General features: G+C 64.8%; 56 protein-coding genes (1 of these 56 only partly in view). 25 read left to right on the top strand and 31 right to left on the bottom strand.

The window, feature by feature from the left end; translation table 11 throughout:
• A protein-coding gene (locus CH283_RS04280; RefSeq protein ID WP_068055803.1) for a LacI family DNA-binding transcriptional regulator crosses the window boundary here: on the top strand, positions 1-201 show its end. The gene continues 810 nt to the left of window position 1, outside the view; the window shows 201 of its 1,011 coding nt (coding positions 811-1,011); its start codon lies off the left edge, out of view; the stop codon is at positions 199-201.
• 14 nt (positions 202-215) lie between these two features.
• On the opposite strand, the gene CH283_RS04275 is transcribed toward CH283_RS04280, so the two are convergent.
• Positions 216-1,853, bottom strand: a complete 1,638-nt coding sequence (locus CH283_RS04275) for a PucR family transcriptional regulator (protein ID WP_255183078.1) — start codon at positions 1,851-1,853, stop codon at positions 216-218.
• A 99-nt stretch (positions 1,854-1,952) separates the two neighbouring features.
• Between CH283_RS04275 and pruA the strand changes: the two genes are divergently transcribed.
• The 3 genes from pruA to CH283_RS04260 all read left to right on the top strand — a co-directional run bounded on the left by pruA (position 1,953) and on the right by CH283_RS04260 (position 4,928).
• Positions 1,953-3,602, top strand: coding sequence for an L-glutamate gamma-semialdehyde dehydrogenase (gene pruA, locus CH283_RS04270; RefSeq protein WP_094639261.1), 1,650 nt, complete (start codon positions 1,953-1,955; stop codon positions 3,600-3,602).
• The gene (locus tag CH283_RS04265; protein ID WP_094639260.1) at positions 3,599-4,543 is read left to right on the top strand and encodes a proline dehydrogenase family protein; all 945 of its coding nucleotides are present in this window, start codon (positions 3,599-3,601) and stop codon (positions 4,541-4,543) included. Before pruA ends, CH283_RS04265 begins: the two co-directional genes overlap by 4 nt.
• 196 nt (positions 4,544-4,739) lie before the next feature.
• On the top strand, positions 4,740-4,928 hold the full coding sequence (locus tag CH283_RS04260) for a hypothetical protein (protein WP_094639319.1): 189 nt from the start codon (positions 4,740-4,742) through the stop codon (positions 4,926-4,928).
• A 176-nt stretch (positions 4,929-5,104) separates the two neighbouring features.
• On the opposite strand, the gene CH283_RS04255 is transcribed toward CH283_RS04260, so the two are convergent.
• On the bottom strand, positions 5,105-5,443 hold the full coding sequence (locus CH283_RS04255; RefSeq protein WP_231893846.1) for an STAS domain-containing protein: 339 nt from the start codon (positions 5,441-5,443) through the stop codon (positions 5,105-5,107).
• 279 nt (positions 5,444-5,722) lie between these two features.
• On the bottom strand, positions 5,723-6,202 hold the full coding sequence (locus tag CH283_RS04250; RefSeq protein ID WP_068055782.1) for a MarR family winged helix-turn-helix transcriptional regulator: 480 nt from the start codon (positions 6,200-6,202) through the stop codon (positions 5,723-5,725).
• A gap of 207 nt (positions 6,203-6,409) precedes the next feature.
• Here CH283_RS04250 and CH283_RS04245 point away from each other — a divergent pair, with 207 nt between their 5' ends.
• The gene (locus tag CH283_RS04245) at positions 6,410-8,443 is read left to right on the top strand and encodes an MMPL family transporter (RefSeq protein WP_176460329.1); all 2,034 of its coding nucleotides are present in this window, start codon (positions 6,410-6,412) and stop codon (positions 8,441-8,443) included.
• Entirely contained in the window at positions 8,440-9,069 is a 630-nt protein-coding gene (locus tag CH283_RS04240) for a lipocalin family protein (protein WP_094639259.1), read from the top strand. The genes CH283_RS04245 and CH283_RS04240 overlap by 4 nt, the downstream gene beginning before the upstream one ends.
• Before the next feature lie 89 nt (positions 9,070-9,158).
• Here CH283_RS04240 and CH283_RS04235 read toward each other — a convergent pair whose 3' ends face one another.
• Positions 9,159-9,752 (bottom strand): FKBP-type peptidyl-prolyl cis-trans isomerase, encoded by a 594-nt coding sequence (locus CH283_RS04235; RefSeq protein WP_094639317.1) that lies wholly within the window; start codon positions 9,750-9,752, stop codon positions 9,159-9,161.
• Positions 9,753-9,811: 59 nt separating this feature from the next.
• Positions 9,812-10,666 carry an SDR family oxidoreductase gene (locus CH283_RS04230; RefSeq protein ID WP_094639258.1) on the bottom strand — a complete coding sequence of 285 codons (855 nt, stop codon included), beginning with the start codon at positions 10,664-10,666 and terminating at the stop codon, positions 9,812-9,814.
• Between the two features lie 113 nt (positions 10,667-10,779).
• Between CH283_RS04230 and CH283_RS04225 the strand changes: the two genes are divergently transcribed.
• Positions 10,780-11,154, top strand: a complete 375-nt coding sequence (locus CH283_RS04225) for a winged helix-turn-helix transcriptional regulator (RefSeq protein WP_068055773.1) — start codon at positions 10,780-10,782, stop codon at positions 11,152-11,154.
• Positions 11,155-11,164: 10 nt separating this feature from the next.
• On the opposite strand, the gene CH283_RS04220 is transcribed toward CH283_RS04225, so the two are convergent.
• Complete coding sequence (locus CH283_RS04220; protein ID WP_094639257.1) at positions 11,165-11,515, bottom strand: VOC family protein; 351 nt, start codon at positions 11,513-11,515, stop codon at positions 11,165-11,167.
• A 208-nt stretch (positions 11,516-11,723) separates the two neighbouring features.
• On the opposite strand from CH283_RS04220, the gene CH283_RS04215 reads away from it, so the two are divergent.
• Positions 11,724-12,203, top strand: a complete 480-nt coding sequence (locus CH283_RS04215; protein ID WP_068055767.1) for a DUF6764 family protein — start codon at positions 11,724-11,726, stop codon at positions 12,201-12,203.
• A gap of 324 nt (positions 12,204-12,527) precedes the next feature.
• Here the strand turns inward: CH283_RS04215 and CH283_RS04210 are convergent, their stop codons facing one another.
• The 3 genes from CH283_RS04210 to CH283_RS04200 form a co-directional block, all read right to left on the bottom strand.
• Positions 12,528-13,547, bottom strand: a complete 1,020-nt coding sequence (locus tag CH283_RS04210; RefSeq protein ID WP_068055764.1) for a hemolysin family protein — start codon at positions 13,545-13,547, stop codon at positions 12,528-12,530.
• Entirely contained in the window at positions 13,544-14,947 is a 1,404-nt protein-coding gene (locus tag CH283_RS04205) for a hemolysin family protein (protein WP_094639256.1), read from the bottom strand. Before CH283_RS04205 ends, CH283_RS04210 begins: the two co-directional genes overlap by 4 nt.
• Before the next feature lie 137 nt (positions 14,948-15,084).
• Positions 15,085-15,477 carry a universal stress protein gene (locus CH283_RS04200; RefSeq protein WP_231893845.1) on the bottom strand — a complete coding sequence of 131 codons (393 nt, stop codon included), beginning with the start codon at positions 15,475-15,477 and terminating at the stop codon, positions 15,085-15,087.
• Positions 15,478-15,599: 122 nt separating this feature from the next.
• Here CH283_RS04200 and CH283_RS04195 point away from each other — a divergent pair, with 122 nt between their 5' ends.
• From CH283_RS04195 to CH283_RS04185, 3 genes are read left to right on the top strand one after another with little or no spacing between them, the layout of a single operon-like run.
• Complete coding sequence (locus tag CH283_RS04195) at positions 15,600-16,589, top strand: Bug family tripartite tricarboxylate transporter substrate binding protein (protein WP_068055755.1); 990 nt, start codon at positions 15,600-15,602, stop codon at positions 16,587-16,589.
• Positions 16,586-17,122 (top strand): tripartite tricarboxylate transporter TctB family protein, encoded by a 537-nt coding sequence (locus CH283_RS04190; RefSeq protein WP_094639255.1) that lies wholly within the window; start codon positions 16,586-16,588, stop codon positions 17,120-17,122. Before CH283_RS04195 ends, CH283_RS04190 begins: the two co-directional genes overlap by 4 nt.
• Positions 17,123-17,138: 16 nt before the next feature.
• A complete protein-coding gene (locus tag CH283_RS04185; protein ID WP_068055749.1) occupies positions 17,139-18,644 on the top strand; it encodes a tripartite tricarboxylate transporter permease in 1,506 nt (501 codons plus the stop codon).
• 104 nt (positions 18,645-18,748) lie between these two features.
• On the opposite strand, the gene CH283_RS04180 is transcribed toward CH283_RS04185, so the two are convergent.
• Both CH283_RS04180 and CH283_RS04175 read right to left on the bottom strand, forming a co-directional pair.
• Positions 18,749-19,822: an alkene reductase gene (locus CH283_RS04180; protein ID WP_094639254.1), complete on the bottom strand. Its 1,074-nt coding sequence runs from the start codon at positions 19,820-19,822 to the stop codon at positions 18,749-18,751.
• A 198-nt stretch (positions 19,823-20,020) separates the two neighbouring features.
• Positions 20,021-22,201 (bottom strand): glutamine synthetase III family protein, encoded by a 2,181-nt coding sequence (locus CH283_RS04175; protein WP_094639253.1) that lies wholly within the window; start codon positions 22,199-22,201, stop codon positions 20,021-20,023.
• Between the two features lie 207 nt (positions 22,202-22,408).
• Here CH283_RS04175 and CH283_RS04170 point away from each other — a divergent pair, with 207 nt between their 5' ends.
• Positions 22,409-22,876 (top strand): SRPBCC domain-containing protein, encoded by a 468-nt coding sequence (locus tag CH283_RS04170; protein ID WP_094639252.1) that lies wholly within the window; start codon positions 22,409-22,411, stop codon positions 22,874-22,876.
• Between the two features lie 24 nt (positions 22,877-22,900).
• Positions 22,901-23,341 carry an SRPBCC family protein gene (locus CH283_RS04165; RefSeq protein WP_094639251.1) on the top strand — a complete coding sequence of 147 codons (441 nt, stop codon included), beginning with the start codon at positions 22,901-22,903 and terminating at the stop codon, positions 23,339-23,341.
• Between the two features lie 4 nt (positions 23,342-23,345).
• Here the strand turns inward: CH283_RS04165 and CH283_RS04160 are convergent, their stop codons facing one another.
• A complete protein-coding gene (locus CH283_RS04160; RefSeq protein WP_094639316.1) occupies positions 23,346-24,167 on the bottom strand; it encodes a class I SAM-dependent methyltransferase in 822 nt (273 codons plus the stop codon).
• Positions 24,168-24,370: 203 nt separating this feature from the next.
• Here CH283_RS04160 and CH283_RS04155 point away from each other — a divergent pair, with 203 nt between their 5' ends.
• Positions 24,371-25,723 (top strand): MFS transporter, encoded by a 1,353-nt coding sequence (locus tag CH283_RS04155; protein WP_094639250.1) that lies wholly within the window; start codon positions 24,371-24,373, stop codon positions 25,721-25,723.
• 73 nt (positions 25,724-25,796) lie between these two features.
• Here CH283_RS04155 and CH283_RS04150 read toward each other — a convergent pair whose 3' ends face one another.
• The 4 genes from CH283_RS04150 to CH283_RS04135 all read right to left on the bottom strand — a co-directional run bounded on the left by CH283_RS04150 (position 25,797) and on the right by CH283_RS04135 (position 30,901).
• Positions 25,797-27,239, bottom strand: a complete 1,443-nt coding sequence (locus tag CH283_RS04150; protein WP_068055731.1) for a fatty acid desaturase family protein — start codon at positions 27,237-27,239, stop codon at positions 25,797-25,799.
• Positions 27,240-27,263: 24 nt separating this feature from the next.
• Entirely contained in the window at positions 27,264-28,361 is a 1,098-nt protein-coding gene (locus CH283_RS04145) for a ferredoxin reductase (protein WP_176460324.1), read from the bottom strand.
• Positions 28,362-28,460: 99 nt separating this feature from the next.
• Entirely contained in the window at positions 28,461-29,957 is a 1,497-nt protein-coding gene (locus CH283_RS04140) for an FAD-dependent oxidoreductase (RefSeq protein WP_094639248.1), read from the bottom strand.
• A 38-nt stretch (positions 29,958-29,995) separates the two neighbouring features.
• Entirely contained in the window at positions 29,996-30,901 is a 906-nt protein-coding gene (locus CH283_RS04135; protein WP_082898813.1) for an AurF N-oxygenase family protein, read from the bottom strand.
• A 153-nt stretch (positions 30,902-31,054) separates the two neighbouring features.
• Between CH283_RS04135 and CH283_RS04130 the strand changes: the two genes are divergently transcribed.
• The 8 genes from CH283_RS04130 (at position 31,055) to CH283_RS04095 (ending at position 39,259) form a co-directional block, all read left to right on the top strand.
• A complete protein-coding gene (locus tag CH283_RS04130) occupies positions 31,055-32,560 on the top strand; it encodes an adenylate/guanylate cyclase domain-containing protein (RefSeq protein WP_094639247.1) in 1,506 nt (501 codons plus the stop codon).
• Positions 32,561-32,694: 134 nt separating this feature from the next.
• The gene (locus CH283_RS04125; protein ID WP_068055713.1) at positions 32,695-33,360 is read left to right on the top strand and encodes an HAD-IA family hydrolase; all 666 of its coding nucleotides are present in this window, start codon (positions 32,695-32,697) and stop codon (positions 33,358-33,360) included.
• A 60-nt stretch (positions 33,361-33,420) separates the two neighbouring features.
• On the top strand, positions 33,421-34,632 hold the full coding sequence (locus CH283_RS04120) for a sedoheptulose 7-phosphate cyclase (protein ID WP_094639246.1): 1,212 nt from the start codon (positions 33,421-33,423) through the stop codon (positions 34,630-34,632).
• On the top strand, positions 34,629-35,429 hold the full coding sequence (locus CH283_RS04115) for an O-methyltransferase (RefSeq protein ID WP_094639245.1): 801 nt from the start codon (positions 34,629-34,631) through the stop codon (positions 35,427-35,429). Before CH283_RS04120 ends, CH283_RS04115 begins: the two co-directional genes overlap by 4 nt.
• Complete coding sequence (locus CH283_RS04110) at positions 35,426-36,712, top strand: ATP-grasp enzyme (protein WP_094639244.1); 1,287 nt, start codon at positions 35,426-35,428, stop codon at positions 36,710-36,712. Before CH283_RS04115 ends, CH283_RS04110 begins: the two co-directional genes overlap by 4 nt.
• Positions 36,712-37,734 carry a D-alanine--D-alanine ligase family protein gene (locus CH283_RS04105; RefSeq protein ID WP_094639243.1) on the top strand — a complete coding sequence of 341 codons (1,023 nt, stop codon included), beginning with the start codon at positions 36,712-36,714 and terminating at the stop codon, positions 37,732-37,734. Before CH283_RS04110 ends, CH283_RS04105 begins: the two co-directional genes overlap by 1 nt.
• Positions 37,731-38,483 (top strand): TauD/TfdA dioxygenase family protein, encoded by a 753-nt coding sequence (locus CH283_RS04100; protein WP_094639242.1) that lies wholly within the window; start codon positions 37,731-37,733, stop codon positions 38,481-38,483. The genes CH283_RS04105 and CH283_RS04100 overlap by 4 nt, the downstream gene beginning before the upstream one ends.
• A gap of 50 nt (positions 38,484-38,533) precedes the next feature.
• On the top strand, positions 38,534-39,259 hold the full coding sequence (locus CH283_RS04095) for a YoaK family protein (protein ID WP_068055698.1): 726 nt from the start codon (positions 38,534-38,536) through the stop codon (positions 39,257-39,259).
• A gap of 15 nt (positions 39,260-39,274) precedes the next feature.
• Here CH283_RS04095 and CH283_RS28555 read toward each other — a convergent pair whose 3' ends face one another.
• Entirely contained in the window at positions 39,275-39,889 is a 615-nt protein-coding gene (locus CH283_RS28555) for a TetR/AcrR family transcriptional regulator (protein WP_068055695.1), read from the bottom strand.
• Positions 39,890-39,969: 80 nt separating this feature from the next.
• On the opposite strand from CH283_RS28555, the gene CH283_RS04085 reads away from it, so the two are divergent.
• Entirely contained in the window at positions 39,970-40,902 is a 933-nt protein-coding gene (locus tag CH283_RS04085) for a DAPG hydrolase family protein (protein ID WP_255183077.1), read from the top strand.
• Here CH283_RS04085 and CH283_RS04080 read toward each other — a convergent pair.
• From CH283_RS04080 to CH283_RS04070, 3 genes are all read right to left on the bottom strand, one after another.
• Positions 40,899-41,474 carry a hypothetical protein gene (locus tag CH283_RS04080; protein WP_094639241.1) on the bottom strand — a complete coding sequence of 192 codons (576 nt, stop codon included), beginning with the start codon at positions 41,472-41,474 and terminating at the stop codon, positions 40,899-40,901. The genes CH283_RS04085 and CH283_RS04080 overlap by 4 nt on opposite strands.
• 28 nt (positions 41,475-41,502) lie before the next feature.
• Positions 41,503-42,438 carry a pirin family protein gene (locus CH283_RS04075; protein WP_094639240.1) on the bottom strand — a complete coding sequence of 312 codons (936 nt, stop codon included), beginning with the start codon at positions 42,436-42,438 and terminating at the stop codon, positions 41,503-41,505.
• Positions 42,439-42,520: 82 nt separating this feature from the next.
• Entirely contained in the window at positions 42,521-42,862 is a 342-nt protein-coding gene (locus tag CH283_RS04070; RefSeq protein ID WP_094639314.1) for a GNAT family N-acetyltransferase, read from the bottom strand.
• A 216-nt stretch (positions 42,863-43,078) separates the two neighbouring features.
• Here CH283_RS04070 and CH283_RS04065 point away from each other — a divergent pair, with 216 nt between their 5' ends.
• Together CH283_RS04065 and CH283_RS04060 are read left to right on the top strand one after the other, a co-directional pair.
• Positions 43,079-44,320, top strand: coding sequence for an ATP-grasp domain-containing protein (locus CH283_RS04065; RefSeq protein ID WP_094639239.1), 1,242 nt, complete (start codon positions 43,079-43,081; stop codon positions 44,318-44,320).
• Positions 44,321-44,361: 41 nt separating this feature from the next.
• On the top strand, positions 44,362-46,368 hold the full coding sequence (locus tag CH283_RS04060) for a hypothetical protein (protein WP_094639313.1): 2,007 nt from the start codon (positions 44,362-44,364) through the stop codon (positions 46,366-46,368).
• Positions 46,369-46,425: 57 nt separating this feature from the next.
• Here CH283_RS04060 and CH283_RS04055 read toward each other — a convergent pair whose 3' ends face one another.
• From CH283_RS04055 to CH283_RS04005, 11 genes are all read right to left on the bottom strand, one after another.
• Positions 46,426-46,641, bottom strand: a complete 216-nt coding sequence (locus tag CH283_RS04055) for a DUF2945 domain-containing protein (protein ID WP_068055681.1) — start codon at positions 46,639-46,641, stop codon at positions 46,426-46,428.
• Between the two features lie 58 nt (positions 46,642-46,699).
• Positions 46,700-47,704 carry an alpha/beta hydrolase gene (locus tag CH283_RS04050; RefSeq protein WP_255183076.1) on the bottom strand — a complete coding sequence of 335 codons (1,005 nt, stop codon included), beginning with the start codon at positions 47,702-47,704 and terminating at the stop codon, positions 46,700-46,702.
• Between the two features lie 102 nt (positions 47,705-47,806).
• Positions 47,807-48,943, bottom strand: a complete 1,137-nt coding sequence (locus CH283_RS04045) for an RNA polymerase sigma factor (protein WP_094639238.1) — start codon at positions 48,941-48,943, stop codon at positions 47,807-47,809.
• Between the two features lie 8 nt (positions 48,944-48,951).
• Positions 48,952-49,359 (bottom strand): YciI family protein, encoded by a 408-nt coding sequence (locus CH283_RS04040; protein WP_094639237.1) that lies wholly within the window; start codon positions 49,357-49,359, stop codon positions 48,952-48,954.
• Between the two features lie 95 nt (positions 49,360-49,454).
• Positions 49,455-50,477, bottom strand: a complete 1,023-nt coding sequence (gene fbaA, locus CH283_RS04035; RefSeq protein WP_094639236.1) for a class II fructose-bisphosphate aldolase — start codon at positions 50,475-50,477, stop codon at positions 49,455-49,457.
• 32 nt (positions 50,478-50,509) lie between these two features.
• Positions 50,510-51,499: a LacI family DNA-binding transcriptional regulator gene (locus CH283_RS04030; protein WP_255183075.1), complete on the bottom strand. Its 990-nt coding sequence runs from the start codon at positions 51,497-51,499 to the stop codon at positions 50,510-50,512.
• A gap of 54 nt (positions 51,500-51,553) precedes the next feature.
• Entirely contained in the window at positions 51,554-52,204 is a 651-nt protein-coding gene (locus CH283_RS04025; protein WP_068055671.1) for a nucleoside/nucleotide kinase family protein, read from the bottom strand.
• Positions 52,201-53,133 carry a PfkB family carbohydrate kinase gene (locus tag CH283_RS04020; protein WP_094639234.1) on the bottom strand — a complete coding sequence of 311 codons (933 nt, stop codon included), beginning with the start codon at positions 53,131-53,133 and terminating at the stop codon, positions 52,201-52,203. The genes CH283_RS04025 and CH283_RS04020 overlap by 4 nt, the downstream gene beginning before the upstream one ends.
• Positions 53,114-53,896, bottom strand: coding sequence for an ATP-binding cassette domain-containing protein (locus CH283_RS04015; protein WP_068055667.1), 783 nt, complete (start codon positions 53,894-53,896; stop codon positions 53,114-53,116). The genes CH283_RS04020 and CH283_RS04015 overlap by 20 nt, the downstream gene beginning before the upstream one ends.
• Entirely contained in the window at positions 53,893-54,798 is a 906-nt protein-coding gene (locus CH283_RS04010) for an ABC transporter permease (protein ID WP_373557639.1), read from the bottom strand. Before CH283_RS04010 ends, CH283_RS04015 begins: the two co-directional genes overlap by 4 nt.
• A gap of 118 nt (positions 54,799-54,916) precedes the next feature.
• Positions 54,917-55,915, bottom strand: a complete 999-nt coding sequence (locus tag CH283_RS04005; protein ID WP_094639232.1) for a substrate-binding domain-containing protein — start codon at positions 55,913-55,915, stop codon at positions 54,917-54,919.
• Between the last annotated feature and the right edge of the window lie 254 nt (positions 55,916-56,169).

The raw sequence follows: 56,169 nt of genomic DNA, 5'->3' as shown, positions 1-56,169 counted from the left end.
GTCGTCGGCTTCGACGACGTTCCCGACGCCGAATTCTTCTCACCGCCCCTGACCACCATCCGCCAAGAATTCACCGACGTCGGCGTACGAAGCGTCGAAATTCTGCTCGACCAGATCGACACCGGAAACCGAAGCACCAGGCGTTCGAGCATCGAACCGACCCTGGTGATCCGATCCAGCACCGGCACCCCACGTGCATGAAAACTCGTAGCCTGCTACGAGTTTTCGCTCACTTGGGTCGTTCCGCGGGCTCCACTCCTGCTCACGTGCGGCGGAGCCGCTCCAATACGCAGTTGGATCTCGACGAGTAGACGTGCGTCGGAATCGGTGAGATCGAGGTCCAGGATCTGCTCGACGCGGCGAATGCGGTAGCGCAGGGTGTTCGGGTGAATGTGCAATCGCTCGGCGGCAGCCCGAACGTCGCCGAAGCACGCCAGGTACGTCTCGAGACTCTCGCGCATTCTGGAGTCATTGGTGGCGTCGTATCGGTCGAGGGCGGCGATGCGCGGGTCTCGCAGCTGTTCGTGATTGGTGATCAGTTCCAGGATTTCGCCCAGCAACACCGAGGTTCTCGACTCCTCCAGCGTCGTGACCCGCACCTCGCCGGTGGTGCCGTCGAGAACTCGGTCGACCTCGAACCTGGCCACGGCCACGCCTTCGAGACCGGCGATCGGGGCTGCGACCGCAGCGCGCAACGCCATCGAGGTACGCGTCTCGATCCGTCCGACGGCGTCGGCGGTCCACGCCGCAATCCCCGTGCCCGACGCCACCCCGGGAAACAGCGCGTAGATTCTCTCACCGATGGTGGTGACCAACGAGTCTCGTCGAAAAGCGCTGGCGTGCAGTCGAACAGACGGTGCCAGGGCGCTGATCTCGAAGTCTCCGCAGGCCGCGAATCCGACGACCGCCGCGGAACCCGAGGTGGGTATCGACAGCGCAGACGCCAGCGACGGGATATCGACACCGCCGCCCCTGGCCCCGAGCAGGCGCTGAATCTGCAGGGCCTCGTTGGTCGGGGCGTTAGCGATGCGGGTGATCAGTCGGGCCGCGACAGCGGAGGCACCGCGCAGTACCGCGTCGGCGTCCGAGGCGAGCGGGAGGGAACCCTGCTGCACCCAGATCGTCCCGAGAGTCGTTGGGCTGCCGGTCATGCGACGAATCCCGACTGCGAGGCGTCGACGAATCTCCAGTTCGGTATCGGCCGGCACGTCGATCACGTCGTCGGTGCGGCGGAGTCGATCGAACACGCCACGCTCGTGCAGCCTGCGCAGATAGTCGGCCGGTCCTTCGCGTCCGAGAATCGACAGAGTTCGCAGTTCGTCGGCCGCGTCGTCGGATGCCGAGTAGGCCAACACGTGTGAGCGCTCGTCCTCGATGCTCACCATGCCCTTCGTCAGCGACGCCACCGTCTGCGCGAGTTCGTAGAGGTCGGTGTCGGCTCCGAACAGTCCGTCGTCGGTGCTCTGGGCTCGGGCCTGATCGAGAACTCCGCGCATCATCGACAGCAACAGCTCCCACCGTGTCTGCTGGTGCACTGCGACCAATGCGATGCCGGTCTCCCTGGCACCGTGGGACAGCGCGGTCGAGGCGGCGACTTTGGTCAGCACCGCGAGCGGTCGGTCTGCGACCGGACGCAACGCGAGATCGTCGAACCACCGGATCACATCGGCCTCGGTCACGCCCACCAGCAGCGTCAGATCGGAGGATGCTCCCGGAGGTAGCCGCAGGTCGTCGGCATCGAGCAGAGCGACGGACTCGACGGCCATGTCCGTTCCGGCGGGCGCGAGGACGAGTTCGACGACGGCGCTGTGCAGCGAGGTCAACATCGAACGCAGCGACACCGTGTTGGCCATGAGGACAAGTAGATCACGAATTCTTTGGCCGATGAGCTGATTGAACGCGGTGCGGATCGGACTTCAATGAGCAGCACACACCGAAGCCGAGGAGCAGCCATGGACGCCGTCACATCCGTCCCCACCCCCACCAACGAGCCGGTCAACACCTACGCCCCGGGTAGCCCGGAACGCACCCGCTTGCGCAGCCGCCTGACCGAACTGCGTTCCTCCCCCGTCGAGATCCATCAGGTCATCGGCGGAGTTCACCGACAGGCCGACGGCCCACGCGAGAACGTCGTCGAACCGCACAAGCACTCGTCGATCATCGGCAGTTTTGCCGGTGCCGGCCACCAGGATGTGCGCGACGCCATCGACGCCGCCACGGCAGCCGCGCCGATGTGGCGCGATCTTCCCTTCGACGAGCGCGCCGCGGTGTTCCTGCGGGCCGCCGATCTGCTGTCCGGCCCGTGGCGCGAAAGAATCGCTGCTGCAACGATGCTCGGTCAGTCCAAGTCGGCCTACCAGGCGGAGATCGACGCACCCTGCGAGCTCATCGACTTCTGGCGGTTCAACGTCACGTTCGCCCGGCAGATTCTCGCCGAGCAGCCGATATCGGCACCGGGAGTGTGGAATCGCGTCGAATACCGTCCGCTCGAGGGCTTCGTCTACGCCATCACTCCGTTCAACTTCACCGCCATCGCAGGCAACCTGCCCACCGCGCCCGCGTTGATGGGCAACACCGTGCTGTGGAAGCCCTCGCCCACCCAGGCCGTGGCCGCATATCTCACGCTGCAGCTCTTAGAAGCCGCCGGTCTGCCGCCGGGGGTGATCAACCTCGTTCTCGGCGACGGTCCGATGGTGTCCGAAGTCGCCCTTGCCGATCCGCGGCTGGCCGGCATCCACTTCACCGGATCCACCGCGACGTTCCAAACGCTGTGGCGTCAGGTGGGCAACAACATCTCGAACTACCACTCGTATCCACGGCTCGTCGGCGAGACCGGCGGCAAGGACTTCATCGTCGCGCACAGCTCGGCCGATCCGGATGTGTTGACCACGGCCATGATTCGCGGTGCGTTCGACTTCCAGGGGCAGAAGTGCTCGGCAGCATCCCGGGCCTTCGTACCGAAATCGCTGTGGGCGTCGATGGGCGATTCGTTCGTCGAGCAGGTCTCGGCGCTGAAGTACGGTGACGTGACCGACCTCTCCAACTACGGCGGTGCCGTCATCGACCGAAAGGCGTTCGACCGCAACGCAGCTGCCCTCGACCGAGCGAAGTCCGTCCCCGGCCTGACCATTGCTGCAGGCGGAACCTGTGACGACTCAGAGGGCTACTTCGTCTCGCCCACGGTGCTTCTCGGCGACGATCCCACCGACGAGGCCTTCACCACCGAGTACTTCGGCCCCATCCTCGCCGTGCACGTCTACGACGACAGCAAGCCCGACGCCTACGCCGAGACCCTGCGCGCCGTGGACAGTGGCTCGAAGTACGCATTGACCGGAGCGGTCATCGCCACCGATCGCACCGCCGTCGAACACGCCCATGCGGCACTGCGATTCGCCGCAGGCAACTTCTACGTCAACGACAAACCGACCGGCGCAGTGGTGGGACAGCAACCGTTCGGCGGAGCCCGTGCATCGGGCACCAACGACAAGGCCGGCTCACCGCAGAACCTGCTGCGGTGGACCTCGGCCCGCACCGTGAAGGAAACGTTCGTTCCGCCCACCACCCACGGCTACCCACACCAGGAAGGCGAGGGAACGCGATGACCACTCTGCTGAGCAATCCGCTGCGGCCGGCGCTGCTGGCGGCGGCGCGTTCACCGAAACTGCAGGCGACGGTGACGCGGCTGCGCGCCACCCGATCACTCGTCGACCGATTCATCGCGGGTGAATCCGAGCCCGCGGCCGTCGGCGCGGTCGATACCCTGCTGGCGTCGGGCCGGTTCGTCTCGGTGGACTACCTCGGTGAGGACACCACCGACCGAGTCCAGGCGAAAGCAACCGTGGACGCGTATCTGTCACTGATACAACGCTTTTCGACGCGAAGAGCCGATGCGACAGCGCTGGAGATCTCACTCAAGCTGTCCGCGCTCGGCCAGGGAATCGACCGAACCCTGGCGCTGGAGAACGCACGGACGATCTGCACTGCTGCCACGGCGGCCGGCGTGTGGGTGACGGTCGATGCCGAGGACCACACGACCACCGATTCGACCCTGTCGATCGTCCGCGAACTGCGCGTGGACTTTCCGGATCTGGGTACGGTGCTGCAGGCGTATCTGCGACGCACCGAGGCCGACTGCCGGGACCTGTCCGGACCGAGATCTCGGATCCGCCTGTGCAAGGGTGCGTACAACGAACCGTCGTCGGTGGCGTTTCAGAGTGCACGCGAGGTGTCCGATTCGTACCTGAGGTGCCTGCAGGTTTTGATGAACGGTCGCGGCTACCCGATGGTGGCCTCACACGATCCGGAGATGATCGACGCGGCGGAGCAGTTCGCGGCGTCCGCGGGCAGGTCGTCCGAGGAGTTCGAGTTCCAGATGCTGTACGGCATCCGCGATCCCGAGCAGCGCCGACTCGTCGATGCCGGGCGGCACGTTCGCGTGTATGTGCCCTACGGGTCGCAGTGGTACGGCTACTTCATGCGCAGACTGGCCGAGCGTCCGGCGAACCTGATGTTCTTCGCGCGATCGGTGCTCTCGCGTACATAGCGGGTGCACTCGACAACTCGCTCACCGCACAAGCGCGCGCGTTTGCCGGCTGCGCGCAGAATCGCGAGGTTTCCGAGGCGATTTCGCGCGCATTCGACGAATGCGCGCGCATTTGTCCACCACCGAAGTCGGCCGCCCTCTCGCCTCGGCGTTCCAGCGTGGATTAGGTCGTGCGACATCGGGGCATCCCGACGTCATGGCAAATTACAGAGTTATCGATCCGCACGGAACCGTCGTCGAGACCAAGGACATCTCCAGTTCGGAGGACGCGCACGCCTGGTTCAAGGACAGCAAGTCGGACAACGAGGAATTGGGATGGCGACTCGAGGTCGAGCACGACGGCGAGTGGGCCTTCTTCAGCGCCTCGGAGGGAACCGAGGACTAGTTCTCCTGGCCTGCAACAACTTCGGACGACCCTGTACACCGGCTACGCCGTACTGCAGGGTCGTTCGTTCGTTCGCGGACAAAAACTCGGGGGACCGACGACTCGAGAACGACGAACAGTGGGCAGCCCCGTACTGGAGCTGCCCACCTCTTGTCGCGGCGATGATCGCCGGAGTATTACCGGTCGTTCGAGGGACGAGCCGTCGGAATCGTGGACTCGAGGTCGGCGACCTGGATCAGACGTGAGACCGAGCGTCCTGCGACGATCGACCATGATGCGCCGATGCCGGCCGTGTAGTCACGGACTGCATCGAAAACTGTGAGACCTGCGATGCCGAAGAATTCGACATTGGACAGATCGAGGGTGACATGCCTTTTGCTGGACACGCGGCTGCAGACGAAATCGGAGAACATCGGCGCGCTGCGCATGTCGATGTCGCCGTGGACGGCGACGACGAGTGAGCCGTCGGGGCCGTCGTGCGCGGTGAAGATTGCTCCGGTTGCTGCGACGGACACGGACTTCTCCGCGACAGTCACCGGGGTGGTTCGAACTTTGTTGCCTGAAGATTCAACACTCATGGCAGATCCCATCGATCGGTCGAACTGAGGGGGAAACCGATTGACGCAGCGGGAGCAGAATTTTAGCCTGACCCGGACGCCGACTTCGCTGCGTTTCCCCGTGACCGGCTGTTAGCTCAACCGTGGCCAACCCTACGGCACTGGCACGCTCGGAGTCCAGCATCGGCCCGAACAGGCCACCCACCAGCGGTTCGAACATCGCGCCGGGCGCGGCCCCTACGCGCGACGACTGTTTCCCAGGTCCGCGTGATGTTCTCGCATAGCGCCGATCAGCGCTTCGAACACCCGATGCGCGGCGGCGAGATCGCCATCGGGGAGATCCGCCAATGCGGCGCTCGTCCGCTTACCGAGGGGGCCGAAGAACCCGCGAGCGACCTCCATCCCGTGCTCGTCGTACCGCAGAATGACCTTGCGTCGATCGGACGCGTCGGATTCGCGGCGGATGTGCCCGGAGGTGATCATGCGCTCGACGAGGTAGGTCATCGCCGCCGAGGACAGACCGAGCATCGTGCCCAGTTCCCCCGCCGTCAGCGGCGCACCCTCGACATCGGCGACCATGACGTGCAACAGAGCCCGAAAGTCATTGGGCCGCAGGCTGTGTAGAGCGCCGAACACTTGGCCGATCTGTTCGGAGACCGACGACAGCGCTCGTAGATCCGCGGAAATCGCGGATTCGAGGTGGTTTCGGTCGGCCATGTCGGTGGCAACTCCTTCGCTGCGGTCACCGTCAGACTACTGCCCGCAAGAGATTCAGTTGCTTAATATCTAAGTAAATGAGATTGTTTCTTCGTGGACAGCACTCGAACCGAGAACAAGACCGTCTGGGACCGCGTCGCGGTCGCGGCCACCGGGCGTAGATCCGGGGCGCTGGCGGCAGCGATCTTCATCCTCGCCGTGGCCGTGATGGGGTTGGTCGGCAGCAACGATTCCGCCGACCAGTCGCCGAATTCGTTGCCGACGTCGGCCGAGTCCTACCAGGTCGACGAACTTCTCGCCGAATTCCCGGATTCCGACTCCGCACCGGTGATCCTGGTTCTGAGCCGGGCCGACGGCGGCGACCTGACAGCCGCCGACATCGAGGGCGCAGCTGCCGCACAGAGCAGGCTGCTCGCCGTCGATCGCTCGGTGCCGGACGAGCCCGGCCCGCCCCCGATCGTCGCACCCGACGGCAAAGCTGCGATCGCGCTGGTCCAGGTCGACTCCGAGTTGTCGGGCTTCACGCTCAACGAACTGATCACCGAGCTGCGATCCGCGGCCGGCGACGGCCTCTCTCCCGATCTGATCGCCCAGGTCACCGGCGGACCCGCTTTCGGTGCCGACATAGCGAACTCGTTCTCCGGAGCCAACTTCACGCTTCTGGCCGTCACCGCGCTCGTGGTGGCCGTCCTCCTCATCGTCACCTACCGATCACCCATCCTGTGGTTGGTGCCGTTGGCCGTCATCGGTTTCGCCGACCGATTCGCCACCACCGTCGGCACCGCGCTGGCCCAGGCCACCGGGCTCTCCTTCGACGGTTCGACCTCGGGAATCACCAGTGTGCTGGTGTTCGGCGCAGGCACGAACTACGCACTGCTGCTCATCTCTCGATACCGCGAGGAACTGCGTCGCGAGTCCGATCATCGCCTCGCCCTGCACCGCGCCGTTCGCCAGGCCGGGCCCGCCATCCTCGCCAGCAACGCAACCGTCGTACTGGCCCTGCTGACCTTGCTCCTCGCGATGCTGCCGAGCACCCGCAGCCTCGGGGCACTGGCCGCGGCCGGTCTCGTCGTCGCAGCAGTGTTCGTCCTGTTCGTACTGCCGCCTCTACTGAAACTGTGCGGCCCGAAGCTGTTCTGGCCCTTCGTTCCCAAGGAGTCGGACCGTGACACCACCACGGAGGGCGTCTGGCATTCGATCGCCGCGGGAGTTGCCCGACGCCCCGTGGCCACCGCCTCGATCACGATCGTCGCACTGCTGGCCTGCTGCGCCGCACTGTTCGGGACTCAGATCGGACTCTCGCAAACCGAGCAGTTCCGTGTCACCGCCGAGTCCGTCGAAGGCTTCGACACCCTCTCCCAGCACTTCCCGGCCGGATCGGCCGATCCGATGACGGTCCTCGCTCCCACCGCCGACATCGATGCAGTCATCAGCACCGCCGAGGGCATCGACGGAGTCGTCTCGGTCGATCGCGTCGCAGATTCCGACACCGGACTCACCCGCCTGTCGGTCGTCACCGATGCGGCCCCCGCATCCGACGAGTCGTTCGCCGTCGTCGAGGACCTCCGCGCCGCACTCACCGGCGTGGACGGAGCAGCGCCCGAGGGTCGTTCCGCAGGCTCCACTCCTGTGGTAGGCGGCAGCGACGCCAAGGCACTCGACACCACCGACGCAGCGGCCCGCGATCGCCTCGTGGTGATTCCCGCGATTCTCGCGGTCGTGCTCGCCGTGCTCCTGGTTCTGTTGCGCGCCCTGGTCGCGCCCCTGATCCTGGTCGCGACAACGGTATTGAGCGCAGTGGCCGCGATCGGGATCGGCAGCTGGGTGAGCCTGCACGTCTTCGGATTCCCCGCCCTCGACGACAACACTCCGCTGTTCGCGTTCCTGTTCCTGGTCGCGCTCGGCGTGGACTACACCATCTTCCTCGTCACTCGTACCCGGGAGGAGACGCCCCGGCACGGCACCAGATCTGCCATCGTGCGGGCGGTTTCGGCCACCGGAGGTGTCATCACGAGCGCGGGAATCGTTCTGGCAGCCGTGTTCTGCGTGCTCGGCGTGCTACCGCTGATCACCCTGACCCAACTCGGAATCATCGTCGGACTGGGTATTCTGCTCGATACCTTCGTGGTACGCACCGTCGTGATTCCCGCCCTGTTCACCCTCATCGGCCCGGGGATCTGGTGGCCGAACAGGATCGACTCGAACAAGAACACATCCGCAACCCAAGGAGCGAACACATGAAGATCCGCAACGCATTCGGCCGCACCGCACTCGTCGGTGCCATGGCCGCAGGCGCACTGCTGACCGCGGCCCCGGCGCAGGCGCAGCCGGTCGGCCCACTGGGATCGGTCGGACTCGAGCCGCTGGCTCCGATCCCGTCACTCGATGTCGAGCGCTACCTGGGCACCTGGAACCAGGTCGCCGCGGTGCCGCAGCCGTTCAACCTGATCTGCGCCCGCGACACCCAGGCGAACTACCAGATGATCGACGACGCCAACATCCGCGTCGAGAACACCTGCACCACCTGGACGGGCCAGGAAAACCGCATCGTCGGCAACGCACGAGTCAACGACACCGTCACCAATGCCCAACTGCACGTGAGCTTCCCGGGCGTTCCCACGCAGGAGAGCCAGGAGGGACCGACCAACTACATCGTCGCCTACATCGCCGACGACTACTCGTGGGCGTTCGTCGGAAGCCCCACCCGCACGTCCGGATTCGTGCTCAAGCGCACGCCCGACGTCAGCGTCGAGCAGTTCCGCGAGATCCGCGGCGTCGTCGAATCGCTGGGTTACGACTCGAACTTCATCACCACGACGCCCACCCCGGGCGGCGCGACGACGATTCAGCAGCTCTCGACGGTGTAATGCCTGCGGCAGTGGCGTGGCTCCGTTCCCGGGTCGTTTCGCGGGCTCCACTCCCGCGTGCCCCAGGGCACTCGACCACGCCACTGCGGCTACGCCGCGCTGAGGATCGAGATCGCGAAGATCAAGCTGTCGCCCGGCTCGATTCCGGCCGCCGGATTGCCGCTCGCGTATCCGTCGGCCGAGGTGACCGCAACGGCGACGGTCGAGCCGACGGTCTGTCCGGCGATGGCCTTCTGGAAGCCTGCGACAACTCCGTCGAGCGGGAATTCGACCGGCGCGCCCCGCTCGAAGCTGCTGTCGAACGTTTCCCCGGTGCGTCCGTTGACGCCCATGTAGCAGACGGACACCTCGGCGTCGGCTGCAACGACCGGTCCGTCCCCCGCCATCAGCGTTTCGACCTGTGTCTCGCCGACGGCGAACGGTGTGTCGACGGTGACCGCGGGCGCGGCCGTGTCGGTGGATCCGACGACGGCCATGCTGCCGGAGTCCCCGTCCAGCGTCCATTCCGGAATGGCTGCCGCGTCGGGTGCCGCCGTGGGGCAGGTGCTCGAGGTGGCCGGGGCACCGGCGTCCGACGACGCGGAGGACGTGGAGGACGTGGAGGGCGCCGGGGACGAGGTGTCCTCGTCCGAGCTGCATGCGCCCGTCAGCAGGACGAGCGAGACGGAGGCGGCCAGGAACATGGTGCGGGTGTAGGAGTTTTTCACCGCGCCCACGCTACAAGTACCGCCCCCGATGTCCGTCACACTGCGGCGCGGAGTACTTCTGCGACCGGGGTGGACGCTCGACCGATCAGGGCCTGCAGGTCTCCGGAATCGGTGTCGAGCTCGCCGCGGGCAATCCCGGCATCCGCGCTGGCCAGCATGGTTGCCACGAAGTCGGGCAGTCCTGTGCCCTGGAGAATCGCGGCGTACTCGGACTCGGAGACGTCCTTGTAGGCGATCGGCTTGCCGGAGAGTTCGCCGATGACGGCCGCGAGCTCGGCGTAGGTGAGGCGTTCGTCGCCGCCGAGCTCGTAGATCTTTCCGCCTTGATCGTCGAGTGTCAGCACGGCAGCGGCCGCGGCGGCGAAGTCGGCGCGAGACGCGGCGGCGAGCTTGCCGTTGCCTGCCGCGCCGAGGAGCACTCCGCTCTCGACGGTCTGGGCGAGTGAACCGAGGTAGTTCTCCCAGTACCAGCCGTTCCGCAGGAATACCTCGGGGATGCCGGACGCGGCGAGGCGCTCCTCGGTCGCCTTGTGCTCGGGCGCGAGGCTCACTCCCGAAGTATCGGCGGCGAGCAGGCTGGTATAGGCGATCAGGCCCACTCCGGCGGCCTCCGCTGCCTCGATCACGTTGGTGTGCTGCGCAATTCGCTGACCCACCTCCGAGCCCGAGACGAGCAGAAGCTTGTCGACGCCGGCGAGAGCCGCCGTCATCGCGGCGGAATCGGAGTAATTGGCGACCCGAACCACGACGCCGCGTTCGGCCAGCGGAGAGGCCTTGTCCGCGTTTCGGACGACCGCCACGATGTCGGCGGGTGCGACACCACGCTCGATGAGTGCGTCGACGACGAGTCCGCCGAGATTGCCCGTTGCTCCTGTTACCGCTGTGGTCATGATCGAACTCCTGAAGTCGAGGTGTCGAGTACACCCTCACTATGCACTTACTTTTCGTGCAGTGCAAGCTTTCCAGTCATTACTGACTCTTTGATATGCGCTAGCATGGCGATATGTCCGAGCCCGCAGAATCTCTCGAAGCGTCCGTCTTCGCGCGTGACTGTGCGTCGAGGCAGACATTGCAGAACGCCACCAGCAGGTGGGGCGTGCTCGCCCTCGCCGCCCTCACCGAGGGCGACTATCGATTCAACGCGTTGCGCCGACGCGTCGACGGCGTCAGCGAACGCATGCTCTCGCAGACCCTCCAGACCCTCGAGCGGGACGGCCTCGTGGTTCGCACCGTCCTCGAGACCATTCCACCGAAGGTGGAGTACAGCCTCACCCCGCTGGGACGCGACGTCGGTACCCGACTGAGCGATCTCATCGAACTGATCGAGGGCAACATGCCTGCCGTCCTCGAGTCACGCGCCGAACACGACGCCCGCTGATCGGCCGAGTTCAGGCGGGCGGCGTCACCAGGCACCACTCGTTGCCCTCGGGATCGAGCAGCACCTGGAAGGTTCCCGCCGCGTCGGAGTGTCGGTCGCCGAGCACCCTCGCACCCAGGGCGACGGCCGACCCGACGGCACGGTCGATATCCGGTACGGCGACGTCGAGGTGTAGCCGGTTCTTACCCGCTTTGCCCTCCGGGACTCGCTGAAACGCCAACCGAGTGAACCCGGGGACATCGACGAAGTGCCATGCGGCGTCACGCACCATCGGCTCTCCGCCGAGTACCGCGGCCCAGAATTGCGCCAGCGATGCCGGGTCCGTGCAGTCGAAAACGACCTCGTCGATGCGTCCGATCACGGTCCGATCCTAGAGGCCACGCACACCCACCAGCGCGTTATTTCAGCGTGATACTACCGAGACGTTTCCGTGATGATGCCGAACCCGTGCCGCGTTCGGACCCGTCGAGACTCGACTCCAGGGCGTGCGGGCCCTGCGCACCATCGGCCCGACGACCGACACGCTCGGCACACCGGTGCCGACGCACTGATCTGGGGAGGCATTCACCATGTTCCACACCAAGAGGATTGTCGGCGGGGCGGCAGCATTCGGATTCGCGTGTGCATTCGCGGCACTGGTACCCGGGACTGCATCCGCAGCACCGGTCGCCTGCACCACCGCACCCGGAGGGGCCGATGTCGCTGCGCTCGTCGGAGGATCGCAGTGCGACAGCTCCGCAGACGTCGCGAGTGCGGCGGCCGGTCTCGGCCTCGAAGGCTGGGGTTCGGCCGAGGCGATGAACAACGCAGCCGCCCTTGCACTCGGACTGAACGGTGGAACTGCAGTGAGCAACGGCAGTTTCGGTGGCGCGCCTGCAGCGATCGCCTTCGGCCCCGGTGCCGTCGCACAGAACACGGCAGCCGGTCTCGGGCTCTCCATCGCGGTGGCAGCACCGGGCTCCACCATCACCCTCACCCCGAACGGCGCGGTGTGCAACGGTGCCGGAATCGCGGGCAGCTTCACCACCCTGCAGGGCTGCATCGGCTGACGTGCGCCACGGGGGGTGCGAGTGGGCGATATGGATGTCACCGAAGGCTGTGTGATCTACAGTCTCAGTGACCGGCAGTCTCGGTCACCCACAATCTCGGAACGCGAGCCGGAAACGGCACGCTGAACAAGGAGTTCGACGGCAATGATGTCCTACCTGCTCTACGACGTTCTGCTCCCCCAACTCGGCCACGACGTCGCGTCGTACTGGGCACACCTGCTGGTTGTCGCCCCGATCTGAGTTCTTTCGACCTGCCACGACGAAGACATCCCCGCTCGGCCGTCTCGGCCGGGCGGGGATGTCTCGTTCGAAACCGGAATCGAATCAGACCGGCTGGGGCAACAGTCGGGTCAACACATCCGACAGGGTCACGACGCCGACGCTGCGAGCCGGATCGTCCGCCGCCGCCGAACCGTCGACCACCAGTGCCAGGTGATGCCGGGTCTCGCGCATCGACTGCAGGGCAACGTACACCGGCGTCGTCGCCTCGAGCGTGTATGCCGGACGCGTGATCTCGGCGAGGGTCTGCGGAGCGGTCAACGTGTCGCGCACGTGCACCACGCCCTTGACCACGTCCGCGTCGCTGACCAGGATCCGCAGATGTCCCGAGCGACGTGAGGCCTCGCGCACGTCGTCGATCGTCGCTGTGGACGGTACCGACGTGGGCTTGCCGAACTGACGCACCAGGTCACCGACGGTCAATTCCTGCAGTTCCAGCGCACTCGAGATCTGCGCCTGATAGCTGGCATCGAGGGCACCGACGTTCACCGAATGCTCCACCAGCTGCCGAAGGTCGTCCGCGTTCTGGCCCGTACCCACGGTGTCGGCCGGTTCGACGCCGACCCGCCGCAGGCACCAGTTCGCCATGTTGTTCAGTGCCGTCAGCACCGGACGGGTGAGAAACATGAACGCGCGCATAGGGATTGCGAGCATCGTCGCGGACTTCTCCGGATGGGCGATGGCCCAGGACTTCGGAGCCATCTCACCGACCACCAGGTGCAGGAAGGTGACGATGATCAGCGCGAGCACGAAACCGAGGACGTCGGCGAACCAGTACGGCAGGCCGCCGCTCTCGAACAGGGGCGTGAGCCAGTAGTGCACGGCCGGCTTCGTCGTCGCACCGAGACCGAGGGTGCAGACGGTGATGCCGAGCTGGGAGCCGGCGAGCAGAACCGTCAGCTCGGACGAGCTGCGCAGCGCCGCACGAGCGGAGCGTGAATTGGGTGCCGCGTCTTCGAGCCGATGCCGCTTGGCGGCCAACAGCGCGAACTCGACGGCCACGAAGAAGGCACTGGCAGCGATGAGGCCGATCGTGACGGCCAGGAAAATCCAGATGTTGCTCATCGGTGCACACTTTCCTTCGACTCGGCCGACTCGTCGTCGTGTTCGGGGTCACGCTCGCCGAGCGTCAGAGTCAGCAGGGACGGGACGTGGCTGTCGATCTCCTCGATCTCGAGGATGACGAAACGAACGGGACTCTCCTCGTCGTTCGCCAGATCGGCGTTGTCCGGTGGTAGGTCCACTTCGATCCGTTCCCCGACATCGGGGAGAGATCCGTTGTGCGCGATGGCGAAACCGGCAATGGTCTCGTAGTCACCCTCGGGCAGATCGATGCCGATGGCACGTTCGACCTCGTCGACGTGCACCTCGCCGGCCATGGTCCAGCTGCCGTCGTCGGCACTGACCGGGCTCGGATCGGACAGGTCGTCGTCGTGCTCGTCGGTGATCTCGCCGACCAGCTCCTCGGCCAGGTCCTCGATCGTGATGACGCCGGTCAGACCGCCGTATTCGTCGATCACACAAGCCAATTGGTTCTTGGTCGAGCGCAACTCGCGCATCGCGTCGGGCAGGGTCTGGATCTCCGGGAGGATCAGCGCGTCACGCGTGAGCTCGGAGATCGGTGTGGAACCCGGCACCGTCGCGGACAGGACGTCCGCGAGATGGACGACGCCGACGATACCGTCGTCCTCGTCGAGCACCGGATACCTCGAGTGCTCCTGCCCCATCAGGGCAGCGACCTCGCTGAGGGTGTCGGTGTCTCGGACCGTCGCCGATCGCGAGCGCGGGATCATCGCGTGTTCGACTGTGCGAGTGGGGAAGTCGAGGATTCGATCGAGCAGCGTCGACAATTCGTCGGGCAGATCGCCGGTTTCGCGGGAATCCGAGACGATGTGCTCGAGGTCGCGCAGGCTCGCCGAGTGCTCCACGTCGTGCACCGGCTCGATCTTGAGAGCCTTGAGCAACAGGTTCGACGACTGGTCGAAGATGGTGATCAACCACCCGAAGAGCTTGAGGTAGATGGTCGTCGACAGCGAGAGCCATCGAGCCACCGGCTCGGGGCGGGCGATGGCGAAGTTCTTCGGGAACAGTTCACCGAAGAGCATCTGCACGAACGTCGCGAACGTGATCGCCAGAACGGCACCGAGGCCGACACCGACGGCCGTCGGAACTCCGACGCCGCCCAGTATCGCGCCGAAGGACTGACCGATCAGCGGTTCGGCGACATAGCCGACCAGCAGGCCGGTGACCGTGATGCCCAGTTGAGCACCGGACAGCATGAAGGACGTGCGCTTGGTGACGGTCAGGGTACGAGCGGCGACGGCGTCACCGGCCTCGGCACGTGCCTTGAGCCGGGACCGGTCGACGGTCATGTACGCGAATTCCTGGGCTACGAAGTAGCCGGTCGCGACGGTGATGAGGAAAACGACGAGCAGGCCGAGCAGAAGAGTGAGCAGAACGCTCATTCGCCGGACACCGCCTCGCACGTAGTAGCTGTGGTGCGGGGGGCCGTGTCCGGCCCGGGTTTATCGCTGTCCATGATTCCTCAGGGTCGTAATGGGTGAAGTTTGTCCGATACTACCGGGTCGAAGTCGGTGTCGGGTCACGGCGCCTTCACGACCAGGACGGGAACCGGGCAGTCCAAGAGCACTCGCTGCACGGTGCTGCCCATCAGGAACTTGCCCACCGCGGAGCGACGCTTGGAGCCGATGACGACCATGCCCGCACCGACGTCTGCGACGAGATCGACCAGCGCGCCGGCCGGGTCGCCCCCGTCGGGCTCGACGCGCACGGTGGTGGCAGTTCCGGGAAGGGTTTTCTCCACCTCGGCCTGCGCTGCCGCGCGGTCCTCTGCCGATACGGAATCGCGGTCCACCACGGACAACACGATCAGCTCGGCCTGACGCAGCTCGGCCTCGGCGGCACCGCGGCGCAACGCTTCCTGCCCCTCCGGTGTGTTGCTCATCGCTACTGCCACTGCGCTCGCTACCGACACGTTCTCTCCCGTTGCTCGTTGCTCGTCTTCACCGAGGATCACCCTCGGGGATTTGTGAACTGGACTAATCAGACAAACTGTATCTAACCTGACGCTGTGACACCCCACACGAAAGGTCTCTGATGGCGATATCGCCCACACTGCTACGAACGGCCGGAGCCTTGGTGGTGGTGGGAGCAGTCACCGTTGCCGGAATCGACGCCGCTCGCAGTGCCAGCGGCTCCGACGCCCGAGCCAAATTGACACTGATCGCACCGGCCGCCGCGGGCGGAGGCTGGGATCTGGTCGCCCGCGAATCGCAACAGGCGCTACGTAGCGACGGCATCGTCAACAACGCTCAGGTCGTCAATGTCCCCGGTGCCGGCGGCACAATCGGCCTGAGCCAACTCGACAACCTCAGCGGTCAGCCCACCACCGTCATGATCACCGGAACCGTCATGCTCGGCGGCATCGCGATCAACAACTCCGAGACCACCCTGGCCGACACCGTCCCGATCGCCAAGCTCGCCGAGGACTTCGAGGTCTTCGTGGTGCCCAAGGATTCACCCATCCAGAATCTCGAGGACATGATCGAGGCATGGCGGGCCAATCCCGGTGGACTACCGATCGGCGGCGGCTCCCTCGGCGGAATCGACCACATCGTCGCGGGTCAGTTGGCGCAGGAAGCCGACATCGACCCGGCCGCAATCAATTACATCGCCTACTCCGGAGGCGGCGAGGTCCTGACGTCGCTGCTGTCGAACACCGTCGGCGTCGCGGTCAGTGGGTTCAACGACTTCCGCGACCAGATCGAGGCAGGCAACGTACGCGCACTCGCCGTCGCCTCGCCCGAGCCGCTCGAGGGATTCGACGTGGACACGTTCATCGAACAGGGCTACAACGTCGACCTCGTGAACTGGCGTGGAATCGTTGCGCCCCCGGGGATCTCGGACGAGGACCGGCAAACTCTCGTCGACATCGTCACCGAGATGGTCGAAACCGAGCAGTGGGCCACGGCCGTCGAACGCAACCGCTGGAAGGAATCCGTCCTGACCGGAGACGAATTCGGCGAATTCCTCGAGGTCGAGCAGACACGGATCACCGGAATTCTCGAGGAATTGGGGCTGGTATGACAACGACGACCACAGACACCGACACGGGTACGTCCCGGTCGTTCTGGACCGGCCGCAGCGGCCTGATCGTCCCGGCACTTCTCGTTGCACTGGGAGTGTTCCTGGTCTACGGAACCGTCACGATGGATGTTCCGTCCACCGCCACCTCGCCTGGCCCACAGGTCTTTCCGGCCATCGTCGCCGGCGGCTGCTTCGTCGTCGCCCTGTTGGTCACCATTCAGTTGATGGTCAAGCCCGACGTGATCGACCGCGGGGTCGACGCCGACGGAAAGCCGCACACCGGCACCGTCAGCAACTGGCGAACCCTGTCGATCACCGTCGGATCGGTGGCATTGTTCATCGCCCTGCTCGACCCGCTCGGCTGGGTCCTGGCCGGCGCGCTGCTGTTCTGGGGCGTGTCGGTCGGATTGGGCGGTCGCCGTTACGTGTTCGACGCGGCAGTAGCACTGCTGGTCTCGAGCACGATTCAGATCGCATTCTCCGCTGGCCTCGGGCTGACCCTGCCCGGCGGCGTCCTCGCCCAAATCTTCTGACGGAGCTGAACTTCTGATGGATTCATTGAGCAATCTCATCGACGGATTCGGCACCGCGCTGACTCCGATGAACCTCGTCTGGGTGTTCGTCGGCGCGCTGCTCGGAACCGCCGTGGGCGTCCTGCCCGGTCTCGGCTCCGCCATGGCCGTGGCCCTGCTGCTGCCCGTCACCTTCACCCTCGACCCGACCGCCGCGCTGATCATGTTCGCCGGAGTGTATTTCGGCGGCCTTTTCGGCGATTCCATCTCGGGCATTCTGATGAACACCCCCGGCAACAGCACTGCTATCGCAGGCACGTTCGAGGGCCATCGAATGGCCAAGAACGGCCGCGCCCCACAGGCTTTGGCCACCTCGGCGATCGGCGCGTTCATCGGCGGTATCGTCGCGACGACCCTGGTGGTGTTCTTCGCCCCGACGCTCGCCGCCTTGGCGACCAACTTCGGTCCCGCCGAATATCTCGCCCTCGCGGTGTTCGCGTTCATCGCCACCTCGGCGGTGGTCTCGGATTCCGCGCTCAAGGGCCTGACCGCACTGCTGATCGGTCTCACCCTCGCCGTCATCGGTATCGACGGCCCCTCGGGCGCTTCACGATTCACGTTCGAGGTTCCTGCCCTGTTCGACGGCATCCACATCGTCGTCATCACCGTCGCGATGCTCGCCCTCGGTGAGGTCATCCACATCGCGTCGAAGATCGGTCGACCCGAGGACCGTTCGCTGATCAAGTCGCAGGGACGACCGTGGCTGAGCAAGGCAGAGTTCCGCGATGCGTTGCCGGCATGGATGCGCGGTACGGCATTCGGCGTACCGTTCGGTGTGATCCCCGCAGGTGGTGCCGAAGTGCCGAGCTTCCTGGCCTACGGCACCGAGCGCAGGCTCGATCGCAAGCGCGAGAAGCCGATGTTCGGCAAGGGTGCCATTCGCGGCGTCGCGGGTCCCGAGGCGGCCGGAAACTCCACGGCCGGAACGGCGATGGGCGCGCTGCTGGCTCTAGGGCTGCCCACTTCGGCGACGGCGGCGATCATGCTGGCGGCCTTCCAGCAGTACGGCATGCAACCCGGGCCCCTGCTCTTCGAGCGCAGCGGCGACATCGTCTGGGCCCTACTGGCCAGCCTGTTCGTCGCCATGATCGTGCTGTTGATCCTCAACCTGCCGTTCGCACCGCTGTGGGCGCAGCTGCTGAAGATCCCGAAGAACTACCTCTACGCCGGCATTTCGGTCTTCGCGGCCCTCGGTGTCTACGCGTCGAGTGCGTCGATCGTGGACCTGATCTTCATGCTCGGGCTCGGCATCGTCGGATTCATGATGCGGCGCTACGAGATTCCGCTCGCACCGGTGCTCATCGCGGTGATCCTCGGCCCGCTCGCCGAGGAATCACTGCGACGCGCACTGGCCGTCAGCGAAGGAGATCCGTCGATTCTGATCAGCAGCGGCATCACCATCGTGCTCTACGCACTGATGGTCATCGCTGTGGTGTTCTCGATCGTCAGCAAGATCCGCGCCCGTAAGACCGCGGACTTCTGAGTGCGCTCCGCGCAGTGGTGTGTTCGAGTCCCCTAAGGGGCACTCGAACACACCACTGCACATCGGGTCGTTCCGCAGGCTCCACTCCTGCCGCTAGACACTCGTCAGTGCTGCAAGGCCGGGTAATCCGTGTAGCCCTCGGCACCATCGGTGTAGAAGGTGCTCGGATCGGGCTCGTTCAACGGCAGATCCTCGCGCCAGCGGTAGGCGAGGTCGGGGTTGGCGATCGCCGGACGGCCGACGACAACTGCGTCGCCGATGCCGTTGTCGAGAAGTGAGAGCGCCTCGTCGCGGGTGGTGATCTCACCGAAGCCACTGTTGACGAGCACCGGGCCGCCGAAGGCCTGTCGCACATCCTGGACGAGCTCACCCGACGGGTCCTTGTGCAGCACACTGAGGTACGCCAGTCCCAGGGGGGCGATTCGATCGACCAATGCGCGGTAGGTGGCGCGCACGTCGTCGGCGTCCGTCTCGAGCGCGTCCTGGATGTTGTGCTCGGGTGAAATGCGAATTCCGACCTTGCCCGCTCCGAGAGCGGCGACCACTGCCTCGACGACCTCGGCCACGAATCGCGCCCGATTCTCCGGCGAGCCGCCGTACGAGTCGTCGCGCTGGTTCGAGGCGGGCGAAAGGAATTCGTGCAACAGATATCCGTTGGCACCGTGGATCTCGACGCCGTCCATTCCGGCGGCGATCGCGTTCTTCGACGCCTGCACGAAGTCGGCGATCACCGAGGGCAGCTCGTCCTCACGCAGCGCACGCGGGGTGGGGTACGCCTTCTTGCCCTCGTAGGTGTGGGTCTCGCCCTCGATGGCAATGGCACTGGGCCCGACGACCTCGCGGCCACCCGTCGTCGCCTCGTGGGTCACGCGACCGGCGTGCATCACCTGCGCGAAGATCCGTCCGCCGTCGGCGTGCACTGCATCGGCGACGTTGCGCCAGCCCTCGATCTGCTCGTCGGTCACCAGACCGGGCTGACCGGGGAAGCCCTGGCCTGCATGGCTGGGGTACGTACCTTCACTGACGATCAGACCCAGGGATGCGCGCTGCTTGTAGTGCTCGACCACCAGCGGGCCCGGTACACCGTCCTGGCCGGAGCGCGTCCGCGTGAGCGGGGCCATCACCAGCCGGTTGTCGAGCTTCAGGTCGCCGAGCGCCAACGGGGAAAACAACTTCATGGATCTCTCTCCTCACGAGTGCGTGCACAGTACTTGCCACTGCTCACTCCGAACTCGAAAGATCCACCGAGCTATTCCGTCTCGAGACATTGCTCACGCCGAACGCAGCAGTGGTGCGGACAAGTGCCCTCCAAGGCACTTATCCACACCACTGTTCCATCTGGTCGTTCCGCAGGCTCCACTCCTACGCGCAGGCACTCACAGGATGTAGAGCATCTCCTGATACGTCGGCAGCGGCCACAGATCGTCGGCCACCATGGCTTCCAGAGTGTCCGCCGCAGATCGAACGGCGGCCATCGCGGGCAGCAGTTCGTCCTTGGCGTGCGTCGCCTCGGCGAGGGCCTCGCCGCCGGGGTCGGCTTCGAGCGCGGCCTTCAACGTCGCCAACGCTGCCCGCAGCTCGGCGAGCGGTGCCGAGACCGCCTGCAGCGCAGTCATGTCGACGTCGTCGACGCCCGCACCCTTGAGTGCACTGACGTTCTGCGCCAGCTCGGTCTGATAGCGCACGGCTGCGGGGAGAATGGACGTCTGGCCCATCTCCAGTGTCAGACGCGCCTCGACGAACACCGTCAATGCGTACTGTTCGAGCCCGATCTCGTAGCGCGAGTGCATCTCTCGGTGGTTGAACACCTTGTACTTCTCGAACAGTTCCATCGCCGAGTCCGAGATGAGTTCGGGCAACGCGTCGAGCGTCGTACGCAGGTTCGGCAGGCCGCGTGACTCGGCCTCGATCTGCCAGTTGTCGGAGTAGCCGTCGCCGTTGAACACCACCGCGCCGTGCTCGGTGATGATCTCGGTCAACAGGTTCTGCACGGCGGTGTCGAAATCGGTGCCCTCGGCGACGGCCGCTTCGAGGTTGGTCGCCATGTAGTCGAGAGCCTCGGCCATGATCGTGTTGATCGTGACCATCGGACCGTTGACGGTCTGCATCGAACCGGGTGCGCGGAACTCGAACCTGTTGCCGGTGAACGCGAACGGACTGGTTCGGTTTCGGTCGCCGGGATCGGTCGGCAGCACGGGCAGAGTGTCGGCACCGATCATCATGGTGCCCTTGCCCTTCGACGACGTGGCCGCGCCCTTGGCGATCTGGTCGAACACGTCGGCGAGCTGATCGCCGAGGAAGATCGAGATGATCGCGGGCGGAGCCTCGTTCGCGCCGAGGCGATGATCGTTGGTCGCCGACGCCACCGAGGCGCGCAGCAGACCGCCGTACTTGTGCACCGCACGGATGACGGCAGCACAGAAGACGAGGAACTGTGCGTTGTCGTGGGGATTGTCGCCGGGAACCAGCAGCGATCCCAGATCGGAGTTACCGAGCGAGAAGTTGACGTGCTTGCCGGAGCCGTTGACGCCTTCGAAGGGCTTCTCGTGGAACAGGCATTCCATGCCGTGCTTCTTGGCGATGGTCTTGAACGTGGTCATCAACAGTTGCTGGTGATCGGCTGCGATGTTGCCGCGCTCGAACATGGGCGCGATCTCGAACTGCCCGGGTGCGACCTCGTTGTGCCGGGTCTTGGCCGGAATGCCGAGCTTGAACAGCTCGCGCTCGGTGTCCATCATGAAGCCGAGCACACGCTCGGGAATGGCCCCGAAGTAGTGATCGTCGAACTCCTGGCCCTTGGGCGGCTTCGAGCCGAACAGGGTGCGGCCGGCATTGAGCAGGTCGGGCCGGGCCAGGAAGAAGTGTCGGTCGACCAGGAAGTACTCCTGCTCCGGACCACAGAACGAGACGATGTTCTCGATGTTCTCGTGCCCGAACAGCTTCAGGATCCGCTCGGCATGCCCACCCATGGCCTGCTGCGAACGCAGCAACGGCGTCTTGTGGTCGAGGGCCTCACCAGTCATCGAGACGAACACCGTCGGGATGCACAGGGTGTTGCCGTTCGGATTCTCCAGTACGTACGCCGGGCTGGTGACGTCCCAACCGGTGTACCCACGAGCCTCGAACGTGTTGCGCAGGCCGCCGTTGGGGAAGCTCGACGCGTCGGGCTCGCCCTGGATCAGCGTCTTGCCCGCGAATTCCGCGAGCGCGCTGCCGTCACCGACCGGGTCGAAGAAGCTGTCGTGCTTCTCGGCCGTCAAGCCGGTGAGGGGATAGAAGACGTGCGCATAATGCGTCGCGCCCTTCTCCAGTGCCCAGTCCTTCATCGCCGACGCCACCGCGTCGGCGACCAGGGGGTCGAGCTTCTTGCCTTTGTCGATGGTCGCCATCACCGACTTGAACACGGATTTGGGCAGTCGCTTCTGCATGACGACCTTGCTGAAGACGTTCTCTCCGAAGATCTCGCCCGGCTTCTCGTCTCCGACGAAGCTGACCGCAGGCGGCACATACGCCTCGACGTCTTTGATCGCCTGCAGGCGTACGGTATTTCCACTCATGGCTACCCCTTGACAAGGTGCTGCTCCACAGCTGGATTTTGTGGAGTCCGACCCGGCGACTGTACGAATGCGACGTGGCGGTCGTGTTTCGTCGCTGTGTCCACTGCGATGCAAAACAAACCGGGAGGCAAAAACGGCGACCGGAGTTTCCTTCCACGCAGACGGGGGTAACTCCGTAGCCAGCGTAAACAACCGAAAGCGAGCCCCATGAGCGACCAGCTGACCGTCCGCAGAGTGATCGACGCTCCCCCGGCGTCGGTGTTCACCGCACTGGCCAACCCCGAGGTTCAGGCCGCGGTCGACGGTTCGGAGATGTTGCGTGGTGCGATCGACCCCACGCCGCTCGGCACCGTGGGCGACACCTTCGCGATGGACATGTATCAGCCGGAAATCGGCGAGTACGTCATGGAGAACACCGTGTTCGTGTTCGAGCAGGACCGACGTATCGGTTGGATTCCCAATCGCCAGGGCATGGAACCTCGTGGCACGCGGTGGTCCTGGGAACTCGAGGAGGTCGCCGACGACCGGACAGCCCTGACACAGGTGTACGACTGGTCTCGAGTCACCGACCCGGAATTCCGGAAGATGGCCGGCTTCCCACGGGTGACCGAGGAACAGATCGTCGGCACCATGCGCCGGCTCGCCGAGCACCTCGGCGTCCCGCTCGAAGACTGATCCCCGACGACAGGAAGAACTCTCATGGTCGACGTCACCCGCACCTTCACCGCCGCTGTTCCGATGGATAAGGCGGCCGCCTTTTTACGCGACTTCTCCAATGCGCCGTCGTGGGATCCTGGAACCCAGAGTTGCACAAAGATTTCCGACGGTCCGGTCGCCGTCGGAACGCAGTGGCACAACGTGTCCAAGCTGTTCGGTATCACCACGGAGTTGACCTACACCTTGGTCACCGACGAGCCTGATCACATCGTGCTCGAGGGCGAGAACAAGACGGCTACCAGCGTCGACGACATCACGTTGACTGCCGAAGGATCGCACTCCACCCGAATCGACTACCACGCGAAGGTCGAATTCAACGGTGCAGCCAAGGTAGCCGGCCCGTTCCTGAAGGCGGGATTCGAGGCGAAAGTCGCGCCGGACACCGTGGAGAAGATGACCGAGGCGCTCGAGCGACTGGGCTGACGCCCTACTTGCGTGCGAAAACGGTGAAGTTGTCCGCTGAGCTCGTCAGAACGTCGGGTGCCACGATCGAACCGTCGTCGGCGAAGATCTCGGAGATGGTGAACCCGGCATCGGTCACCAGTCGGCGCACGTCTGCCACGGTGGTGAAGTGCATGAACGGAGCGAAATCGTGCGCAGCGAGCGGCGCTACGGCCCACGTTCCGCGATCGACGACTCGAGAGCGCGCAGACCACCAATTGGCAACGCTACGAACGACTCCGGCGGGATCGAGCAGTCGCCTACCGACGGCCGTCACGCCACGCTCGAGTGAGAACGTGAACCGCTGGGTCGGTCTGCTCAACTGAAACGGCTTCTCCCCGAACGACGGTCCGTTGCGGTTGAGAGTGGAGAACACCAGAATTCCGGACTCGCCGAGAACTCGGTGAAATTCTGCGAGTACCCGGACTCGTTCGTCGTGGTTCACGGTGTCGATTCCGTTGTTGCTGAACACGATCAGGCCGAATTCGCCGTCCGAGAAGTCCACCAGGTTGCGCGCGTCGGCCACGTGCGCCTGCAGGTCGGGAAAGTTTCGCCGAAAGGCGTCGACCATGGTGGGTGCGTAGTCGATCGCAACGTAGCGGTCGCTGATCAGCCGAAGCAGCGCCGTGGTTCGGCCGCTGCCGACTCCCACGTCCAGTATCGGCGTTCCGCGCGCAACCGAGGCCGCAGCCACCAGCGCCGCCGCCTCCCCGCGGTCGAGAAAGCCGTCGGTGGGTCCCGCGTGCTCCACGTACGCCGCAGCCACCCGCTCACTGTCGAACACGTCTCGATTGTGGTCTGTGGACACCAGATCACCTTCGCTTCCCACCCTGCGGACACAAGCGTCGCTCCCCTGCGGTCAGACGGTACCGGCGAACCCTGAGGTGCGCCTGAGGTCTCGTGCGTCCACCACACCCCCATCCGGGGGTATTCATCAAGTGACTCGGATCACTACCGTTCGTCGCACTCGGTATCGCGCATTCACCCGATACCCGACAAAACGGAGGAACCATGACCACTGTCTCACCCGACGACCCGGGTGTGTCCGCATCGACGCCACCTACGGTGCAGACCAAGACCAGTGTCCGCCGGGTCGCTGTCGCCAGTGGCATCGGCACGACGATCGAGTTCTACGACTTCTTCATCTACGGCACCGCGGCCGCCCTGGTCTTCCCGACGATCTTCTTCCCGGCCCTCGGCTCCACCGCAGGCACCGTGGCCTCGTTCGCGACGTTCGCGGTCGCGTTCATCGCCAGGCCCGTCGGCGCAGTGCTGTTCGGGCACTTCGGTGACCGCATCGGTCGCAAGAAAACCCTGATCTCGACGCTGTTGCTGATGGGGGTGTCCACGTTCGCCATCGGCCTGCTCCCCGGCGCGGAGACGATCGGCGTGGCTGCTCCGATCATCCTGGTGCTGCTCAGGTTCGGCCAGGGGTTCGCAGTGGGTGGTGAATGGGCAGGCGCGACACTGCTGACGGCCGAGTACGCGCCTCCTGGCAAACGCGGCTTCTACGCGATGTTCCCTCAGCTGGGACCGTCCGCCGCGTTCATCTTCTCCAGCGCGACATTCCTCGCGACCGGACTGCTGCTCGGCGACACCAACGAGACGTTCCTCAACTACGGTTGGCGAATCCCGTTCCTGCTCAGCGCCGTTCTGGTACTCATCGGCCTGTACATGCGCCTCGCCATCGAGGAGACCCCCGTCTTTCGCGCCAACAAGCTCGCCGAGGAGCAGGCACCGGCGAACGCAGCACCGACGAAACTGCCGATCTTCGACGCCTGGCGCATCCAGAAGCGCGAGATCATCACTGCTGCAGGCGCATTGGCATCTCTGTTCGCCTTCTTCTACATGGGTACCGCGTACCTGACCAGCTACGGCACCAAGACACTCGGGTTCGACCGGCCGTTCGTGTTGATCACCGGAATCGGTGCCGCGGTGATCTTCGGAGTTGCCATCGCGGTCTCGGCGACCTACTCCGATCGCGTCGGCCGACGGCGAGTGATCATGGGAGCGTGCATCATTGCGATTCCCTGGTCGATCGCACTGTTCCCCGTTCTCGACACCGGGTCACCCGCAGCATTCGTGATCGGCATGTGCGTCACGCTCGCCATCTTCGGAGTTGCCTACGGACCGACCGGAGCCCTGCTCCCCGAGCTGTTCCAGACCCGTTTCCGTTACACCGGAGCAGGTTTGGGCTACAACCTCGCCGGAGTTCTCGGTGGCGCGATTCCGCCGATGCTGGCCGCACCGCTCACCGCCGCGTTCGGCAGCATCTCGATCGGAGTCATGCTGGCCCTGCTGTCGGTACTCAGTCTGGTGTGCACCAAGCGGTTGATCGAGACCAAGGATGTCGACATGACCTGACACCCGCAACGCAGAACCGCGGCCACCCGGCAATCGGGTGGCCGCGGTTTCGTCAGCTCTTCACGGGACGAACTCAGTCGTCGCCACGGGGCGGCGGCTGAACATCGACGCCGCCGGAGTTGTGCTCCGGTCCGGCCGCCGGATGCCCTGCCGGCACGCGGCCGCGCGTCTTCGCGGCCTCGCTGTCCTTGGTGGCACCTTCGGCGAACTTACGACGCCAGCTCTCCTCGGGACGGTAGGGGCCCGGCTTCGGCCGAGTCTTGCCGCCCGGGAACGCCAGCCGTGCGATGGTGCGCTGGACCATGCCCCACTGCTGAAAGAACGGTCCGGTGTTGTAGGGCAGTTCGTAGCGCTCGCAGATGTCCTTGATCTTCGGCGCAACGTCCGCGTACCGGGTGCTGGGCATGTCCGGGTACAGGTGGTGCTCCACCTGGTAGCTCAGGTTGCCGCTCATCAAGTGGAACAACGGGCCACCGTCGATGTTGGCGGCTCCGACGAGCTGACGGACGTACCACCCACCGCGGGTCTCGTTCTCCACCTCTTCCTGGCTGAAGGTGTAGGCCTGGTCCGGGAAGTGTCCGCAGAAGATGATCGCGTTCGACCAGACGTTTCGAATGATGTTCGCGGTGAAGTTCGCGGCCACCGTCGACAGGAACGTGCTCTCGATGCCACTGAACCGGCTGTCCAGCAGAGCCGCGGTCCGACGGTTCTTACCGAATCGGGCAGACCCACGCAGCTTGGACGCGAGCCTGGAGCGCTTGCTCTCGGGCAGACGTCCACCCGATGCGACCTGCGCCAGCGCGAACGCACCGGCGGAGATCAGCGGCCAACCCACGTAGTCCTTGACGAACTGCTTGCGTGCCTTGACGCCGATGCCCTTGAGATCCTCGACGAGATCCTTGACCGGCTTCTCACCGCGACGAATGGCCTCGATGTCGAGATCGTGCAGCGCGACACCCCACTCGAAGAACGCCATCAGCAGCACGTTGTAGAACGGCTGCGCCAGGTAGGCCGGGTGCCACTTCTGCCGCGGGTCGATACGCATGATCTCGTAGCCGAGATCCTTGTCCTTGCCGCGGATGTTGGTGTACGTGTGGTGCACGTAGTTGTGCGAGTGCTTCCACGAGCTCGCGGTCGACGCGGTGTCCCAATCCCACACGGAGGAATGGATTTCCGGGTCGTTCATCCAGTCCCACTGGCCGTGCATGACGTTGTGGCCGATCTCCATGTTCTCGAGAATCTTTGCGATTCCGAGGCACGCTGTACCTGCCAGCCATGCCGGCTTGCTGGTCGATCCGAGCAGCAACACTCGACCCGCGACCAGCAGCTGTCGCTGGGCTGCGATCACCGAGGTGATGTACTTCCGGTCCTTGTCACCGAGGCTGGCGTACACCTCGTCGTGGATGGCGTCGAACTCCTTGGCGAGTTCGGCGATCGTGTCGTCACTCAGATGCGCCAGCGGGTTCACCGGCTCGTCGGAGCCCGTGACACGCCTGGTGGTTTCGTCGATAGACATTCATTCCCCTGTTCGATTTGAAGATCAGAGTTCGATTTCGATGTCGCCCTCAGCAGTGTTGACACAGATCCGAACCGCTTGCCCCGTAGGTTCGGAGATATCCCCGTTACGTAGATCACGTAAACGCCCCTTCTTCAGGGTACCTACGCAGGTGTGGCAGATGCCGATCCGGCAGCCGTACGTCAAATCCAGGCCGGCTTCCTCACCGGCGGCGAGAATCGTTGTGCCGCCGTCGCATTCGACGTCCTTCTTGCTGTTGAGAAACTTGACGGTGCCGCCCTCGCCTACATCGTCGCCACCACCGATGACCGGCTGAAAACTCTCGTGATGGAACCGGTCGTAGTCACCCTGGTCTTTCCAGTACGAGCGCAGATCGTCCAGATGTTCACCCGGACCGGAGCAGAATGCTTCGCGCTCACGCCAATCCGGGACCAGCTCGTCCAATTCGGACGCCTTCATCCGACCCTCGTCGCTGGTGATCCGCAGCTTCACCGTCAGCCCGTCGTGCTTGGCTTCGAGTTCGTCGAGGGTATCGGCGAACATCAACTGGTCGCGATTGTGCACCGAATGCACCACCACGACGTCGCGTACCTGATCGTGGTGATCGAGGGCGCGCAACATGCTGATGATCGGCGTGATGCCACTGCCTGCACTGATGAACACCATCTTGTCCGGAATCGGATTCGGCAGAGTGAACTCGCCCTCGACCTCACTGAGCCGGACGATGTCGCCGGTCCTGATGGTTCCCACCAAGTACGGCGAGACCGTCCCCGACGGCACCAGCTTGGGACTGACGCTGACCAATCCGTCCACCGGGTCCGGATCGGAGGTGAGCGAATACGCCCGCCAGTGGTACCGACCGTCGATCAGTACTCCGAGTCGGACGTACTGCCCGGGTGTGTGGCCCTGCCACTCGAAACCCGGCCGGATGTACACCGAGACGGCCTCCGATCCCTCCGGTGTCACCCGCTCGACCTTCCCCCGAAGCTCGCGGGTGGTCCACAGCGGATTGATCATCGACAGGTAGTCGTCGGGCCGGAGCGGATTGAACAACGATCGGACTGCGCGCAGCATCGTCCGTCTTACAAAAGAAACCTGGGGCTTGGCCCCCCGTTCAGCCATACTCAACGGTAACCCTGTGCGCCGTGCTACACATCCGAATCGCTCAGACTCGAATGAGACTGCTACACAAGGTGAACAGAACCGGGCTGTTCCGACCGGTCAGCGCGCTCTGGAAACGCGGTCGCCCAGGGCGGCACTCACTTTTCCGTACCAACCGACCGGACGGGCAAGCCCACGCGTGGGCACATCGGCCAGCAACGCCTCGGCCGTTTCCTCCGCATCGATCTTGTTGTCGCCGATGCCACCCGTGGCACCTCGCTTGGCCCACCCGACGACGTAGCACCCCGGAACCGGAGTGCCGTCGGCAGCGGTGATACGACCGCCGACATTACGGATGGTGCCGCTGATGTCGTCGAACGGGATTCCCGGTGACGGGGTTCCGCGATAGCCGATCGCGAGCAGAACCAACTCGGTCGGCAGCTCGACGGCGTGCTCACCGACGCCGACTTCGATGGACTGCACCGAGTCGCTGCCGTGGAGAGCAGCCGGAGCTCGGCCGAACGCGAAGACGATGCGGCGGGCGTGTGCCTGCGAGCCCAGTTCGACTTGCGTCGCCCCAGCCAGAGCCGACGCAGGAGCGGACAACGGCAGGCGATCGATGGCGTCGACGATTCCGTCCGGTCCTGCCACGACGACGTCGACGCCGGCGCGATCGACGAGCGCCTTGCATTCGGACCGGGTGAACGCCGCGAATTCAGGACCACGACGGGCGAGGACGACGACCTCGCGGACGCGATGGCGACGCAGCTCGGCCAGAGCATGAGCAGCGATCTCGGTTCCGTCGAGCCGGTCCGGATCGGCCGTGAGGATACGAGCAGCGTCGAGTGCGACGTTGCCGTTTCCGATGATGGTGACGCGATCGACGCCGGTGAGATCGATCGCGTCGGCAGCAACGTCGGGGTGGCCGGTGTACCAGCCGACCAGGGTGCGTGCGCTGACCGATCCGTCGAGGTCGATACCGGGAATCTCGAGGGCTCGGTCCTTGTCGGCACCGACGGCATAGACCACCGAGTCGAACTTCCGAGCCAGTTCGACGTGGTCGACATCCTTTCCGACCTCGACACCGAGCTTCATCGTCACCCGTGGATGGACGAAGATCCCACGGAAGTGCTCACTGATGCGTCGGGTACCGAGGTGATCGGGAGCGACGCCGTAGCGGGCGAGACCGCCCGCGGTGGGCAGCCGGTCGTAGAAGGTGACGTTGGTGCCGGGCACGCGCAACAGCGCCTGGGCGGTGTAGCAGGCTGCCGGTCCGGTCCCGACGATGGCGATGTCGATCGGCGGCAGTTCGTTGACCGTCGCCACCGGGAATCGAGGCGCGCCCCACTCCGCCACGGCGGGCTTGTCCTTGTAGTAGTCGGCGTTGATGTCGGCGTAGATCTGCTGGTCCGGTGTCAGACGCGAGACGCGCGTGATCGCGTCCACCGGGCACGCGTCCGCGCAGGCACCGCAGTCGATGCACGAGCGCGGATCGATGTAGAGCAGCTCGGTCTTACCGAAATCCGGCTCGTCGGGCGTCGGATGAATGCAGTTGACCGGGCACACCGACAGGCAGGATGCGTCGTTGCAACAGTTCTGCGTGATCGCGAACGGCATGGTTTATCTGATGTCCTTCACGGCCTCGAAAAGAGTGGTCAGAGCATGTGCAAACGACGGTAGATCATCTCGGCCGGCTTGGTGATCAAACCGCAATCGAGAAGAAATGCCATCAGGTGCTCGCTCGAGGTGCGCATCATCGTGTGGTGATGGGCGTTGTTCTTCGCTTCCTTCACCGCGCGGTCGACGTCGAGTCCAGCTGCTGCGTAGACCTCCTTGTTGACCATGTTGGACACGATCAGGCGGGCGGCGATCGCGACGACGAGCGCGCTGGCCTTGCGGCGAGCCGGGCTCTTGCCTGCGATGTCTTCACGCATCTGTGCACGCGCGAAGGTCATGTGCCGCGACTCTTCCACGACGTGGATCTTGCTGGTGGTGCGCACGAGTGGCAGCACGTTCTCGCCGCGCATCCAGTCGCGCTGCATGACGTCGAGCACCTCTTCGGCGACGAGGATGCCACCGTAGGCGACCTCGGCGGACGCGAGAGCCTTGAAGCCACGGCCGAGTTCGATGCTCGATCGACGCGGCAGGTAGGCCTTGATGCCCATCTTCTGGCAGGCGCGGGCGAACATGATCGAGTGACGGCACTCGTCGGCGATCTCGGTGAGAGCGAACTGGAAGTCCGAGTTCGACGAGTCCTTGCAGTACTGATCGCGCAGGACCATCTGCTGCAGGATCATCTCGAACCAGATGCCGGTGCTCATGATCGAGCAGACCTCGTGGCGGGTGAGCGTGATGCGCTGCTCTTCGCTCATCTCGTCCCACAGCTTCGTGCCGTAGAGGGTGCTCCACTCCGGGTTGAGTCCGTAGAGGGAGGGATCGAGATCGGCTTCCCAGTCGACCTCCTCGGAGGGGTCGTACGACAGCTGGGCGGCGGAATCGAGCAAACGAGCGGAGACATCCTCGGGCTCGAGAACGTCGTTCCTGGAGAGTGTGCTGGTCATCGCCGTGGTTCCTTCCATCGTCGAAACGCTGTATGTAACTGTTACGAAGATTACCAGGTACTCGGGGACACAGGTAGTCACTCGAGAAGAAATCTCGTCGAATCTTTTTCCGGACCCCTACAGTTCGAGCGAACAGAGAACGGAGATTCATCGGTGATCGCAGCTCTACGGTCCGCCCTCACCCGCACCCCGATGCGCCTCTACGCGGCGGGCATGGTCTCGGCCAACGCCATCGGAGCAGTCATCGTCTTCGTGTTGGCCCGCTTCATCCTGCCGTTGCCGGTCGGCTCGGAGGAGATCCTGTCGGACCGAAATTACGTCGCCTTCTTCGTGTATCTACCGGTCGCGATCGCCATCGGGATCGCGCTTGGCCTCCGCGTTGCGAAGCCCCTCGTGCTGTGGCTGCACACCGGCGGCACGCCCTCGGACGCCACCGCGATCGCCATCGTGCGGCTGCCCCTTCGTCAGCTCGGCGTCCACGTGCTGCTGTGGGCACTCGGCGTCGCGGTGTTCGTCGGGGTCAATGCGTCGGCAGGCGCGGCGCTGTCGATCATCGTCGCGATTGCCGTCAGCTTCGGCGGCCTGGCGACCTGCTCGCTGGGCTATCTGGTTGCCGAGAGAACGCTTCGGCCGATCACCGCAGCGGTGATGGAAGTCAGTGCGGTCACCGATTCCGCCGCACTCGGCGTGAAGCTGCGCGTCGTTCTCATCTGGGTCCTGAGCACGGCCATTCCCATCCTGGGGCTCGGCCTCATCGGACTCGGTAGACTGATCGACACCGTCATCCCACCCGACGTCGACCTGTCCCCCGCGATGGTGTCGCTGTCCGCGATCGCCCTGGTCGTCGGATTTGGCGGCATGTTCCTGGTCGGACGGTCCGTATCGGATCCGCTGCAGCAGGTCAGCACGGCCATGCAACGCGTCGAAGCCGGAGCGACCGACACCCGCGTCGACGTCTACGACGCCTCCGAGATCGGCCGGTTGCAGAACGGGTTCAACAAGATGGTCGTCGGTCTCGACGAGCGCGAACGACTGCGGTCGCTCTTCGGCCGCCACGTGGGCCACGACGTGGCGCAGCGCGCGCTGGCAAGCGCGCCTCGTCTGGGCGGCGAGAACCGAACGGTCGCCGTGCTGTTCATCGACCTCGTCGGTTCGACGGCGATGGCCGAGCGAGAATCCGCGGAAGCGGTGGTCGATCTGCTCAACCGCTTCTTCGCAGTGGTGGTCGAGCACGGCGAACGACACGGCGGCTTCGTCAACAAGTTCGAGGGTGATGCCGCACTGCTGATCTTCGGCGCTCCGGTCGACCACCCAGATCCCGCGACGGCGGCACTGCGCACCGCACGCACCCTGGCCGTCGCCCTCGCCTCCGACGGCGGCTTCGAGATCGGCATCGGCGTCACGTACGGCCCGGTCATCGCCGGAAACATCGGAGCCGAATCCCGATTCGAGTACACCGTCATCGGCGACACCGTCAATCAGGCGGCTCGGCTCACCGATCTCGCGAAGGACGACCCGAACACCGACGTGCTCACGTCGTCGATCGTGCTCGATCACGCCTCCGTCGACGAACGCGCGCAGTGGACGACGGGCGAGGCGGTCACCCTGCGCGGCCGGTCGACACCGACGACTCTGGCCGCGCCCGTCCGGCACCGCTGACGTCCGACCGTTCTGCCGAAAAATTCGAAGGTTTCCCGTTCGGTGCCGATGGGGCATACCCCCCGAACCAACTCACCCATCGCGCATGCGCGAGACATTGACCAGTACAGCGTCTCTCGCTCCGAAAGGCATCCATGTCCGCAATTCTGTTCGGCTCGATCAGCACTCTCGTCGACACGTCCGAACTGCAACGTCGCTCGTTCAACGAGGCGTTCGCAGCACACGATCTGAACTGGAACTGGTCTCGCGAGGATTACCGGGCCATGCTCGGATCCAACGGTGGTGCCGACCGAATCAGCGAATACGCGTCCGACACGGGTACCGAGGTGGACGCCGCTGCCGTGCACGCGACGAAGTCCGAGATCTTCCAGCGTCTGATCGGCGAATCCGACGTGAAGACACGACCGGGTGTGGCCGACACGATCGACTCGGCCAAGGCGAACGGCATGAAGGTGGGCTTCGTGACCACGACGTCGCGAGAGAACATCGACGCATTGTTGGCGGCCCTGAGCCCCGAGCTGACAGCCGACTCGTTCGACGTCATCGTCGACGCGTCCTCGGTCGATGCCGGCAAGCCCGACCCCGCGTCGTACGAATTCGCATTGAAGTCGTTGGGCGAGAACGCATCGGACAGCGTCGCCATCGAGGACAATGCCGGCGGTGTCCAGGCGGCGGTTGCCGCGGGCATCACCTGCGTCGCATTCCCCAACGAGAACACTGCAGGCACCGAGTTCGGCTCGGCCACCGACACCGTCGATGCACTCGATCCCGAGAGTGTCCGCGCTCTGATCTCCGCCTGAGCGAAGCCTGCGCAGCGAGCGTTCAGTCAGACCCTTCATCCAATCCTCCAGGAGTAACCAGTGAGCAATCTTCAGGCCCAGGTCGTTGCCGGGGACAGGTCGTTTCGCGTCGAAGGCTACGAACGCATCGAGTACGACCTGATCTACGTCGACGGTGTGTTCGCAATCGAGAACACCGAATTGGCCGATAGTTACCGGCCGTACGGTCGCGCGCTGATGGTCGTCGACGAATCGGTGCACGAGATCTACGGCGACCGGATCAGCGCGTACTTCGATCACTACGACATCGCCCTGACGGTGGTTCCGGTGCACATCGCCGAGACCGCGAAGTCGCTGGAGACGTTCGAGCGCATCGTGGGCGAGTTCGATGCGTTCGGTCTGGTCCGCACCGAGCCGGTGCTGGTGGTCGGCGGCGGATTGACCACGGACGTAGCAGGTTTCGCGTGCGCCAGCTACCGACGGAACACCCCGTACATTCGCATTCCCACCACATTGATCGGCCTGATCGACGCGAGCGTATCCATCAAGGTGGCCGTCAACTACGGAAAGCACAAGAACCGCCTCGGTGCGTACCACGCGTCGCAGAAGGTGCTGCTGGACTTCTCGTTCCTCGGCACGTTGCCCGAGGATCAGGTGCGCAACGGCATGGCCGAGCTGATCAAGATCTCCGTCGTCGGCAATCTGGAGATCTTCGAGATGCTCGAACAGTACGGTCCGGAACTGCTGCGAACGCGGTTCGGCCATCTCGACGGAACGGCGGAATTGCGTTCGGTCGCAGACCGACTGACCTACTCGGCGATCGCGACGATGCTCGAACTCGAGGCACCGAATCTGCACGAGATCGATCTCGATCGCGTCATCGCCTTCGGTCACACCTGGAGCCCGACGCTCGAACTGACCCCGCCTGCCCCGTTCTTCCACGGCCACGCCATCAACATCGACATGGCGCTGTCGACGACCGTCGCCGAACAGCGCGGACACCTGTCGACGGCAGACCGCGATCGAGTGCTCGGTGTCATGTCCAGCATCGGGCTGGCATTGGACAGCCCGTACCTGACCCCCGAGTTGCTCTCGGAGGCAACGGCATCGATCCTCAAGACTCGCGACGGCATACTGCGCGCAGCGGTGCCGGACCCGATCGGCACGTGCCGCTTCCTCAACGATCTCGACGCAGCCGAGTTGGCCGATGTGCTGACTCTGCACAAGAAGATCTGCCTCGACTTCCCGCGCGCAGGCGAGGGTCTCGACATGTTCACTGCACCGACGCCGTGACCCAGACCCCGCGACCGGTCACCCCGACCACCATTCTGGCGCGCGAGCTCAGCGAGATAGCCGATCTGCTCGACGCCGGTGCCAGGGCGACCGACGAGCTGATCACCCGTGTTCATCGAGCCCGCGATCTCGCGGCGGGACTCGACCCGTATCTCGACACCTGCACCACCTCCCAATCCGCAGCGCTGGCGACACTGGCATCGCGGACCCGCACCGAGGACTGGAGATCACGTGACGTCGTCTCCGGCTCGGGGCCCCTGGAGATGGAAATGCTCTCCGGCCACGTGGAGGGACGCTTTCTTGCGTTTCTCGTGCACATGACCGGGGCGAAGCGGGTGCTCGAGATCGGTATGTTCACCGGCTACTCGGCACTGGCGATGGCCGAGGCTCTGCCCGCGGGCGGCGAGGTGGTCGCGTGCGAGGTGGATCCGTACGTGGCCGAGTTCGCGCGGTCCTGTTTTGCGGATTCGCCTGCGGGCTCGTCCATCACGGTGGAAGTGGGGCCTGCACTGGACACCCTCCGCCGGTTGGAGGGCACGTTCGATCTGGTCTTCGTCGACGCCGACAAGACCGGATACCGCGCGTACGTGGAGCACCTGCTCGGTAGCGAGCTGCTGGCCGACAACGCCGTGATCGCCGTCGACAACACCCTCCTGCAGGGGCAGCCGTACAGCGAACGCCCCACCGAGAACGGCCGGGCCGTCGCAGAATTCAACGAGTACGTGGCGAACGACCCCCGCGTGGAGCAGGTGCTGGTGCCGTTGCGCGACGGCGTCACCTTGATCCGGCGCACATGATCCGCACTGTCGCAGCACTTGTCGGACTCACTGCCACCCTCCCCGCCGACCTCGTGGCGGCGGGGGTGGCTGCCGTCCGCGGCGGCCGGCCCGCCACGCGCCGAACCGACTCCCCCAAGACGGTCATGATCAGCGGCGGGAAGATGACCAAGGCCCTGCAGCTCGCGCGGTCCTTCCATCTCGCCGGGCACCGAGTCGTCCTGGTGGAATCGGCCAAGTACCGTTTCACCGGCCATCGGTTCTCACGTGCGGTCGACCGATTTCACTGTGTACCCGACCCGACCGAATCCGGGTACGCCCGAGCACTTCTGGATGTGGTGCTCCGCGAAGGCGTCGACGTCTTCGTCCCCGTCGCGAGTCCGGCTGCGAGCATCCACGATGCCGACGCACGGGCACTGCTCGATTCGCACTGCGAGGTCCTGCACGGCAACGGCGCGACGGTGCGCATGCTCGACGACAAGTCCAGGTTCTCCGAACACGCTGCGGCGCTCGGCTTGCGCGTTCCCGATTGGCGACGCATCACCGACGTCGAGCAGATCGCGCAGTTCGACTTCCCACCGGGCCGTGAGTACATCCTCAAACGCATCTCGTACAACCCGGTCGGCCGCATGGATCTGACGCGATTGACCCGCGACACGCCTGCCGAGAACCTGCGATTCGCACGCAGTCTCGGGATCTCCGAGGACGATCCGTGGATCCTGCAGCAATTCGTCGCCGGGCAGGAGTACTGCACCCACGGCACCGTCCGCGGCGGCCGGTTGCAGGTGTACGGCTGCTGTGAATCATCGGCGTTCCAGGTCAACTACGAGATGGTCGACAAGCCCGACATCCTGCGCTGGGTGGAAACGTTCGTCTCTTCGCTGGACGTCACCGGCCAGCTGTCGTTCGACTTCATCGAGTCCGCCGCCGACGGCCACATCTACGCCATCGAGTGCAACCCCCGCACCCACTCGGCCATCACGATGTTCTACGACCATCCCGACCTGGCTGCCGCGTACCTCGACGACGGCCATCCGGTGATCGTGCCGCGTACGACGGCTCGCCCGACCTACTGGATCTACCACGAGGTGTGGCGTCTGCTCACCGAGGGCAACCGAAAGGCCCGCTTGCGCAGCATCTTCGAGGGAAAGGACGCCATCCTCACCGGCTGGGATCCACTCCCCTATCTGCTGGTGCACCACCTCCAGATTCCGTCCCTGCTGGTGCGAAATCTGCTGGCCCGGCGCGGATGGTCACGCATCGACTTCAACATCGGCAAGCTCGTGGAGAACGGAGGCGACTGATGACCCTGTCGGTCCTGGTACTGGTCGGATCGTCGGTGGACGAGTTCCACTGCGATCTGTCTCGGGTGTACGCGGGCGGATTCCTCGACGCACTCGATGGAAATCCCGACTATCGGTTCGAGGTGGCGTTCGTCTCGCCCGGTGGACTCTGGAGCTTCCCCGGTGGCATCGACGCCGCCAGTGTGGCGTCGGCACACCAGATGTCGTTGGCACAGGCAGTGGACGTCATCTCGTCGTGGCACTTCGACGTGATGGTGCCGCAGATGTTCTGCCTGCCCGGAATGACGACATACCGCAGCCTGTTCGATCTGTTGGGCGTGCCGTACGTGGGCAACGGTCCGGACGTGATGGCGATGACGGCCGACAAGGCTCGCGCCCGAGCCGTGGTCGCGGCGGCCGGGGTCGCCGTTCCGACCGGTGTCGTGGTGCGGTGCGGCGACAACATCGACGTCGATCTGCCGGTGGTCGTCAAGCCCGTCGACTCGGACAATTCGATGGGCGTCACACTGGTTCGCCAATCCGACCGGTTGGCAACCGCTGTGAGCGAGGCTCTGACGTATTCGTCTGCGGCACTGGTGGAGTCGTACATCCCCCTCGGCCGCGAGGTCCGTTGCGGCATCATCGCACGGGGCGACGAGCTGATCTGCCTTCCACTCGAGGAGTATGCCGTCGAGTCGATTCGTACCAGCGCCGACAAGTTGAATCGCACCTCGGACGGGGATCTGTACCTGGTCGCGAAGGAGCAGACCAGGGCCTGGATGGTGGACGTCTCCGATCCGATCACCGAGAAGGTCTGGGCGGCAGCACGATCGTGCTATCGATCTCTCGGCTGCCGGCACTACGGTCTGTTCGACTTCCGGATCGACCCCGACGGACAACCGTGGTTCCTCGAAGCCGGTCTGTACTGCTCGTACTCGCCGTCGAGCGTGCTCGCCGCGATGGCCTCGGCGGCAGGTATCGCCGTCGACGAACTGTTCGCACGAACGCTCGACGAACTGTCGGTGAAGGAGTTGTCCTCGTGACGTTGGGAATCGAGATCGACGAGCTGGACCTGAGCTCCACCGAGACCGAAGAACTGCGAACGCTGTTGGCCGAACACGGCGTGCTGATTCTACGCAGACAGCCCCTGGACGACGCGGGCTTCCTGGCATTTCTCCGGCGGTTCGGCGAGATGATGTTCACCGAGGGCGAGACGCCTGTGCCGGGCTTTCCCGATCTGAACGTCATCAGCAACGTCGGCCGCACCACACCGCCGAAATCGACGTTCCACGTGGACACCACGTATGTACCGAATCCGCCTGCCTACACCGCATTACGCGCGGTCGAGGTACCGGAGGCCGGGGGCAGCACGCTGTTCAGCGACCAGTACGCGGCCTACGACACCTTGCCGGCCGACCGCAAAGCGGACCTGGCCGGAAGAACGGTGACGCACCGAGTGACCGGGGTGGCGTCGGACACCGATTCCTGTGCCGAACATCCTTTGTTCGCAGTGCATCCCGTGACCGGGCGTACCGCTCTGGCATTGTCGGCACCCGCACGGTGCGTCGCGATCAGCGGCATGTCCACCGAGGAGGCACAGGAGACCGTGCGATACCTGTTCGAACATTCGACTCGCGAGACCAATGTGCTGCGACACGCGTGGGCACCGGAGGACGTCGTCATGTGGGACAACCGATGTGTGATGCACAAAGCCGATCACAGCGGGGTCGTGGGAAACAGGGTCATGCACCGGGGAATGATTGCCAATGGTGAATCGCCGTCGGTTATGTGACCGACAACTCAAAGATTTGCCGGTTCGCCCGTAGTCCGGACAATCGAGTCATGACTTCCCCATTGACGATCAGCCGCGAAACAGCCGTCGGTGCCGAAGCTCGTCTGTCCTGGATATTGTCGGGACTGGCAGGGATGGTGGGTGCAGTTGCCTTCCTCCATTCCGCCGGCTACTTCGTGACCTTCATGACCGGCAACACCGAGCGAGCAGTCGTCGGACACTTCGGGCATCCCGAGGGCAAGGAGGTCACCCCGGGGGCCTCACCGATCGCGGCACTGGCGCTCATGGGCTCTTTCCTGGCAGGCGTCGTGATCTCGTCGATCTGCCGTCGTCGCTACTGGTCGAATCACCCGCACGGAGCAACGGTGCTCACCACGATCGCACTCGCCGGAGCAGGCGCGATCGACATCGCCATCTCCGGATGGTCGTCGGCCAACGTGAACTTCTACCCGATTCTGTTGGTGGCCTTCGCACTCGGTGCTCTCAACACCGCGTTCACGAAGAAGGAAGAGACCTACATTCCCCTGAGCTACGTCACCGGGACCATGGTCAAACTCGGCCAGGGAATCGAGCGGCACATGTTCGGCGGCGGGACGCGCTACGACTGGCTCTGCTACACAGCCCTTCTCGGATCGTTCGCCTTGGGAGGCGCGATCGGAGCCTTCATCGGCGTCGTCATCACCGGCCCGCAGGTACTGCTTCTGACCGCACTGATCAGCTTCGGCGCGACGATCTTCACGTTCACCCACACCGAGCGTCGTTCGCTGCTGGGGTGAGGCCGCCGGCCCGGGTCAGTTCTCGACCAGCGGCGAGGCCACCACGATCTTGCGCAACATCTGCTCGATGAAACCCGGGGACAGGCGTGACCCGATCAGCACTTGCCGCTGCACCAGCCCCTCGATCATCACCACGAGGGTCTCGGCGTCGGACGGCGGATCCTCGGAGTCCAACGAGGCGACGATCCACTGGGTGTAGGTGACGAATGCTGCTCGTTGACTGTCGAACAACTCGCGAATTTCGTCGTCGTGCTGCGCCTCGCCGAGCATGATGTGGCGAGCGATGACCCGTTGGACGGCATCCCCGGTCGTCATGGCGTCGATGAAATCGATGATGCGCGACACCACGATATCGGCGGTGAGCGGCTTGACGTCGACGAGACTGCCGAAGGTCGCTCCGGCCACCTCGAAGTCGCGGACGAACAGCTGACCGAGAGCCAGGTGAAGCAGCCGACTCCGGGTGGGCGCGTGGTAGTTCACCGACCCGGGTCCCAGTCCCGCTGCGGCGTCCACCGCCCGGTGCGTCAAGCCGCGAAGACCTCGGGTGGCGAGCACCTCGATCGCGGCCGTGGCGATCTCGTCGCGCCGACGCACTCTCGACTCGTCGTCCCTGGGGTGTGCCGGACTCATACCGCGCAGTGTAGTGCCCGGCTGTTGACATACATCGATTCCACGACCTAGCCTCAACGAATGTTGAGAGGGGTGGTCGCATGACCCGGGGGCCGACACGACGCCAGATCATGATCGGAGCGGCCGCTGCGGCCACCGTCGCCGTCGTCGGCCCGGTAGCCAAGGCGGTGGCGGCCCCGGCAACCGGTTCGGCGGACGAGTGCGGTGAGCGCTACCAGGGCTACCGCGACGCCGATCGAGATCTGCCGTACGCCCGATACATGGCACAGCGAACGACGCCCGCACCGACCGCCGTCGCGGACGCCTGTGCGGGCCCGGCCCTCGCGCCGGATTCGATTCCTGGATTCGATTCCATCACAACCGATCTCGCGCCCACCGGCTACTCCACGATCGAGACCGGATACGGTCGACGCGCCGATGGAGTGACGTTCGTGGCGGTCCGCACGGTGATGCCGCGCGTGACGGCAGCGATGTGGGACTGGTGGTTCGGCTGGCATTCCACCGAGGCCGCACGCTACAAGCTGTGGCATCCCGACGCCCACCTCTACGCAGCCCTCGCCGAGGATCGAACGGCACTCGACATTCCCGACAAGGCCAAGTACGTCGGCAACACGACTTTCGTGGACGAGTACGTCGGGCCGAAGCTGCAACAGCTGGGCATCGCCTTTCGCGATCCGATTGCGCACGGCTTCGACGTTCCCGCGGATCAGACGATCGTCTTCGGCCGAGTGGGCAGCTCCATCGCGCCGGTGGACCTGGGCTGGCTGGCCCACCAGGTGCGTCCCGTCGACGGCGGTGCCGAGATGCGTAGCCGTTTCTTCCTGAACCTGCGCGGGCTGCACGTACCGGACATCGAGCAGGCCGTGTGCGCCGTCCGCCGCGGGGCGTCCGTCGATCCGACGGACCTCGATCTCGGGGTCGATCTCGCCCGAGATCTGTTGCTGCACTGCGGACAGGAGATGAATCACCTGGCCGGCTTCCTGCCGGAGTTGTACGCCGAGTTCGGGAGCTAGTGCCCCAGAAACACCTTGGCCAGGACTATGAGTGCTGCGATCGCAGCGGTGGCCAGACCACCCAGAATTGCGCGGAAGGTCAACGGGTTGCCGCGAATTCGTTCCGTGACCATCTGAATCGTCGCGATGCGTATCACGATGACTCCGCCGGCCAGCAGTTCCGACCACTGCCCCGGGAGCACCGACAACCAGCCGAGGGCCAGCATCACCGCAGGGACCGTGCCGGAGCTCAGGATCGGCACGGCGTCACGGAATTCCTCGACGGCCTCGAATGTGCGTTGCTCGTCGGTTGCATCGCCGTGCGCTTCGGGAATCTGACTGCTGGCGACGAAATCGGCGAACACATGCGCCAGAAACGTCGTCACCGCCGTGGCCAGAACCAGAACAGCAGCCGTTCCGTTCTCGATCGAGCTCGGCGTCGATGCTGCGACCGCCGCCAGAACCAGGATGTTTCCGTAGACGTAGGCCGACAGCCTCTTGGCCGCCCGCGCGGGCTCGAGCGGGCCGTCCGCGCGGGTGACCAGACGGCGATACAGCCGTGTTCTGCGAATACGGGGTTCGGCGTCGCTCATGCAGGAGATCGTTGCACGGCCGAGACGATCATTCGACGGGAACGCCGAGCCGACCGGCCTGGTAGTCCTCGAACGCCTGCAGCACTTCGGACTTGGTGTTCATGACGAACGGGCCTGCCATCGCGACGGGTTCCCTGATCGGCTTGCCGCCGAGAACGAACACCTCCAGCGATTCCCCCGCCGCAGACGCGGACATCTCGATGGTGTCTCCCCGGCCGAACAGCGCCGTCTGCCCCATCCTGATCGGACGCTTCTCCGCGCCCACGGTGCCCTCGCCCGCGAGAACGTAGACCAGTGCGTTGAACTCCCTGTTCCACGGCAGCGTCAGCGCCGCACCCGGTGCGATGGTGCTGTGCGAGAGCGCAATCGGAGTGTAGGTCGATCCCGGGCCCTGCATGCCTGCGATCTCACCGGCAATGACGCGGACCAACGCACCACCGTCGAGACTCGACGCCAGTGCCACTCTGCTGCCGGTGATGTCCTGGTAACGCGGGTGAGCCATCTTGTTCTCACGCGGCAGATTGACCCAGAGCTGCACACCGTGGAACAGCCCGCCCGACATCACCAGATGCTCCGGCGGAGCCTCGATGTGCAGAATGCCACCGCCGGCCGTCATCCACTGGGTGTCGCCGCCGCTGATGATTCCGCCGCCGCCGTGAGAGTCCTTGTGCTCCATGATGCCGTCGATCATGTAGGTGACCGTCTCGAATCCGCGGTGCGGATGCCACGGCGTCCCCTTCGGCTCACCGGGCGCGTAGTTCACCTCGCCCATCTGATCCATGTGGATGAACGGATCCAGGGATGACATGTCCAGTCCTGCAAACGCGCGTCGAACCGGAAAACCCTCGCCCTCGTATCCCGTCGGTGCCGTCGTGACGGACCGGACCGGCCGAGGGACGGCGGTGGCGTCGGGCATGGGGATTCGGGGCAACGTGAGGATGTTGTCGACCGTCACAGCGGGCATGGGCGTCCCTTTCGGCAAGGTAGTTGACTCTGCAACTACTATATCGACCTCAACCCGATGGCGTCCGACGGTATTCCCGCCGTCAGGCCTGCCGGTCGGCCAACCATTGCCGGATCTCGTCGGTCGGCTGTTCGACGATGTCGTCGAACTCCGAATGCTTGCCGACGAAGGCCGCGACCAGTTCGCAGATCGGCACGATGCGCTTGGCGTCGGCGCGAGTGGCGTCGAGCGCCTGGTGCACGAGAATCGTTGCCAGACCACGTCCGCCGTAGGCCGCGTCGACCTCGGTATGGAAGAAGATGCGTCGTGCATCCTCGTCGTCGACGAACTCGGTGAAGCCGACCTGCGTGCCCTCCACCGAAACGGTGAAACGATCTGCCTGCTGCGCGATCTCGACCTCGGCACCGGTTTTGTCGACCGTCATTCCGTACTCCTCGTTCCCGGTAGGCGCGCACCGCACCTCGTTGTTCACGATCGTGCACGATCGGCGGAAATCTGTCGATCGTGAACAGTACTGAACACCTGCGTACGACGGGTTCGAGATCCACCGTCACGGACAGGGGTGCCGAGCGACCGATACGGCCTCTGTACGGTGGAGCGAAGGACCTCGACCGATGAATCATCTAGGGGAAGGAACTTCATGGCTCAGCCAGACAGGCTGGAGAAAGACCCGAACAAGGGTTTCGTGGCCCTGCTGGGGTGGAGTTTGGCCGCGGTGGAAGCACTGGACAAGTTCGATCGGCGCTACGTCGTCGTCGCCCCCGAGTGGGCCGAGGCGTACTGCACCGAGCACGACATTCCGTACCTCCCGTGGAACTTCGAGCGACTCAACGATCGCTCACTGGAAATTGCCGAGACCCTGCAGGACAAGGGCGTCGACGTCGCGATCCCGCTCTACGAGGAGACGGTCGAGTGGGCCGGTGCCATCAACTCGGTGCTGCTGGGCAACCCGCGACTGTTCGGTCAGGCGATGCTGCTGCGCGACAAGTCCTTGATGAAGCGTCGCGCCCAACTCGGTGGAATCCGCGTCGGCATCTTCGAAGAGGCCCACGACCGCGAGGACGTCATCCGATTCCTGAAGCGAGTCAACCAGACCTTGCTCAAGCTCGACGGCGATCCGAACGATCCCATCCATGTCAAGGCATTCGACAAGGCAGGCTGCCTCGGCCACCGTGTCATTCGCACCCCCGACGAGGTCGACTCCATTCCCGACGAGGAATTTCCGGCGCTGATGGAATCGCATCTCGACGGTTGGGAGTTCGCCGTCGAAGCATGGATTCACAACGGCAAGATCAAGTTCCTCAACATCTCCGAATACGTCACGCTCGGCTATTCGGTGTTCGTTCCGGCCACACCGGAACTGGAGAAGTACCGCGAGCAGATCACGGTGCAGATCGAGAAGTTGATCAAGACGTTCGACATCGAGTTCGGCTTCATTCATCCCGAGTACTTCGTCACCAGTGACGGCGAGATGTACTTCGGCGAAGTTGCTTACCGCCCACCGGGTTTCAAGGTGTTCGAGCTGCTCGAGCGGGCCTACGGCTTCAACGCCTACCAGGGCCTGGCATTGGCGTTCGACCCGAAGACCACCGAGGAGGAGATCGACGCCTTCTTCCCGAAGGAGGTCGTCGACGCCACCGGTGTCGCCGGATGTTTCGGGGTGTACCCGCGACGCCGCGTCGTCAGCCAACTGCAGATTCCCGAGGAGACCTCCGGGCACGACTACTACGAGACCAACGATCTGTCGGCACCGGTGGAGGAAACCGTCACCAAGAGAACGGCATTCGGTACCCACTGGGGCCTGCTGTACTTCTTCGGTGAGGACACCTACGTCATGCGTGACTTGTTGAAGCATCAGGAAGAACTGGACTTCTACGTGTGAAGCAGCAACTCGGAGACGACCGCAACCCATCGTCACAGACCATGGACGAGCCGGCACCGACGAACGCGACCACCACCGTGGACAAAGCATTGGCATCACGGTTGGCGCAACTGGACCATGCCGTGCATGCCTTGGCCGATGCACCCGAGTTCAGCAAGAACACCAAGGTGCGAAGAGTTCTGGATGGTGTGCATCGAGTACTGTTGCAGCCCGGCGGTTGCGGTGCAATTCGCGAACGCGCCGAGGTGCTCGAGAATGCGGGGCTGTTCGCGGGCACCGATTGGGCACAGCCGGACATTCTCGTTCCGGGGTTCGTAGGGCCCAGCTTGCGCAGCGGCAACGACGACACCTTCGTACTCGAGGCGACCAGCGAACTGCGGATGGTCGCGATCGTTGCGGGCGAGTACGAGCATGCTGCGGTGACCGCCGAAGATGCCCGCCGGTTCCTCTCTCAGGTTCTCGCGGTGAATCTCGACGTCCTGTTCACACCACCGTCCGAGTCGGAGCGAGTTCGCCTGGGGCGCACCGCGCATCTGATCCGTGATCTGTTCGGGTACGTGGCCGGGCAGATCGGCTACGACAGTGTGCTCGACGAGTTGGTCGAGGAGATCTGGCGGATTCTGCGGCAGCGTCCGATTCAGGTGGACACCATCAAGGACATGGTCACCCGCATCGCGATCTATCGTGACGATCCCACCGTCGATCTCGGCACGTCCGGTCAAGGTCTGGATCGGTTGATCACGGCACTGTTCGGCACAACCGATGCCTGCCGCGAGGATCCGGGCGTCGAGGTGTACCGATCGCGACTCGAGGCGATGGACGTCGAGGCGTTGCAGTTCGAGGCCCGCGGATTCGCGCGAGCCATGCACGACACCGGGCTCGTCTCCCCGTATCACGCGACGCTGACGCAGTATCTCGTCGACCAATACTCGTACGTTCTGCCCGAGGCCCTCGGCCTTTCCGATACCGGCCGGACCTGCCTGACGCGGTATCCGGAACTGGTGCATCGCCTCATCGAGGAGACGGTGTATCCCGAGACCGCGCAGTGCCTCTACGGATTGGCACTGCTTCTCGATCGCGGGATTCTGCATCAGCCGCCGATCGTGCCGTCCCTGTGGCGGCAGATCTCGCTGAAACTTGCTCCCGCGGTGCGGGAACGACTGATCACCACGTTCGGGCCGGTCCCCGCGCCGGAGTCACGCTTGCTCGGGGGCCTGCTCTCGATGCTGGGGCAGCCCCTCGGCGTGGGCCAGGGCGACAACCCGACGTGTCAGTCGGCGCGGGCATTGTCGATGTGGGCCTACAACGATCCGGACTACCTGCTGCAGATGGTGGTGTGGGCGGCGCGTGACGAGGAGATCGTCATGCACTTCGAGGGGCAGTCGATCTCGTCGACCGAGAGTGTCAGCGGCGTCGCCACGACCGATCCGGTGGACCTCGATCCCGCGTCGCTGTTGCTGGTTCCACACCTCGATCGCATCTATGCCGAGATGGTCCGGCGTTGCGCCGATCGTCCCGGCGACCCGCACCGCTGGGTCAATCCCGAGTTCCACGGGTGGTGGTCGGCACGCGAATTCCACATCGACGTCGATGTCGCGACCGGCAATCTCGTCGACCTGGACGCCTTTCTGCGGCAGTTCTACGCGGCGTACCACCCGGAGTACAACGGGCACCAACCCTTGATCCATCCGCAGCCGGCAGGTGTGGCCGTAACCGACAGCGCCGCACGGTATGTGGGGTGGCACGCCATCACGATCCTGCGCGTGAACACCGATCCCGACGGCGCCATGCGGGTGTACTTCTTCAACCCGAACAACGACAGCGGTCAGGACTGGGGCGACGGCGTCGTGGTCGGCACGGCGGGCAACGGCGAACGCGCAGGCGAGGGTTCGCTGCCGTTCGACCAGTTCGCCTCACGGCTGTACATCTTCCACACCGATCCCCTCGAGCACGGCGAGCCGGAGAGAATCCCAGCCGAGGACATCGAGCGCATCCGCGGCTACATCGAACGGAGTTGGGGCGCTGAACGATCGGTGCCCGAGGCCTGAGATCCACTTGTGCGCCCCGAGTCGACAACTCGGGGCCGCACAGGTGATCTTGTGGCGTCAGTCCTTCTTGTCAAGCGCTTCCGGCTTGTGCACCGCGTCCTTACCGGATTTGTCGCTCTCGACCCGGTACTGCGGCTCGTCTTTCGATGCCTTCACGGTGCGGCCTGCGGCTTCGGTCTCGGAGGTGATCTTCTCCACCACCGTTCCCTCGGTCGTGTTTCCGTGGGTCTGCCATTCGACCTTGTCGCCCTTGTGCAGTTCGTCCTTCGACATGTTCGCGTTGTCCTTTCGCCGGTGTGAACCCCGCTTACCCGCCGGAGTCTCGATGCAATCAGCTGGTTCCCAGAGCCGGTGCCAGCGTGGTGAACCAGGCCTCACGCAGCTGATCCTCGAACAGCGGCCAGGTGTGCGCGCCCTCCTCGCGCATGGACACCGTTGCCGGCACGTCGGCTCGGCGCAGGGCGTCGACGAAGATCGATGTGCAGTGGTTGACCATGGCCTCCACCGCCATTCCGCCGAACGGTGGGATCGCGCCCTCGGGAATGCGATCCACCGGCCCTGGTAGTCCGCGGGAGGAGCTGACGTAGACCGCGGTTCCGCGCAGCCGCTCGACGTTCAGTGACGGGTCGTGGTCGCGCCATCCCTGACTTCCCGGCAGCCCCCACATGTTGAAGGGGTTGTTGAGTCCGCCGGCGATCATCGCCGAAATACCGGCAGTGGCAAGCGGGTTGGAGGGTGCCGGGCATCCACTGAACGACGCGGCCGCATCGAACACATCCGGAGCCTGGATCGCGAGATCGAGTGCGGGACCACCACTCATCGACAGCCCTGCCACGCCGCGTCTGCCGGTCGAGCCGTAGGCCGCGTCGACAGCGGCAGGCAATTCGCGGCTCAGGTAGGTCTGCCACTTGTTGCTGCCTAGCACGGGATCGGTCGTCTGCCAATCGGTGTAGAAACTGAAACGACCGCCGATGGGTGCGACGACCGTGACGTTCTTGTCGAGAAAGAACTGCTCGACGCCCGAGTTGTTGAGCCACCCGACTCCGTCCTCGTTGCCGAGTGCGCCGTTGAGCAGCACGAGAGTGGGCGCAGGGCCGCCTTCCGGCGAATGCAACACCTCGTTGGAAATGACCCGATTCATGGACGGGGAGAAGACGTTCAGCACCGCGCGGGTCGCCGACACCTGATGGATGCCGACGGCTCCCGCAGCCGCGTCGGCCGATCCGGAGTTACCCGGCAACGCCTGCGCCGGTGTTCCGGTCATCAGCATCGACGCCGCTGCCGCGGCCGTCACGGCCGCAGCGGATCGCGCTAGTTTCTTTCTCTTCTGCCCCATTGGCAACTTCAGCACCATACGAGGGTCGCACGGATTCCGCTTTCTACCGCTAACGATCGGATTACGAAACCGATCGGTCCGTTCGCTTGCCGCCTGCGGGGCTCAACCGGCTCTGATCCGCGCGGCCTGCAGCGTCAGATGGTGCCGCTCGGGAATCGACGACGCCTTCTCCGCCGCCTCCGCGTACAACTCGGCAGCACGCTGCAGATCACCGGCCTTCTCGCACAGGTACGCGGCCGCCGCTGTGTGCCGCGGAACGGCCGGATCGACCTCGCCCAGCGCCTCGAGCCCCGCCGCCGGACCGTCGGCTTCCCCGATCGCCACCGCTCGATTGAGTCGGACGACGGAACTGTCCGTGAGAGCGAGCAACTCGTCGTACCACTCGACGATCTGCGGCCAATCGGTCTCCTCCACACACCGGGCATCGGCGTGCAAGGCGGCGATGGCCGCCTGCGCCTGGAACTCACCCAACCGATCGCGGGCGAGTGCTGCCTGCAGGATGTGCACTCCCTCCGCAATCAGCGTTGTGTCCCAACGAGATCGATCCTGCTCAGCGAGATCGATGACGTGGCCGTCGGGCCCGGTCCTGGCCGAACGCCGGGCGTGGTGCAACAGCATCAGCGCCAACAGTCCGGCCGTTTCCTCGTCTTCGGACAACCCGGCCAACTGCCGGGTCAACCGAATCGCCTCGGCCGCCAGATCGACGTCCCCGGTGTACCCCTCGTTGAAGACGAGATACAGCACCCGCCGCACCGTCCCCACATCACCGGGCGCATCGAAACGCACATCGCGCACCGTGCGTTTGGCGCGGCTGATGCGTTGCGCCATGGTCTTCTCCGGCACCAGGTACGCCCGCGCGATCTGCCGCGTCGTCAATCCCCCGACGGCACGCAGTGTCAGTGCCACCGCTGCCGCCGGACCGAGCGAGGGATGCGCGCACAGAAAGAACAACTGCAGTGTGTCGTCGACGCCGCTCACGGTGCCAGGATCCGGTTGTGCCGCGACTCGATCCTCTCGTGCTCGTCGCGCCTTCTCGGATCGTTCTGCGTCGAGAAACTTGCGCCACGCGACGGTCACCAGCCAACCCTTCGGCTCGGCAGGCGCGTCGGCGACCCACGTGGAGGTTGCCTCGAGCATCGCCTCCGCCGCGGCGTCCTCGGCCGACGCGAAGTCGGCTCCGCGGTGGACGAGGACGCCGATCACCGCGGGTATCAGTGCCCGCAGCACCTGGGGGTCCATGGCGGTCGTCAGTCGGCGATGGTGGGGGGAGCCTCCATGAACGGACGCAGTTCGAGCCATTCGTGAATCGGTTCGCCGCCTGCTCCCGGCGCGGCCGACAACTGCCCGGCGAGTTCGAGCGCCCGCTCGTAGGTCTCCACGTCGATGATCATCCAGCCTGCGATGAGATCCTTGGTCTCGGCGAACGGACCGTCGGTGACCGGCGGCTTGCCCTCACCGCCGGAGCTGATCCAGGTCCCCTCGGGAGCCAGGGCCTGGGCGTCGACGAACTCGCCGGTGGCTTCGAGTTCGGCGGCGAAATCCTGCATGAACTGGATGTGCGCGTGCACCTCCGCAGGCGTCCACCGGTCCATCGGGACGTTGTTGATCGGCTCCGGAGCGCCGCGGTAGTGCTTGAGCATGAGGTACTTGGCCATGGTGTCTCCTGACGTTCGATGCGGCCATTCTTGCCGCATTCGACCCTGGGACGGAGCCGGTCCGCAGATTTCGACACACTCGACGGAAAGGATTCTCAGCGCATCGTGCGCCCTGCCGAGCCCAGCATCTGTGTCGCCTCGACCACGCGAGCCGCCATCGCCGTCTCGGCCGGCTTGCCCCAGGATCGGGGGTCGTAGGCCTTCTTGTTTCCGTACTCGCCGTCGACCTTGAGAACCTGGTCGTACTTGCTCAGCATGTGACCGGCGATGGATCTGGTGAACGCGTACTGGGTATCGGTGTCGATGTTCATCTTGATCACCCCGCTGGCCACGGCCGAGGCGATGTCCTCTGCGCTGGAACCCGATCCGCCGTGGAACACCAGATCGAAGGGCTTGTCCTTGCCCGTCTCGGCTCCGACGACGGACTGGATCTCGTCGAGGATCTCGGGTCGTAGATGTACCGAGTCGGGGTTGTAGACGCCGTGGACGTTGCCGAAGGTCAGAGCCGTCATGTAGCGACCGCGCTCCCCCGCACCGAGCGCAGCGATCGTGGCGCGCGCATCGTCGACCGTCGAGTACAGCTGTTCGTTGATCTCGTGTGACACCCCGTCCTCTTCGCCGCCGATCACTCCCACTTCGATCTCCAGAATGGTGTCGGCCTCCACCGACAGGTCGAGCAACTCGCGCGCGATCCGCAAATTCTCGTCCAACGGCACGGCCGATCCGTCCCACATGTGCGATTGGTACAGCGGCGGTAGTCCGCGGCCGCGTCGGTCGATGGCGTCGGCCAGCAGGGGGCGGACCCAGTCGTCCAGATTCTCGGCGGGGCAGTGATCGGTGTGCAGCGCCACCGAGATCGAATAGTGCTGCGCCACTTCGTGGGCGTACTGCGCGAGCGCCTTGGACCCGGCGAAGCGGTTCTGCACGGCGTTGCCGGACAGATAGAGCGCGGTGCCGACCGATACCTGAATGATGCCGTCACTCTCGGCTTCGGCGAATCCCTGCAATGCTGCGTTGAGAGTCTGAGAACCGGTGACGTTGATCGACGGGTAGGCGAACCCACCCTCCTTGGCGCGATCCAGCATGGCGGCATACTGCTCCGGACTGGCAATCGGCATGGTGGGTCCTATCTTTCGGGTGTGGCTGCGGTCTACGTGCAGCCGCAGGAATTGCGATGGGTGAAGGTGGTGGGCACTCGAATGGACCGAGGTGTCTCTTCGCTGCCCTCGATTCGATTCAGCAACAGGTCGGCTGCGGTTCGGCCGATCGTCTGCACGTCCTGAGCCGCCGCGGTGAGCCGGGGCTCGAACAGATCCGACCACTCGAAGTCGTCGTAGCACACGAAGGCGAGGTCGGCGGGGATCGACAAGCCCAGGCCGCGAACCGCTTTCAGCGATCCGATGGTCATCGAGTTGTTCATCGACAACAGGGCAGACGGCCGATCCGGACCCGACATCAACTCACGCACCCGGGACTCGGCCACCTCCACACTGGACCGGCCGTCGAGAACGAGTCGAGGATCGAGTTCGATTCCTCGATCCGCCAGTGCGCGGGAGTAGCCGTCGAATCGCTCTGTCGTGGAGGAGATTCCTTCGATGCCGCGGACGATCGCGATGCGTCGATGTCCGGCGTCGAGGAGGTGGGTCGTCAGCTCGTACGCCGACGCGTCGTTCTCCGGGCCCACCTGGTCACAGGAGACATCGAGCATCCGGTCGATCAGCACCAGAGGTGTTCCGCTACGGACGATCTCGGGAATCGTGGAGAATTCCGAGCCGGCTGCGGGCGCGAGAATCATGCCGTCGACCTGACGGTCGAGCAACGAGTCCGTCACCCTGCGCTCGGAGCGAGGCTCGTCGTGCGAGTCACCGAGGATCAACACGTAACCGGCCTCGGACAACCGCTCCTCGACGGCATGGACCAGGCTGCCGAAGTACGGGTTGGTCAATGCGGCGATGGACAGTCCCACGGTGTGCGTCCGACCCGCCGCGAGCGATCGAGCGACGACGTTGCGCCGATAGCCGATCTCGACGATCGCTGCATCGACGCGCTCCCGAGTAGCGGGATTGACGTTGCGGGTTCCGTTGAGCACGTGGGAGACAGTCGATACCGATACCCCGGCCAGGCGAGCAACGTCGTCCATCGTGGGCATGTCAGTACGCCCGACGCTGTCGGGCCTCGCGGCTCGGCGGAACTGTCATGTCAGCCGCAGGATTCGATCGGCGCGGCATGCGGTCGACCCGATCAGTTCCGCGTTGCGCTCGTCCGAGCCCAGTGCCCAGAACTTCGCGTCCTCGTGCGACTTTCCGTAGGCCTCGTGCCTGGCCACCAGCCGCTCGTGCCGAACCGTCGTGTGCGGGGCCAGAAACCAGACTTCGTCGATCATTGCGCGCGCCGCAGGCCACGCGTCGGACTCCATCAGCAGGTAATTCCCCTCGGTGACGACGAGCGGGACAGTCGACGGGACCGGAATCGAGGACCCGATCGACTCCTCGATCTCGCGCCGAAATCTCGGCGCGTACACGGTGGGGTCGCCGGGCTGCTGGTCGTGAATCGCCGCGATCAGCCGCGCATAGCCGCCGTCGTCGAACGTGTCGTGGGCACCCTTGCGATCGAGCCGGCCCAGCTCGATCAACACCTCGTTGGCGAGGTGGAATCCGTCCATGGGAACCAGTACCGCGAGTTCCGGCCCGAGCGCATCGACGAGTTGCTGAGCCACAGTGGACTTTCCGGCACCCGGCGCACCGGTCAGGCCGAGTATGCGTCGCTGACCGGATACAGCCGACTTTCGCGCCAGCTCCACGAGTTGTTCGAGGGTGGCTTCCTGTACGTCCTGGTCAGTGCTCACCGTTGTCGCTTTCGAGTCCGTGGGTAGTGAAGTGTGTCGGCGGATAGTTCGTGTAACCACGCTCTGGGGCCGATCACCGAGCAGCGCAATGCGGCAACGTGAGCCGACCTGTCGATGCGCTCGGAAAGGGAGCCTGGCTGCGTGGAGTAGTAGGCATACGCGCCGTGGAACGCATCCCCGGCACCCAGAGTATCGACCACTGCGACCGGCTTTACATCGACCGATCCCGATGATCCCTCGGACCACCATTCGACGGGATCGCCGCCGTGGGTCGTGACGACGGTGTGCACGCCGGATCCGACGAGCGCCGCGGCGGTGGAAGCGGTGTCCGAGGTGCCGGGGGCGCGAAAGTCCGCCGAGCACACCATGTCCGTGGCGTGCGGAATCAGCTCGCTCATCACCGGTTTCCAGCGACCGGCGTCCACGACCAACGTGGTAACCCGCGCCGCCGCATGTTCCGCGGCGGCGCAGGCGATCAGGGGGTGGTGCCCGTCGACGAGTACGACGTCGGCACCGGCCACGACGGCCTCGAGATCCTCCGGCGGCGAGGCGTCGGAGTTCACGGCGTCGGCCGATACGACCGACCGATCACCGGTCGATTCGATCACCGTCACCGCAGAGACGGGCACAGCCCTGGTGGAGCCCTCGGCGGCGTCGAGCACCCGCACTCCGAATGCCGCCAGGTCGGCCTTGATCAGGGCTGCCACCGGGTCGTCTCCGAGCGCGGTGACGAGCACCGCCGTCCCGCCCAGCGCGGCGAAGGTCACCGCCGCGTTGGCAGCAGGTCCTCCCGCCGCGACGAACTGTGCGCTCGAGGTGATCTTCTGGTTGGGTGCCGGCGCTGCCGCCACTCGATGGACGACGTCGAGTGTCGCCAGCCCGACGAAAACACCGACCGGACTTGTCGATTCAGAGGCCTGCGCGTTCATCGTCGGTCGGCTCCTCCGCGCCGGTCATGAGCGCGACGACCTCGGACATGGTGCGGTTCTTCGGATTCACGACGCCTGCACGCTTGCCGAGGCGGTGGATGTGAATTCGATCGGCGACCTCGAACACGTGCGGCATGTCGTGGCTGATGAGCACCACCGGTATGCCTCGGTCGCGGATCGTGCGAATCAGGTCGATCACCATGCCCGACTCCCGCACGCCGAGTGCGGCCGTCGGCTCGTCCATGATGATCACTCCGCGTCCGAACGCTGCCGCCCGGGCAACTGCCACGCCCTGACGCTGACCGCCGGAGAGCGTCTCGACCGCCTGATTGACCGACTTGATGCCGATCTTGAGGTCCTGCAGGTGCTTCGACGATTCCTCGCGCATTCGTGGCATGTCGAGGCGACGAAACAGACTGCCGCTGATGCCTTTCCGCTTGATCTCGCGTCCCAGATAGACGTTCGACGCGATGTCGAGCGCGGGAATGACAGCCAGGTCCTGATAGACCGTCTCGATGCCCGCTGCTCGTGCGTCGCGCGTGTTCTTGAACGACACCGGCGAGCCGTTCATCAGGATCTCGCCCGAGTCGGGAATGACAGCGCCCGCCAAAGCTTTGATGAGACTGGACTTTCCGGCACCGTTGTCGCCGATCACCGCCAGCACCTCACCGGGCCGCAACTCGAAATCGGCACCGTTGATGGCCGTCACACTGCCGTAGGTCTTGACCAGGCCGCGCGCTTCCAGAGCGAGGGGGGCATTCACTGTGACCTCCTACGTGCGAATTGATCGACGGCCACCGCGACGATGACGAGAATGCCGGTCGCGACGTTCTGGTACAGGCTGTCGACGCCTGCTTGGGTGAGACCGTTGCGCAGCACACCGACGATCAGGGTTCCGATGAGAGTCCCGATGACGGTGCCGCGGCCACCGAAGAGGCTGGTTCCACCGATGACGACCGCGGTGATCGTTTCCAGGTTGGCGTTCTGATAGGCGTTCGGGTCGGCGTTGGGGATTCTTCCGAGCGCTGCCCACGCTGCGATCGCCGCGATGACTCCCGTGACGATGTACACCGAGAACAGCACGCGACCGGACTTGATGCCCGAGCGATCCGAGGCCTGCGGGCTACCGCCGACCGCGTAAATGTGCCTGCCCCAGGATGTTTGGGACAACGCGTACCACATCACGGCGTAGACCAGCAGCATCACCACCACGCCGTACGTCGTGGAGAAACTGCCGATCTTGAACGAGGTACCGAGCAGCGTCAGCGGTCCGCTCGGTACCTGGTAGGTCTCGGAGCCGGCCAGCAACCTGGTGGCTGCCTGAATCGCGGTGAACGTGCCGAGCGTGACGATGAACGGTGGCAGTCGCAGCATCGTCACCAATCCGCCGTTGATCGCACCGAACGCCAGGCAGACGGCAAGCGTGGAACCCAGTGCGACCACCGGACCGTTCGCGCCTGCCGACTGCGCCATCACGATGGTGCCCATCACCGCCACCGCACCGATCGACAGATCGATACCGGAGGTGAGGATGATCAGAGTCTGGCCGACAGCGAGAATGCCGACGACCACCGACTGCTGCAGGATCAGAGAAACGTTCTGCGGGTTGAGAAACGAGCTCGAGATCGAGCTGAAGACGATGACGGCGATGAGGAGTGCGGCCATCGGCCCGAGCAGCGGTTCACGCAGGATGGTCCCTACGTTGAACCGGCTCGGAGCCTTGGGAGGCGCAACGGTTTCGGTACTCACGAATCAAATCCCTGTGTTCGCCGGTGCGTCGCGATCAGCCCCAGCAATTCTCTTCGCCCCACGCGGTGTCCTGCGACTCGATTCCGTCGACGGGCTGATCGGTGACCAACTGCGAGCCGGTGTCGTTGAAGCCGCTGGGCTTGGTGCCGTCCTCGGCGAACTTCACCACAGCGTCGACACCCTGCTCGGCCATCTTCGCCGGGAACTGCAACACCGTCGCGCCGATGATGCCGGCCTTGACGTTCTCGATGCCGGTGCAGCTGCCGTCGATCGAGCCGATGGTGATCTGATCGGCGCGGCCGGCAGACTGAATCGCCTGGTACGCACCCGCTGCTGCGGGCTCGTTGATCGTGTACAGCGCATTGACGCCCGGTGCGCGCTGCAGCAGGTTCTCCATGGCGGTCTGCGCCTTGGTCTGATCGCCGTTGGTGTTCTCCTGGCCGACGATCTCCGGCGAGCTGTCGGTCAGGCCCATGCCCTCGAGGAAGCCGTCGTGACGGAACGTGTCTACCGTGCCGCCCGCGGTGCCGTCGAGCATGATGACCTGGGGCGCAGTGGTTCCGAGCGTGCCCTTGACCCATTCGCCCTGGCTGACGCCTGCGGCCTTGTTGTCGGTGGCGAACGTGGCGTCGACCGCGTCCTCGGGGTCGGTTGCGGTGTCGAGGGCGATGACGACGACGCCGGCGTCACGTGCCTTCTTGATCGCGTCCAGGACTCCGGTGGACGAGTTCGGGGTGATCAGAATCCCCTTCACACCCTGCCCGACCAGGTTTTCGATGGCCGCGACCTGTCCCTCGTTGTCACCGTCGAAAGCGCCGGCCAGAGCCACCAGCTCGGCTCCGCTGGAATCCGCCTGCGCCTGCGCTGCCTCGCGCAGCTTCACGAAGTACGGATTGGAGTCCGTCTTGGTGATGAGCCCGACCTTGACGCTGTCCGAATCCGAACTGCTGCACGCAGTCAGACCGAACACGAGCGAACCGGCCATGAGCGCGGTGCCGATCGTCAGCGCGGACTTCCGACGGTGATTGAACATGTGGACTCCCTTGTCCCCTAGCCACGCGGTCGCGTCGCTCGATTGCAGGAGCCTAGAACGCATACAAGCGCTTGCGCATGCGCTTTCGCCGAAACAAACCTGGATTCTTTTTCACCGACCGGGCAGACGGTTCGTGACGGGGGTCACGTGGTTTGTGTCGACCCGGTTCGCGTCGCCCCGGTCCCCGCCCCCCTCGACACCGCAACCGACCCCGAGGACGCGGTCGACGCCACGTTCGCCACCGACAACAAGGC

This window comes from Rhodococcus sp. 05-2254-2 (genome assembly GCF_002259095.1).
Lineage (GTDB): Bacteria > Actinomycetota > Actinomycetes > Mycobacteriales > Mycobacteriaceae > Rhodococcoides.
This window is presented reverse-complemented; position numbering and strand designations above follow the sequence as displayed.

What these genes read in the sequence shown, in the direction of transcription:
- CH283_RS04275 (WP_255183078.1), bottom strand. Translation starts at nt 1,853, where the DNA reads ATGGCCAACACGGTGTCGCTGCGTTCGATGTTGACCTCGCTGCACAGC.
- pruA (WP_094639261.1), top strand. Translation starts at nt 1,953, where the DNA reads ATGGACGCCGTCACATCCGTCCCCACCCCCACCAACGAGCCGGTCAAC.
- CH283_RS04265 (WP_094639260.1), top strand. Translation starts at nt 3,599, where the DNA reads ATGACCACTCTGCTGAGCAATCCGCTGCGGCCGGCGCTGCTGGCGGCG.
- CH283_RS04260 (WP_094639319.1), top strand. Translation starts at nt 4,740, where the DNA reads ATGGCAAATTACAGAGTTATCGATCCGCACGGAACCGTCGTCGAGACC.
- CH283_RS04250 (WP_068055782.1), bottom strand. Translation starts at nt 6,202, where the DNA reads ATGGCCGACCGAAACCACCTCGAATCCGCGATTTCCGCGGATCTACGA.
- CH283_RS04245 (WP_176460329.1), top strand. Translation starts at nt 6,410, where the DNA reads ATGGGGTTGGTCGGCAGCAACGATTCCGCCGACCAGTCGCCGAATTCG.
- CH283_RS04240 (WP_094639259.1), top strand. Translation starts at nt 8,440, where the DNA reads ATGAAGATCCGCAACGCATTCGGCCGCACCGCACTCGTCGGTGCCATG.
- CH283_RS04235 (WP_094639317.1), bottom strand. Translation starts at nt 9,752, where the DNA reads ATGTTCCTGGCCGCCTCCGTCTCGCTCGTCCTGCTGACGGGCGCATGC.
- CH283_RS04230 (WP_094639258.1), bottom strand. Translation starts at nt 10,666, where the DNA reads ATGACCACAGCGGTAACAGGAGCAACGGGCAATCTCGGCGGACTCGTC.
- CH283_RS04225 (WP_068055773.1), top strand. Translation starts at nt 10,780, where the DNA reads ATGTCCGAGCCCGCAGAATCTCTCGAAGCGTCCGTCTTCGCGCGTGAC.
- CH283_RS04215 (WP_068055767.1), top strand. Translation starts at nt 11,724, where the DNA reads ATGTTCCACACCAAGAGGATTGTCGGCGGGGCGGCAGCATTCGGATTC.
- CH283_RS04210 (WP_068055764.1), bottom strand. Translation starts at nt 13,547, where the DNA reads ATGAGCAACATCTGGATTTTCCTGGCCGTCACGATCGGCCTCATCGCT.
- CH283_RS04205 (WP_094639256.1), bottom strand. Translation starts at nt 14,947, where the DNA reads ATGAGCGTTCTGCTCACTCTTCTGCTCGGCCTGCTCGTCGTTTTCCTC.
- CH283_RS04195 (WP_068055755.1), top strand. Translation starts at nt 15,600, where the DNA reads ATGGCGATATCGCCCACACTGCTACGAACGGCCGGAGCCTTGGTGGTG.
- CH283_RS04190 (WP_094639255.1), top strand. Translation starts at nt 16,586, where the DNA reads ATGACAACGACGACCACAGACACCGACACGGGTACGTCCCGGTCGTTC.
- CH283_RS04185 (WP_068055749.1), top strand. Translation starts at nt 17,139, where the DNA reads ATGGATTCATTGAGCAATCTCATCGACGGATTCGGCACCGCGCTGACT.
- CH283_RS04180 (WP_094639254.1), bottom strand. Translation starts at nt 19,822, where the DNA reads ATGAAGTTGTTTTCCCCGTTGGCGCTCGGCGACCTGAAGCTCGACAAC.
- CH283_RS04175 (WP_094639253.1), bottom strand. Translation starts at nt 22,201, where the DNA reads ATGAGTGGAAATACCGTACGCCTGCAGGCGATCAAAGACGTCGAGGCG.
- CH283_RS04170 (WP_094639252.1), top strand. Translation starts at nt 22,409, where the DNA reads ATGAGCGACCAGCTGACCGTCCGCAGAGTGATCGACGCTCCCCCGGCG.
- CH283_RS04165 (WP_094639251.1), top strand. Translation starts at nt 22,901, where the DNA reads ATGGTCGACGTCACCCGCACCTTCACCGCCGCTGTTCCGATGGATAAG.
- CH283_RS04155 (WP_094639250.1), top strand. Translation starts at nt 24,371, where the DNA reads ATGACCACTGTCTCACCCGACGACCCGGGTGTGTCCGCATCGACGCCA.
- CH283_RS04150 (WP_068055731.1), bottom strand. Translation starts at nt 27,239, where the DNA reads ATGTCTATCGACGAAACCACCAGGCGTGTCACGGGCTCCGACGAGCCG.
- CH283_RS04145 (WP_176460324.1), bottom strand. Translation starts at nt 28,361, where the DNA reads ATGGCTGAACGGGGGGCCAAGCCCCAGGTTTCTTTTGTAAGACGGACG.
- CH283_RS04140 (WP_094639248.1), bottom strand. Translation starts at nt 29,957, where the DNA reads ATGCCGTTCGCGATCACGCAGAACTGTTGCAACGACGCATCCTGCCTG.
- CH283_RS04135 (WP_082898813.1), bottom strand. Translation starts at nt 30,901, where the DNA reads ATGACCAGCACACTCTCCAGGAACGACGTTCTCGAGCCCGAGGATGTC.
- CH283_RS04125 (WP_068055713.1), top strand. Translation starts at nt 32,695, where the DNA reads ATGTCCGCAATTCTGTTCGGCTCGATCAGCACTCTCGTCGACACGTCC.
- CH283_RS04110 (WP_094639244.1), top strand. Translation starts at nt 35,426, where the DNA reads ATGATCCGCACTGTCGCAGCACTTGTCGGACTCACTGCCACCCTCCCC.
- CH283_RS04105 (WP_094639243.1), top strand. Translation starts at nt 36,712, where the DNA reads ATGACCCTGTCGGTCCTGGTACTGGTCGGATCGTCGGTGGACGAGTTC.
- CH283_RS04095 (WP_068055698.1), top strand. Translation starts at nt 38,534, where the DNA reads ATGACTTCCCCATTGACGATCAGCCGCGAAACAGCCGTCGGTGCCGAA.
- CH283_RS28555 (WP_068055695.1), bottom strand. Translation starts at nt 39,889, where the DNA reads ATGAGTCCGGCACACCCCAGGGACGACGAGTCGAGAGTGCGTCGGCGC.
- CH283_RS04085 (WP_255183077.1), top strand. Translation starts at nt 39,970, where the DNA reads ATGACCCGGGGGCCGACACGACGCCAGATCATGATCGGAGCGGCCGCT.
- CH283_RS04080 (WP_094639241.1), bottom strand. Translation starts at nt 41,474, where the DNA reads ATGAGCGACGCCGAACCCCGTATTCGCAGAACACGGCTGTATCGCCGT.
- CH283_RS04075 (WP_094639240.1), bottom strand. Translation starts at nt 42,438, where the DNA reads ATGCCCGCTGTGACGGTCGACAACATCCTCACGTTGCCCCGAATCCCC.
- CH283_RS04070 (WP_094639314.1), bottom strand. Translation starts at nt 42,862, where the DNA reads ATGACGGTCGACAAAACCGGTGCCGAGGTCGAGATCGCGCAGCAGGCA.
- CH283_RS04065 (WP_094639239.1), top strand. Translation starts at nt 43,079, where the DNA reads ATGGCTCAGCCAGACAGGCTGGAGAAAGACCCGAACAAGGGTTTCGTG.
- CH283_RS04060 (WP_094639313.1), top strand. Translation starts at nt 44,362, where the DNA reads ATGGACGAGCCGGCACCGACGAACGCGACCACCACCGTGGACAAAGCA.
- CH283_RS04055 (WP_068055681.1), bottom strand. Translation starts at nt 46,641, where the DNA reads ATGTCGAAGGACGAACTGCACAAGGGCGACAAGGTCGAATGGCAGACC.
- CH283_RS04050 (WP_255183076.1), bottom strand. Translation starts at nt 47,704, where the DNA reads ATGGGGCAGAAGAGAAAGAAACTAGCGCGATCCGCTGCGGCCGTGACG.
- CH283_RS04045 (WP_094639238.1), bottom strand. Translation starts at nt 48,943, where the DNA reads ATGGACCCCCAGGTGCTGCGGGCACTGATACCCGCGGTGATCGGCGTC.
- CH283_RS04040 (WP_094639237.1), bottom strand. Translation starts at nt 49,359, where the DNA reads ATGGCCAAGTACCTCATGCTCAAGCACTACCGCGGCGCTCCGGAGCCG.
- fbaA (WP_094639236.1), bottom strand. Translation starts at nt 50,477, where the DNA reads ATGCCGATTGCCAGTCCGGAGCAGTATGCCGCCATGCTGGATCGCGCC.
- CH283_RS04030 (WP_255183075.1), bottom strand. Translation starts at nt 51,499, where the DNA reads ATGGACGACGTTGCTCGCCTGGCCGGGGTATCGGTATCGACTGTCTCC.
- CH283_RS04020 (WP_094639234.1), bottom strand. Translation starts at nt 53,133, where the DNA reads ATGAACGCGCAGGCCTCTGAATCGACAAGTCCGGTCGGTGTTTTCGTC.
- CH283_RS04010 (WP_373557639.1), bottom strand. Translation starts at nt 54,798, where the DNA reads ATGGCCGCACTCCTCATCGCCGTCATCGTCTTCAGCTCGATCTCGAGC.
- CH283_RS04005 (WP_094639232.1), bottom strand. Translation starts at nt 55,915, where the DNA reads ATGTTCAATCACCGTCGGAAGTCCGCGCTGACGATCGGCACCGCGCTC.